Origin of the sequence: Planktothrix prolifica NIVA-CYA 540, assembly GCF_963864145.1 — a bacterium.
Lineage (GTDB): Bacteria > Cyanobacteriota > Cyanobacteriia > Cyanobacteriales > Microcoleaceae > Planktothrix > Planktothrix agardhii.
In genome coordinates this window covers 5,401,078-5,458,748 of record NZ_CAWLTW010000001.1, presented here as the reverse complement: position 1 = coordinate 5,458,748, position 57,671 = coordinate 5,401,078, and the positions used below count along the sequence as shown (strand labels likewise).

Below are 57,671 nucleotides of genomic sequence, written 5' to 3'. Positions count from 1 at the left end.
GAATTTGAGGGTGCAGCTATCTTACCCGAAGTCAAAAATTGAGTTCTACCAGCCATTAATCAACTATGTCAGGTGTACGAGTCGGGTTACTGCATTCTCTAAGTGGAGCGATGGCCTATAGGGAAAGACCATTGCTAGAAACTGAATTAATGACCATTGCCCAAATTAATGATCAGGGGGGGGTTTTAGGGCAAATCATTGAACCCGTTATTGAAGATGGTGCTTCAGACTGCTTCACCTTTGAACAAAAAGCCCAAAAATTAATTCAACAGGATGGTGTCACGACCCTTTTTGGCTGTTGGACGACAGCAAGTCGTCACGCCGTTAGACCGGTGCTTGAAGCCTTTAATGCTCAACTTTGGTATCCGGCTTCCTACGAAGGGTTAGAAAATTGTAGCCAAATTTTCTACACAGGATTTTGTGCGAATCAGCAAGTAGAATTAACTATTAATTGGTTATTGCGAAACCAGAAAACTCGATGTTATTTATTGGGTTGGGATCAGGTGTTTTCCTATACCCTAAATAAACTGATGAAAGTCCACCTCAAACATTATGGTGGGGAGGTAGTTGGAGAAGCATATCTTCCATCTTCAACAATGGATTTTGAAGCGATTATTACTCGGATTCGACAGGCACAACCGGATATTATTATTAATACTCTCAGAGGCGATCGCAATTTAAGTTTTTATCGCCAATTTTATGAAAGTGGAATTAGGGCTGCTGATTTACCAATTTTAGCCACATCCTTCTCCGAATCTGAAGCACAAAAACTTCAAGAGGCTGCCGTTGGTCACTTCAGTTGTTTTCATTATTTTCAAAGTTTAAATACCCCAGAAAATCATCAATTTGTTCAAGTATTTAAACGCTTTTATGGAGAAGAACGGGTTATTAATAACTCTATGGCAACCGCCCATACTCAAATTCATCTCTGGAAACAAGCCGTTGAATTAGCTGAATCTTTTGATGTAGAACGGGTGAAAATTGCAGCCTATGGACAGTGTTTTGTGTCTCCTGGAGGGTTAGTCCGTTTAGAACCAAATCATCATGTTGCTAAGGTTTGTCGCATTGGTCAGGTATTACCAAATCAGCAATTTGAGGTTTTATATACCAGTGAAAAACTGATTAAACCTTTGCCTTGGTTGGGGTTTAATGAAGATAATTTTAATGCCTCTGGTATTGTTTTTGAGTTGTTATCTGAAGTGAGTCAAGGCATTGAAAGAGCCGAACAATTGGAACAAAAATCGATTGAACTGGAAGCAACAAAGGCACAACTCCAGCAGGAAATTGAAACTCGCAAACAGTTTGAATTAGCACTTCAAAAAGCTAATGAACAATTAGAAAAAAAGGTAGCAGAACGCACCGCTGCATTAAAAGAATCAAATGATAATTTAGTCCAAGAAATTGTCCAGCATCAACGATCAGAAAATGCTCTTCGCATGGCTACAGATCAACTACAAACGGTCTTAGAAGCAGTTCCGGGAACGGTTTCTTGGATTGACTCAGATTTGTGTTATATCGAAGTGAATCAACGATTAGCCAATATGCTTAACCTTCCTAGGGAGCGTTTTATCGGTCAACATATTGGATTTTTAGGAACCAGTTCGGAATTCCAAGATTTTGTTCAATATTTATTTGATAGTCCTGAAATTGACGCCTATCGAGAAGTCAGAAATCAGGTGAATGGGGAATGGCGACACTATTTAATTGTGGCCCAAAAATATAATTATAATCGAGCAGCTTTTGTAGTGGGAATTGATATCACCGAACGCAAACAAGCTGAAGAATCTTTAAGAAATGCTAAAAATCAATTGCAAACGGTCTTAGAAGCAGTTCCGGGGACGGTTTCTTGGATTGACTCAGATTTGTGTTATATCGAAGTGAATCAACGATTATCGAATATGCTGAACCTCCCCAGGGAGAGTTTTGTCGGTCAACATATTGGATTTTTAGGAACCAGTTCGGAATTCCAAGATTTTGTTCAATATTTATTTGATAGCCCTGAAATTGATGCCTATCGAGAAGTTAGAAATCAGGTGAATGGAGAATGGCGACACTATTTAATTGTGGCTCAAAAATATAATCATAATCAGGCGGCTTTTGTGGTCGGAATTGACATTACTGATCGCAAACAGGCTGAAGAATCTTTGAGAAATGCTAAGAATCAATTGCAAACAGTATTAGAAGCGGTTCCGGGGACAGTTTCTTGGATTAATTCAGACCTACGTTATATCGAAGTTAATCAACGGTTGGCAGATATGTTTGGGATGCCAAGGGAAACTTTTATTGATCAACATATTGGTTTTTTAGGCAATCATTCGGGGTTTACTCAATTCATCGAGGATTTATTTAATAGTTACGCTATTGATGCCTTTCAAGAAGTTTCATTTGTCCTGCATAACAAGTTACGATATTATTTAATTGTGGCTCAAAAATATAATGATAATCAAGCGGCCTTTGTGGTCGGAATTGATATTACAGAACGCCGGGAAGCTGAAGCAGCATTAAGATTAACCCAAGACCAATTAGAAGCGGTATTAGATGTGGTTCCAGGTACGGTTTCTTGGATTAGTTCGGATTTACGTTATTTGGGAGTCAATCGTTATTTGGCATCAACTTTTGACCTCCAACCTGAAGATTTTGTTAATCAAGATATTGGGTTTTTGAAAGCTAGTTTTGAGTTTAATGATTTTGTCCAAAACTTTTTTGATTATCCCGAAAAAGACTCCTATCAAGAAGTCATGTCTGTAATTCAAGGCAAACCTCGGAATTATTTAATTGTTGCCCATAAATATAATCAAAATCAAGCCGCTTTCTTTGTGGGAATTGATATTACCGAACGGAAACAAGCGGAAGAAGCATTAAAACAAGCTGAAGCTAACTATCGGAGTATTTTTGAGAATGCGGTTGAAGGCATATTTCAAACCACACCCACGGGGATTTATTTAAGTGCAAATCCAGCTTTAGCTCGAATTTACGGTTATCAATCTCCTGAAGAATTAATCCAGAATATAACCAATATTCAAGACCAACTCTATGTTCAACCCCAACGTCGCCAAGAGTTTGTTCAACGATTGGAAGAATTGGGTGCAATTGTCAGGTTTGAGTCTCAAATTCGACGCTTAGATGGACAGTTAACTTGGATTTCAGAAAATGCTTTTGCTGTCCGAGATGAAGCTGGAAACCTACTCCATTATGAAGGAACCGTTGAAGATATTAACGAGCGCAAACAAGCAGAAGCCGCCCTACAAAGGGCAATGGAACAGTTAGAAATTCGGGTAGAAGAACGCACTGCCGCCCTCCGAGAAGCCAATCATCAATTAGTTCGAGAAGTTGCCGAAAGAACCAGGATTGAAAATGCCTTACGAGAGTCGGAAGCTGAATTGAGAGCTTTATTTGCTGCGATGACAGATGTAATTACAGTGTTTGATACAGAAGGAAGATATAAAAAAATTGTCACCACAAATTCAGAGGTTTTATATAGTCCCACAGAAGAACTGCTTGGGAAAACTGTGTTTGAAGTTTTTCCAGCTAGTCATGCCACTTTATTTTATAATCAAATTCAAGAAGTATTAAACACAAATCAAACTTTAAATATTGAATATAGTTTAGTTGCTTCTGACTATCAACCCGGACATCATGGAACTAATTCATCTCCTTTGAATCCTGGAGATGAAGTTTGGTTTGCAGCAATGGTGTCTCCGATGCCGGATAATTGTGTAATTTGGGTAGCAAGAAATACAACGGAAAGACGCCGGGTTTTAGAAGCATTACAAGCAGAAAGAGAAAAATCGGAACGGTTATTACTGAATATTCTGCCTCCGTCCATTGCCGAACAACTTAAACAAAATCAGCATTCTATTGCCGAACGCTTTGAACAAGCTACGATTATGTTTGCAGATATTGTTGATTTTACCGGATTTTCTGCTCGCATTTCTCCCTCAGAATTAGTCAATTTCCTGAATCAAGTTTTCTCCGCTTTTGATGAATTAGCCGAAAAACATCATTTAGAAAAAATTAAAACCATTGGAGATTCCTACATGGTGGCGGGCGGTTTACCCACTCCTCGCCATGACCACGTGGAAGCGATGGCAGAAATGGCTTTAGATATGCAGGCAGAAATTCGCCGATTTCAAGGACAAATGGGTCAATCTTGTAATTTAAGAATTGGAATTAATACCGGGCCAGTGGTGGCGGGTGTAATTGGCACGAAAAAATTTATCTATGATTTATGGGGAGATGCCGTTAATATTGCTTCTCGGATGGAATCCCAAGGAGAAGTCGGTAAAATCCAAGTCACAGCCACTACTAAAAACCTTTTAAATGGTAAATATGACTTTGAAGAACGGGGTTTAATTGATGTTAAAGGTCGTGGAGAAATGCTCACCTATTGGTTAACTAAACGCCGATTGGTATAATAACATGAATGTTGGAATTAACCTCCTATTTCTTTAATCAATAGACATTTTTAGAAACTCTTATTGATTTCCACGTATAGAGCTATATTCCGCCTGAAATTTAATTGGTTGTTAAACTAAACGCTAACAGCCAATTAAGTCACGCAATTGTCGGAAATGTTTCCCTGCTATACTTATAGCCTAGTGGCAAAAAATGTCCACACAGTATTGATGGCTCTCACAAATTCTATGCAGAAACCCGATATTCCAGCTAATGAAAGCGATCGCTTAGTCGCACTAGATCGTTACAAGATTCTCGATACCTTGCCAGAGCAGGTATATGACGATTTGACGCAACTAGCGGCGGATATATGCGGAACCCCGATCGCGCTCATCTCATTAGTTGACAAAGATCGCCAGTGGTTTAAGTCCCGCGTTGGCATTGACGCAACCGAAACACCTCGTGATATTTCTTTATTAGCGATCGCAAACAGGCGGAAAAGTCTTTACAAGAGTCTCAACAGTTTATTCAAACAGTGATCGATACTGTGCCACTGCCATTGTTTTGGAAAGATCGATCATCGGTCTTTTTAGGATGCAATCAGCAATTTGTGCGAATCTTAGGTGCGCCATCATCAAAAGAGGTTGTTGGCAAGACTGATTTCGATTTGTTACCCACAGAAGAGGAGGCGAGCGCTTTTCAAGCCGACGATCGGGGCGTGATGGAATCTGGTCAAGCTAAACTGGGAATCGAAGAAATGTTGACTTTCGCTAATGGTGAACAAAGATGGCTAGAAACTCATAAAGCTCCTCTACGAGACTGGTCAGGTAATGTGATTGGGATGGTAGGGACGTTTCAAGATGTCACCGATCGCAAACAAGCTGAATTAGAACTACAAAAAAACACAGAGCGTTTAGTTTTTGCTCTTAAATCTGGAGCGAAAGAATTTGAAATGCAATTACAGCAAACAACTGATCGCCTATCTTTAGCTCTCAATTCTGGCGCGATCGGCTACTGGGAATGGGATATTCAACAGAACATTCTGGTTTGGGATGATCGGATGTATGAACTGTATGGATACTTAAAAGAAAATTATTCCCATTTGCCTTATGAAATTTGGGCAAACGCAGTACATCCAGATGATCGTGATCTTACTGAAACTTTACTCCAACAAGCTGTCTTAGGAAAAACAGAATATGATTGTGAGTTTCGGATCATTCATCCCGATCACAGTATTCACTTCATTAAAGCCTATGGAACGCTGAATCGAGATGCTAGTGGTAATCCTCTAAGCATTATTGGCATCAACTTTGATATTACCGATCGCAAACAAGCCGAGCAAATTATTCTCCAACAAGCAAATCGAGAAACCCTATTGCGAGGAATTACTCAGCGTATCCGTCAATACCTCGATCTCTCAATAATTTTTGATACGGCTTGTCAAGAAATTCAGCAATTGCTGCAATCCGATCGCGTCGGTATTTTCAAATTCTATCCTGAATCCAATTTTGATGATGGTGAATTTGTCGCCGAATCCGTTGTCAATGGATTTAGTTCAGCAATGGAAGTTCACATTCACGACCATTGCTTTGGCGAAGGCTATGCCGCCGAATATGCCCAAGGTCGAATGCAGGTCGTGAATGATATAGATAATGCTGGTCTGATGGACTGCCATCGTGATGTCTTGGCTCAATTTCAGGTGCGGGCAAATCTGGCGATTCCATTACTATGTGGCAACAACCTATGGGGATTGCTGTCTATCCATCAATGCGCTCATACTCGCCAATGGCAAGAGGATGAGATTAATCTGATTCAACAAATTGCCAATCAATTAGCGATCGCTATTCAACAAGCCAGTCTCTATGAGCAACTTCAAGAGGAACTATTAATACGTCAGCAATCTCAATCGAAAATAGCGCAGCAATTGCGAGAACAGCAAACCTTAGCGACAATCACCAATAAAATTCGCGAATCACTTAGTATCAAAGAGATTCTGGCAGTGGTGACTCAACAGGTTATAGATGTGCTGTCTGGCGATCGCGCGATCATCTTTCAACTATTTGATAATGGTAACAGCCAAATTGTCGAAGAATCTGTACATAGTAACTTTCTCAATCTCAAAGCCCTTAATTGGGACAACGAAGTTTGGTCACAGGAAATTCTCGATTGCTATTGGCAAGGCAAGCCTCGCATTGTTCCCGATGTGATGAATGACATTTGGACAGAATGCCTAGTGGAATACTCGCTCAAAGGTCAGATCAAGTCCAAAATTGTCGCGCCAATTCTCCTAGAGTCGCACATTAGCGAAAATCATCGCTGGGTAGCAACGGACGGATATAAAAAGCTGTGGGGTGTTTTAGTAGTCTATGCCTGTGCAGAACAGCGAGAATGGCAAGATTCAGAAGCTCAACTGCTCCAACAAGTTGCGAATCAATTAGCGATCGCCATTCAGCAAGCTAGTATATATGAGGAATCTCAACAAGAAATTGCGGAACGTAAACAAGCCGAGCAACAATTAACGGAAACCAACCAACAACTCGCCCGTGCAACCAGACTCAAAGACGAATTTCTCGCCAATATGAGCCACGAACTGCGGACACCGCTCAATTCGATTTTGGGAATGAATGAAGCTCTACAGGAAGAAGTATTTGGCGGTATTAATGAGCGTCAACTTAAAGCATTACAAACCATTGAGAGTAGCAGTAGGCATCTTTTAGCATTGATTAATGACATTCTCGATGTTGCCAAAATTGAGTCTGGACAAGTGACGCTAGAGCTAACAGCGACAGATATTGACAGCCTCTGCAAGTCGAGCCTAGCATTTATCAAACAGCAAGCATTAACAAAGCGAATTCAATTAATACCTAGAATTCCTAAGCATTTGCCAAAAATAATGCTAGATGAAAGGCGGATTCGACAAGTCTTAATCAATCTGCTCAATAATGCTGTTAAATTTACTCTGGAAGGAGGGACAATTACTTTAGAAGTATCGCAAGTTCAACTTGAAAGTAGTACAACTAATCCAACGCCTCTAAATTACTTAAAAATAGCCGTGATTGATACTGGAATAGGCATCTCAGCAGAGAACATCCAGAAACTGTTCCAGCCCTTTATCCAAATCGATAGTGCGCTGAACCGACAATATAATGGCACTGGATTGGGTTTGGCTTTAGTCAAAAGACTTGTTGAAATTCATGGAGGAACCGTAGAACTGACAAGTGAGTTGGGAGTCGGTAGTTGCTTTGCGATTAATCTTCCCATTAATATCGTCTCCCCAGCGATTGAAGAACAAACTGAGCAGGACTTGTCAGGACAGTCTCAGATAGGTCAAAGCCAAACTGAAGGACTAATTTCACCCTTAATTTTGCTGGCAGAAGATAACGAGGCTAATATTGCGACATTCTCCAGTTACCTCGAAGCTATGGGCTACCGCATTTTATCAGCAACTGATGGACAACAGGCGATCGATCTTGCCAAAGCGGAGCATCCCGATTTGATTTTGATGGATATCCAGATGCCAGTTATGGATGGATTAGAGGCAATTAAACAAATTCGCCTCGATCCTAATCTGGCTGATATTCCAATTATTGCGCTGACGGCTCTAGCAATGGAAGGCGATCGCGAAAGATGTCTGGCAGTAGGAGCTAATGAATATTTAAGCAAGCCTATTAAGCTAAAAGCATTAGCTGATACAATTCGGAATATTTTAAAAAATAGGAACTAAGATATATATAGTTGAGGCTTGCTAAAAAAAACTAAAATGATAAGTAGCTAGGCGCAATTAAATATAAATATAAAATCCCAAAAAACGCAATCGCTGGTTGCTCTGCTTCATTAATTAAAAGGAGTACAAAAAGAAATGGAAAAAACGGAAAAAGATTATCTAGCCCTACAAGAAAGTGATGAGAAGTTTCGGCTTGCCTTTGATAAGGCAAATATTGGTATGTGTTTAGTCGATCTTCAAGGCAATCTTTTTCAGGTTAACGAGAAGATAAGTGAAATATTTGGTTATAGCCAAGACGAATTGAAAGGTTTAAACGTTAGCGATTTGGCAATTGCAGAGGACAAACAGATTAGTCAAAAGTTTATACATGGGGCGGTAGTAGCGCATGACGATAGCGGGAGATTGGAAAAACGCTATCGTCATCGACTGGGGCATATCATTTATGGAGAAGTCTCGTCATCTTTGGTACGGGATACCGAGGGAAATCCTTTATATTTTATTTCCCAAGTGCAGGATATCTCTGAACGTAAACGATATGAAATTGATCTAGAGGAAGCTCGTAATGCTCTTGCAAAAGCCAATGCGGAATTAGAAGAAAGGGTGTCTGTAAGAACAGCAGAGTTGCAAAAGAGTGAAACGGCTCTACGTCAGAGTGAAATGCAATTTCGTCGTTATTTTGAACAGAATCTCATTGGGATGGCAATGACTTCTCCTAGTAAGGCTTGGATCAATGTGAACGACAAACTCTGTGAGATTTTAGGGTATTCTTTTGCCGAATTACAGGAATTATCTTGGGACAAAATTACCCATCCCGAAGATTTAGCTATAGATTTAGAGAAGTTTAATCTGGTAATCGATGGTCAAATTGAAGGTTATGAAATTGATAAACGCTTTATTCATAAAACTGGTCAAATAGTCTATACCAGTCTGGCTGTGCAATGTCATAGAAAACCTAATGGTAAGCTGGATTTCTTTATAGCGTTGATCCAAGATATTAGCGATCGCAAAAAAGCTGAAATCGCTTTACAAGAAAGCCAAGACTTTCTGCAAAAAGTGACCGATACTTCACCAAATATTATCTACATTTACGATCTCCAACAACAATGTAATATCTATGTGAACCGAGAGATAGCAACAATTCTGGGATATAGTCCTATAGAGATTCAGGCAATGGGGGCAAATTTTTTCTCAACGCTCATGCACCCCGATGATCTGCAAAATATGCCTGCTGAATATGCACGATTAGCAAGAGCATTAGATGGCGAAATTTATGATTGTGAATACCGCATGAGAAATACTCAAGGAGAATGGCGTTGGCTCTACAGTAGGCATTCCGTATTTAGTCGAGATCTAAAAGGTCAGGTAAAATGTACTGTTGGTTCTGCACAAGACATAACTGAGCGCAAACTAGCCGAAACCCAACTTCAACAAACCTACGCAGAACTGCTCCAAGCAACTCGTCTTAAGGACGAATTTTTAGCTACCATGAGTCATGAATTGCGAACTCCACTTAATGCCATCCTCGGAATGACTGAGCTTCTTCAGGAAGAGATCTATGGTTCCATCAATGAAGAACAGATGACGGCGCTACAAACTATTGAAAATAGTGGTTCCCACTTACTAGAATTAATTAATGATGTTCTAGATGTAGCCAAAATTGAATCGGGGCAAGTGCATTTGGAGATATCGAGTATTTCTATCGCGGCTCTCTGTGAATCAAGTCTCCTTTTTATCCAACAACAAGCTCGAAAAAAGAATATTCAAGTCCACAGGGTTCTACCGTCAAACCTACCGAATATCCATGTGGATGAACGCCGCATTCGTCAAGCCCTAATTAATCTTCTCAATAATGCTGTTAAATTTACTCTGGAAGGAGGGACAATCACTTTAGAAGTATCAGAAGTTCGCCTTGAAAGCAGTACAACCAATCTAACGCCCATAAATTACTTAAAGATAGCCGTGATTGATACGGGGATAGGCATCTCATCGGAGAACATCCCGAAACTGTTCCAACCCTTTATCCAAATCGATAGTGCGCTGAACCGTAAATATGATGGCATGGGATTGGGTTTGGCTTTAGTCAAAAGACTTGTAGAACTTCATGGAGGAACCGTAGAACTGACAAGTGAGTTGGGAGTCGGTAGTTGCTTTGCGATTAATCTTCCCATTAATTTCGGCGACCCATCAATCGAAGATCAAACTAACTCTGACTTGTCAGAACAAGATCAGATTGGTCAAAGCCAAACTGAAGGACTAATTTCACCCTTAATTTTGCTGGCAGAAGATAACGAGGCTAATATAATGAATATAAATACCGTTAATGATTTAGAGCTAGTTACTCTCACAAATTGCGATCGCGAACCGATACATATACCGCGATCGATACAGCCTCACGGGTTACTCATGGTACTCAGTGAAACTGATCTAAGCATCGTGCAGGTTAGTGCCAATAGCCTTGATATTTTGGGGGTTGAACCCTTAGATTTGCTCGATCGCCCATTAGCTGATTTTATTGGTAGCGATCGCATTACCGATATTGCTAATTGTTTAGAGCGTGATTTTGAGAATATTAATCCCTTAAGCATTAGCTTTGTTCGTGCAGGATCTGACACCCTCGACTTTAAGGGTATTGTCCATCGCTCTATCAGTGGCGAAATAGTTTTAGAGCTAGAACCGATCTTAGATAATTCTAATAAGGACTTTTTCCATTTTTATCATCAAATCAAGAACACTCTTAGCAAAATTCAGGCGACCTCGAATCTATCTGAACTGTGCGATCTGATTGTGCAGGAAATCAGCGAAATTACGGGCTTTGATCGTGTTATGATCTATCGTTTTAACGAAGGTGGGGATGGCAATATCATTGCTGAGATAAAACAGCCAGAACAAGAAGCATTTCTGGGATTACGCTATCCCGACTCTGATATTCCCAAACAAGCAAAACATCTCTACACGCTCAATTGGTTGCGCCTAATTCCAGATATGGATTACCAACCTTGTCAATTAGTAACAAGCCCCAAAGCAAATCCAGAAGCGGATATCCAGCCCCTTGACATGAGCTACTGTGGCTTGCGCTCCATATCGCCGCTCCATATTGAATATCTCAAAAATATGGAAGTTGCAGCATCGCTAACTATTTCCCTAATTCAGCAGCAAAAGCTATGGGGATTGATTGCCTGTCATCATAATAGCCCCAAATTTATCCCCTACGAGGTACGGACTGTTTGTGAGTTTTTGGGACAGCTTATGTCTACGGAATTAGCCAATAAGGAAGCGAACGAAAATCTTGATTACAAATTGCAACTTAAAAATATTCAAAGTCAATTTGTCGAACGTCTCAGTAAAGCTAACGACTTTGTGAAAGAACTCATCGCCGATCCAGAAGCCTTATTAAAGTTAACAGGCGCTATGGGGGCGGCGATATGTGACAACGAAGAGATTACTTTGCTCGGCAAAACTCCGCAACTCACTCAGTTAAAGCGGCTCTTGGCTTGGATTCCGCCGCAATTTGATCAGGATATTTTTGTCACCGATGCTCTATCTCATTTGTATCCTGAAGCAGCAGCATATAAAAATGTCGCTGGTGGGCTACTGGCGATGGCGATCTCCAAGATTCAACACCGCTATTTGCTATGGTTCCGTCCTGAGATCGCCCAAACTGTGACTTGGGCGGGAAATCCAGAGAAGCCGAAACGCATAGAAGAAGATGGCTCGGTGACAATATTTCCACGTCAGTCCTTTGAGGCGTGGCAAGAAATTGTGGATGGTCGCTCTTTGCCTTGGCTGGATTGCGAAGTGGCGGGGGCGCGTGAATTACGACAGGCGATCGTGGATATTGTGTTACGCCAAGCGGAAGATCTTGCCCTAGTCAATGTGGAGTTAGAACGCAGCAATAGCGAGTTAGATGCCTTTGCCTACATTGCTTCCCATGATTTAAAGGAACCTCTACGGGGTATTCATAACTATGCAACTTTCTTGTTAGAAGATTACAGTGAGCTTCTTCAGGGTGATGGTGCTGACAAATTAAATACGCTAGTGCGATTGACTAAAAGAATGGAGTCATTAATTGAATCCTTGCTGAAGTTTTCGCGTTTGGGCAGACAGGAATTGCAGATGTCGCCGATCGCTCTCGATCACTTGTTAGAGAATGTAACAGAGTTATTTGGCATGAATCCTCAATGGGAAAATTGCCAGATTCGGATGCCCCAATCATTGCCGACAGTGTTAGGCGATCGCATTTTGCTTGAAGAAGTCTTTACTAATCTAATTTCTAATGCCTTTAAATACAATGATCAATCTGAAAAATGGGCGGAAATTGGGTGGATTGAGACTAATGCACAGAACCCTGATTTTGTGACGATCTCTGTCCACGACAATGGTATCGGTATTCGTGAGAAACATTTAGACTCGGTATTTCGGATCTTTAAACGTTTACATTCTCCTAACAAATACGGAGGCGGAACGGGTGCGGGTTTAACTATTGTCAAAAAAATTATTGAACGTCATGGCGGCACTATTCAAGTACAATCAATTTACGGGCAGGGAACTACATTTTTGTTTACTTTGCCAATTAAACTAAATATCTCTAGTTTAGAAACTGTTTAAGAATTGTCCATATCCCCCAAAGCCCCCCTTACCAAAGCTACGGTGTACACACAAGTCTCTCTGTTTACGTTTTGATTGATCTAAGCCCCCTAAATCCCCCAATTCTGGGGGACTTTGAAAGAATTTTATTTTCTTGTTCCCCCAGAATTGGGGGCTAGGGGGCGATTAATAGTTGACTTGACTGGATTTTATGACTTGTGTGTACAGGGTAGCTTAAAGAGGGGGGAGAAGAAAATTTTCCTCTCTTTTTATTATCACCATGCAAAGACTATTGAGTTCTCCTTGGGATGATCTTATTCATCCTGTTATTGTTATTATTGAAGATAGCGATGAAGACTTTTATAGTTTTTGGCGAGCTATTCAAAAACTAAACCTGTTAGAGAAATCGCCCTATAACTTTCTCCGATTTCAAGATGGGGATGAGGCTTTAGACTATCTGTTTCGTCAAGGGGAATACCAAGAACTAAAAGCACCTATACCTGTTGCCATTCTGCTCGATTTGAACCTTCCTAATACCGATGGGCGCGATATTATCAAAATGGTTAAGCAATCTCCTGATCTACAAATAATTCCGATTATTGTGTTGACTACTTCTAATAGTCTTCAAGATATCCAAACCTGCTACAAGTACAGTGCAAATTGTTATATGCTTAAGCCAATGGGGGTGAAAGAAATGCAACAGACTGTTCAAGTTATATTCCAAAATTGGTTTCAGTTGGCGGTTTTACCTAGTTATGGACAATTCATAACCTAAATCTATTAAATCTATTAACGATTCTAAATAATCATCAAATATACAAAGTAACTTATGCTAAAAATTTTGATTGTCGATGATGCTGAGAGCGATCGCGTTAGTTATGTGCGTTATTTACAATCAGACTCTGAGCGCTCTTATCGCATTATTGAAGCCGAGACGTTAGAAGAAGGGCTACAATTGTGGCGATCGCAGCAACCAGATGTTGTATTGCTGGATATTAATCTGCCCGATGGCGATGGCTTGGAATTTTTAGAAGAAATTGGTACTGAACGGTTAATCAACAGACTGCCTGTGATCATGTTGACGGGAATGGGAGATGAACGGATTGCTGTACGCGCCATGAAATTGGGGGCGACTGATTATTTGGTAAAAGGGGATGTGACGGCGGTTTCACTTTTAACCTGTATCGCTCAGGTGCAAGAGAATAATTTACTCATCCAGCAACTAAGGCGATCGCAACTACAGCAAACAGTAATTGCCTCAATGGCGCTACATATTCGTAGATCTCACACATTTGAGGATGTCTCCAATACGATTGTCCAAGAAATACGCAGCTTTTTAGTTGCTGATCGGGTGATCATTTACCGATTTAATCCCGATATGAGTGGGGAAATTGTTGCTGAATCGGTCATTTCACCTTGGGATTCATCCTTGAATGCTCAAATCGAAGATACTTGCTTTCAGGGAAATCTCGGCGGGGAATATCAAAAGGGTAAAGTCTTTGCGGCGCATGATATTTATGAGGCTAACCTGACGGAATGCCATATTCAACTCCTTGAAAGATTTCAGGTAAAGGCAAATCTCGTCGCCCCCATCTTGCTTAATGGCATGAATACCCTGTGGGGCTTGCTGATTGTGCATCAATGTGATGCTCCCCGCCAATGGCATGAAGAAGATATTCAGTTATTGCAGCAGCTATCCATACATTTAGCGATCTCTTTATATCAAGCTGAACTCTATCAAAATCTGGAAAGCCTGAATGCCTCTCTGGAGGAAAAGGTACAGGAACGGACACAAGAAATACAACTGCAAGCGCAAATGCTAGAGCAGATTAATGATGCTGTCATTTCGACGGCGATGGATGGCACGATCCTCACTTGGAACATTGGATCGGAGAAACTCTATGGATACGAGTCTCATGAAGCGATCGGGCAGAATATTAGTATGCTTTATCTAACTGAAGATTTGCCTCTCCTACAATCCTCAGTCTTGATACCGCTATTAGAAAAAGGAACTCATGAAGTTGAGCTACGGAATCGGACAAAATCAGGAAATACAATTGATATAAGCTTGCGTCTTTCCCTCGTTCGGGATGAAATGGAAAATCCCATTCGCGTGATTGGTTGCTCTAATGATATTAGCGATCGCAAACAAGCTGAACTCGAATTGAGAAAGAGTGAAAGTCGGTTTCGTCAGTTGTTTGAATCTGATGTAGTTGGTACACTCTCTGCTGATTTGCAGGGGCAAATTACTGATGCCAATGATCTTTTTCTAGATATGCTTGGATATACTCGACAGGAGCTTGAGTCGGGTTTAATCCGTTGGAACGAAATCACACCGCCCGAATATGTTGCCGCCGATTTTTATGCGATGTCACATTTATTGGAGTATGGCACGATCACTCCTTGGGAAAAACAATATTCTCGTAAAGATGGTAGTCGAGTTTCTGTAATAATAGGTGCGGTACTTCTTACAGACTCTGACGATCAAACCATTTGTATTGCCGTAGATATTAGCGATCGCAAACGCGCTGAACAAAAACTTCAGCAACTCAATCAAGAGCTAGAAACTAAGGTTGCCGAACGCACTCAAGAACTAGCACAGGTTAACAGTCTCCAAAGTGCCATCTTAGGAAGTACCAGTTACTCGATCATTTCCACCGACTTAAATGGCATTATTCAGACCTGTAATCCTTCAGTTGAAAGGATGCTCGGTTACAGTCCCTCAGAACTGATTGGCAATACGCCTGAGATTATTCACGATCGCCAAGAGGTAATTGACAGAGCCGCAGAGCTAACTGAGGAACTAAAGCAGGATATTCCTGTTGGTTTTGAAGTGTTTATTGCCAAATCCCGTCGAAATCTTGTTAACGAACAAGAATGGACTTATATCCGCAAAGATGGTTCTCGCTTTCCCGTTTCGCTATCTGTCACAGCACTTAAGGATGACAACGATCAAATTATTGGTTTCTTAGGCATTGCAAATGATATTAGCGATCGCAAAGAAGCGGAAATTGCCTTAATTGAGAGCGAAACGAAATTCCGTCGTTTGGTAGAAGGTATTAACGACTTAATTTGGTCAACTGATAAAAATGGTGCATTCTCCTATCTATCACCTCAATTTCAAACTCTCTTTGGCTTAGAAGTCAATGAATGGATTGGCAAAAAATTTACCGATCTAGTCCATCCAGATGACCTTGATGGGTTAATCAGTGCATACAAACAGTCTATTCGCTCTCAGCAAAAGACTAGCAATATTGAATTCCGTCATCTCCATCAAAATGGTGACTATATTTGGGTGAGTATCAATACCACACCGATTATTAATTCTGAAGGTATCGTCATTGGTGGTCATGGAATTTTGGCAGATATTAGCGATCGCAAAGTTACCGAAGCCGCATTGAGAGCAAGCGATCAACGTTGGCAATTTGCCTTAGAACGCGCTGGCGATGGCATTTTTGACTGGAATGTTCAAACTAATGAAATTTTCTACTCCAAGCAATGGAAAGGTATCCTGGGGTATGCAGACGATGAAATCGAGAATAAATTTAAGTCATGGGAAGATCTTGTCCATCCCGACGATCTCGCCCAATGCTACGCAGATGTCAACAAATACCTCAATAATGAAACACAGCTCTACGAAACCGAACATCGGCTGCGTTGTAAAGATGGTAGCTATAAATGGATTTTAGCTCGAGGCGGAGCGATTGAGCGGGGAGCCGATGGACAGGTCTTGCGGATGATGGGTACGCATACCGATCTGAGCGATCGCAAACAAGCCGAAGTACAGCTACAGAAAATTAACGAAGAACTCCTTCGCGCCACTAAACTCAAGGATGAATTTCTTGCCAACATGAGCCACGAACTCCGCACGCCGCTAAATTCAATCTTAGGGATGTCAGAATCTCTTAAAGACGAGATTTTGGGATCGCTAAACGAAAAGCAATTAAAGGCGATCGGTATAGTCGAATCAAGCGGCGAACATCTTCTATCCCTAATTAATGACATTCTCGATCTATCAAAAATCTCATCAGGGATGATGGAATTAAATACTGAATCAGTCTCAGTCAAAAATCTCTGTGATTCTAGTCTGGTCTTTGTGAGACAGCAAGCATTTCAAAAGAAAGTGCAACTCAACAGCAACATTCCTAAGAATATCAACAAGATTAATGTCGAAGAGCGTCGCATCAGACAGGTTTTAATCAATCTGCTCACTAATGCTGTCAAATTTACTCCCAGCGAAGGGCAAGTAAATCTTCTCGTTGCAGTTGGTGGCGGCGATACATGGCAAGGAGAGGCAACAATCCCCCAGCGCATCAAACTGATGAATTCACCGATGATCGTATTTCAAATCGTAGATACTGGCATTGGCATTGCTCCCAAAGATTTGCAACGCCTCTTCCAACCCTTCGTGCAAGTTAGCAGCAGTCTCAATCGTCAATACGAAGGCACGGGCTTAGGGTTAGCCCTAGTCAAGCAGATTGTCGAACTACATGGCGGTCAGGTCATGGCTGAGAGTAAAATCGGCAAAGGTAGCTCTTTCTCGGTTGCCCTACCCTATGATATATCCCAGTCTAGCGCTCCAGAATCCACAACAGTTTCGACTACTTTAGAGCCAGTGGTCATAGATCCTGATCATGCACCGCTTATTTTACTCGCTGAAGATAACGAAGCCAATATCGACACCTTCACGGCTTATCTAACTGCGATCAATTACCGCATAGCGATCGCTAGAAATGGAGAAGAAGCCGTTGCAATGGCAAAATCAGAAAGCCCTGACATCATCATCATGGATATTCAAATGCCAGGTATGGATGGTCTAGAAGCGATAGGTCTGATTCGGGCTGACGCATCAATTGCGGCTATTCCGATTATTGCTCTAACGGCTCTGGCAATGGAAGGCGATCGCGAAAGATGTCTAGCGGCGGGAGCCAATGAATATCTCGCTAAACCCGTCAAGTTCCGTCAACTCAACACTGTAATTCAGCAAATTTTGACATAGATGTGAACTACCCACACTGACTTGGAGTACCAAGTACAGTGTCGGCTTCTGTACTCACAGGCGAATGCCTCAAGACGGACTTGCATCCCACATTCCGCAGATAGGGGTCAAATTTTCCACTAATTCTAAAAAATAGAAACCCATTCCAATTTTTCGGTGAACTTCCGAGGCTTTACTATCAAATTATATAGCTAAGTAGGTAGGCGGGATTAAACTTTTTCATGTAACAATATGTAAAGGAGGCTTAGATCATCCATTAGAGAGCGTTAGAACGATTTACAATCGTTTACATAGAGAGATTTTATAGAGCCTACCTACTTACAAACAAAGTCCGCCTACGCGGACTAAGAAATATTGACGTGAAATCTTCAAAGAAGTCCACATCCTTTAGGGGTGGGAGTGTCAAGAAGTGGGATCGCGACGAATACAAAATCTGGCTTAAATACCCCCTTTATTCTTTAGTCCGCGTAGGCGGACTTTGTTTGTGTAGTAGCGATTTCAATCGCCGAAAATTTCAATCTAAACGAAATACAAAAATTAGTTTTCAGATTCAACTTTTTCTGTATTTCCACCTTTAATCCATCCCGTGCGATCTCTATCAGTCAAAACCCGCACTTTTTGCCATTGTTTATCATCACTTTCTCCCAAAACAACCACTTTTTCTTGATAGGCAATCCCACCAATTCGGTTAGCCTCGGTACTGGGAGTATCGCGTAAAATCAAACCGATAGGCTGGGTCACAATTGCCTGATAAGCACCAGGTTCAAGTTTTTCTGCTTCTGGAGTTGGGATCGGGGTTGGCGTGACCGCGGCTTGGGGAGTAACTGGCTTTGCAGCTATGTTTGCCTGGGGGTTATCATTGGGAAAGGTCGGACGTTCTGGAAGTTCTGATAAACGGGCTGCAAAATATAAGGCGGTAGCGACCGTTGCACCCGCTAAAATTAAAATTGCCAGAAAAAAACCAACAATAAATTTAAAAACACCATAAAGATTCATAGTTTTGGGAATAGTTCTATACATAGGTTTTAAACCCCGATCTAAAGATACCTATAATACCATCAACCGGATAGGCGACGATTTAAACTACTCTGTCGAGAAGCTAAACGGGCTTTCCCCGCAGCAGCCCAATTTTGCAGAAACTCAATTTGCTCCTTCGCTGTTCTGGCTAAGGGGACAATTTGACTCGCTGCTTCTAAAATATCATCGGTGACGAAATCTCGGTTTTGACTAAAGCCAATGTGCATCGCTTCAATTAAAGTTTGTTCAATTTCTGCCCCAGAAAAATCAGGGGTTTCATAGGCTAATCGTTCTATATCATAGTTTCTAATATTTTGGGGACGTAGTTTTGATAAATGCACTTCAAAAATGGCTTTTCGTTCTTCTTGATAGGGTAATCCCACAAAGAAAATTTCATCAAATCGCCCCTTTCTTAACATTTCCGGGGGCAAAGATTGAATATTATTGGCCGTTGCGACCACAAAAACCGGGGAGGTTTTTTCGGCTAACCAAGTAATAAATGTCCCAAACACTCGATTACTGGTTCCTGAATCTCCTCTACCGTCTAATCCCGAAAAGGCTTTATCAATTTCATCAATCCATAACACACAAGGAGCTAGGGCTTCTGCTAATTGAATCATTTGTCGGGTGCGAGATTCCGATTCTCCAACCAGTCCCGCAAATAAACGCCCCACATCTAATCTTAATAATGGTAAATGCCAATGATGGGCGATCGCTTTTGCCGTTAAGGATTTTCCTGTTCCTTGGATTCCTACTAATAATAACCCTCTGGGATAGGGTAAACCATATTGTCTCGCCCGTTCTGAAAAGGCACTTCCCCGGAGTAATAACCAATCTTTTAAATTATCTAACCCCCCAATATCAGAGATATTTTCCTGGGCAGAATAGAAGTCTAAAATTTGAGTTTGACGAATGGTTTGGCGTTTTTCTTCTAATATTAATTCAATATCATCCTCTTGTAATTCTCCATGGGTAGCGATCGCCTTTGCTAAAATTCGGCGAATCCTTTCCATCGAAAGTCCTTGACAGGAACGCACCATTTCATCTAATAAACGAGGATCTAAAGGCTGTCCTGTTGTAATTAATAATCGTTCAACTTCCGTCTTAATTTCTATTAGATTGGGTAAGGGAAATTCTAAAACCGTTAACACTTCACTCAAGTCAGAGGGAATCGCAATTTGGGGAGAAATAATTACTAAATTCTTAGGTTGAGACTTTAATTTTTTGGCTAAATTTCTTAATTTCCGCGAAATTGAAATATCTTCTAAAAATCTATGAAAGTCCCTTAGAATAAAGACAGCAGGCATCGCCTCTGGTAATTTTTCTACAAATTCTAAGGCTTGTAACGGATTGCGTTTTCCGGCGCCTAAATCATTAGGATTTCCCTGCTGATATCCTTCCACAAAATCCCAGACATAAACCCCACGGTTGCCTTGATCTTTTGCCGCCTGTTTAATTACAGTTTCGACTCGTTCTTCTTCTAAAGTCGGAATATAAATAATAGCGTAGCGCGATCGCAATAATAACTTCAATTCCTCATTGAATTTACTCATAGAAAGAATCAGGACACGGGGAGCTTGGCACGAATATTAACGGTCAGGTCAACTGGGTAGATTAGGTTTGAGAGCTTGTAATGAGGCCCAGCGTTGATCGACAATAGGCTGGGATTCGGTTGATATTGGTTGGGGAAGTTCACAGGGCCCCTCACAGAGTTGGCGTAGGGGTAGGGCTAAACACAATTGTTGATAGAGCCAATCCCCAAGTAAAAAATGACCTTGGGGATGCAGACTTTCCACAGGTTCATCTAAAGAAATTTCTACTTCAGCTTTAGAAGCATCGACTTTATCTACCGAAGCCATCAACCAAATCAATTCAGAAGTATCGACCTTTAACCGATGGTTATATTGTTTTAAACATCGGTCACAGGTCAGGGTAACAATAGTTTCCGCCTGAACCACCGCCTCGATATAAGTGGTTTTATGACTGACCCGCATCCGACCTCGAACCGGAGTTAGAGTTTCTAAGTCGGGGAAAAACTCTTGAAACTCAAATTCTAAAGATCGGTTTTGTGTCCTAAGTAAATCTGGGATATAGATGGAGTCCATAATTATTTTCCCACCTGCGGTACAATAAGCAAGGCTAAACAAAGTTTTCGGTGTCTAGCCTTTTATTTTAACCACCAAACGACGATCGGGTTCCTGTCCCCGACTATAGGTTTCTAAATCATCGCTTTCTTCGAGAAAAGAATGAATCAGACGTCTTTCTGCCGAAGACAGGGATTTAATTTCCACCTCTCCCCCGGTCTCTCGGACACGACTGGCCGCATGGTCAGCTAAAGCCCGCAATTCCAAATGACGTTGAGTTCGATATCCGTTGAGTTCTACGGTGTAAGAGGTGCGCTCCTCGTCGTCTTTGCCCAGGTTATGAATGGCGTTGAGTAAATATTGAATCGCATCTAAAACTTCCCCGTCCTGGCCGATTAAAGTTGCCACCTGTTCCGGGGTGAGATTAACTTGATCAATGGTTAACCAACAGGAATCCGCTTCTAAACTAGGTTTTACCTGGGAGGGAACTGCCCCTAATTTGAGCAATTCCTCCAACCATTCTTGGCCCTGTTGTATATCGCTATTATTCATTTCTACGACTGCGCCTTTTTCTTAGAACGTCCCGGCTCAAAGGGTAATGCTTCTCTTTCCCCATCAACCGTTGCTAATTTAGCGGTTTTACTGGATTCTTCCACAATTTTTTGCAAGTGTTCGGGCAGAGGTTCCCGGGACAAAATAAATGCTTGAACCGTTTGGAAGATATTTGCAATCAGCATATACAGCAACACACCCGCCGGAAGGGGGAAGAAGAAAAACATCCCACTGAACAGCACAGGTGTAATTTTATTAATCGTATCTTGCTGAGGATTACCACTACTCGAACCTTGTCCCGATAAGACTTGGTTGAGATATAAAGATACCCCAAAAGCCAGAATCATCCCGACAATATCCCAGTGAATCGTACCATCGGGATCAACGGCCCCGACTCGACCCAAAGCATCAATAAACAGAAATCCTTTATCCGAAGCTAATCCCCTCAGACCCACTTGAATCGTGGCATCTCCAGGTGCTAAGGCCAGGATTTGACCGTTTTCACCGACTTGGATCTTATCTTCCCCCTTCAGAATTTTCCAGGTGGGGATTAGGTTTACTTCGGGATATTTTTCCAATTCCGATGTTAAGGGTTTACCGTCAACGGTTTGGAGTTCTACCTTTACCTTCTCATTCACCCCCACACGATTACCACTGGGAATCATTGCCACAACGGAAGTATGAATTCCATCGGCGAAATAATAATTTTGAGCTTTAGTAGCGTAGGCTTGGGGCTGAACTTGTTCAATTTGTGCTTGGGGTAAAATCTGTAGGTCTATGCTGTAGTTGACATCAGAAAAGGGTGAACCCCGCAAAGTGGCAAACAGAGCAAAAAGAATCGGCATTTGAATCAGAAGCGGGAAACATCCAGCTAAGGGATTTCCCAGTTCTTTGTAGACTCTGCTCATTTCTTCCCGTTGTTTCACCGGGTCATCTTTATGCTGTTGTTGGATTTGATCAACCCGTTCTTTCATCAACGGTTGGGTGACTTTCATTCGCCGCATATTGCGAATTGAACCCGCATTCAAGGGGTAAAGCGCGAAGCGAACCACTAAGGTTAACGCCACAATTGCTAAACCATAACTAGGCACGATCCCGTAGAAAAAATCTAGGATCGGCAACATCAAATTATTGGAAAGAAACCCGATACCAAAGTCCATTCTTTTGAGTTTATTGAACTGCTTGCGTAAAATATATATAATTTTAAGAACCATTAGCCGACGCTGGATTCGTGGGTTGGCGACAACCCATACCATCCGTCAGGCTTCAGGCTCAACACCGAAAAAACTGCATCCTTTTCCCAGATTATCGGCTGGTTATCGCACTGGCTTTTTGAGCCTGGGGTGAGATTTTATCAAGGATAAAGTCGTAGGCTTCTCGAAATCGAGGAATAGCCCGCAGTTCCAGACGAGATCCATTTTTCAGGGTGACAACCATATCCCCCCAAGTCCCGAGTCCTCTGGGAACCTTCACGATTTTGATAATTTCTGAATAGACAATATCGGTACGATCCTGTCCCATCCATCCACCGATCACAGATATCCGGCGGTTCGTGATCCGATAGCGCAGCCATAATGCCCGCACAATCGCCCCAATCGCCAGAGGGATACCAATAACCGTCAGTCCTATTAATAGATTGATAATCAGGTCGCCGATCGCCGGGCCTCCCTCATAAAAACTTTCCTCCCGTATACCCATTTAAAACCTCTGCTTCTACCAACAACTTTTCTAATTCTTGCAGAATTTCTGAATAATTGCACTGATCGGCCGTTGGTTTAACAACGATCACAACGTCCCAACCCGGTGATATCAAGGGTAAAAACTGATGCCAAACTGCTCTAATTTGACGTTTGATCCGATTCCGAACCACGGCCCGTTTACTTACTTTTTGACTGATGGAAATGCCCATCCTAGTCGGCTGAACACAGGACGAGTCGGTTAAATTCCGTTCTGTTCTATGGGGTTGACCTCGTAAGGCCCTCAAGGTTAAATGAGGGGTTTTGCGATGCAGTCCTTTGCTATAGACGGCTTTGAAGTCCTTGGGATGTCGGAGTCGATTGGTTTTCGGTAACATTAATTAGGTACTGCTACCCACAAATTCAAAATTTCCTTTAGCTTGATCATCAGGATGGCAATGAGTTCGTGGGAATAGCAATAGGTTTTCTTGAATTGGGATCAAGGATTTAAAACGTTAAACGCGCCCGTCCTTTCCTGCGACGAGCTTTGATAACTGCTTGACCGTTTTTTGTCCGCATTCTTACTCTGAAGCCAGAAACTCTTTTCTTTTTGCGGTTCGTTCCTTGCAGGGTTTGTTGAGCCATTACTTACCTCCGGTGCCTTTTTGTTAATTTGTTAATTAAAAGTCACAATTTTTCAGTGTATCACATCTTTGGGACTTTAGGCGCGGGGTGCAAAAAGCTTCTCCACAACTACAATATTAATCAATACTCAAAACCCAGGTTCCCACATAACGCAACATTGGCACATCTCCGGGGGAGCGAATATTGGCATTAAAATTGAAAACGCCCCCAAAGGTGGGATTTTTGACGTTAGAGAGAACGATTTCTACCTTAGTCCCGGCGGGAATCGGTTCTTGGGGATAAATTTGGATAATATGGTTCTCTTTATCCCAAATCACGTCTTCTAAGGGAATCGGCTTATCTTTAATGCGAATTTGTACTGATTTAGGATCAATTTTGCCTTTATAGTATTCGGGATAGGTGATGGAAACTTCGGCGATCGCTAAATTCAACTTATCAGCCGGAAGTCTGAGTTTATAACGATCCCATTCTCCCGACCGTCCGCTTTGGAGAAAATAATTTAAGATGTTGGTCTTGTCGGGGCCACTTAACAGGGTCATCCCTGGTAAACCCTGGGCTTGGGTGATTTTAGCTAAATTTGTCAGGGCTAAACCCGTTATTAATAATGCAGAAAATAGTCGTCGCATATCGGCTCCTGTAAAAAAGTTAAATTTTGTTTAAATTTTAACAACTATATCAAAAATAGGTTAAAGGATTAAGAATCTACATCAACCAAATAAGCAGGTGATTATAACATTTTTCGGGTTTTTGTGCAACAATTATTATAAACTCTATTATTCTATCCTTTCGCATACCCATTTACGAAATGCTCTCAACGCTACACTCGTCCCCTTTGTCCGACTCATTTCTACAAACTGAGAAATTACTTCTATGACTGGAAAATTGGGAAAAATTGGGCTAGTTTGAGACTTAATATATTCTCCATTTCGCAGAACATAAATTTGCAATTGATCATTTTCATAGCGCCACAGTTCTCCAACACCTAGTGCTTGATAAGCACTTAACTGAGTTTTAGAAGTAACATCAACTTCAATGGCTAAATCTGGCGGTGGGTCAACCGTTAAATCTAACCGTTTTTTTCCAATCATCGCTTGATAATTTTGAATATAAAAACAATTATCCGGTTCAACTCCAGCCGCCATTCCTTGACGTTTAAATGTTGTTGATCCAAAACACTCCCGTTCCATTTCTAGTTCTTCTAGCAGAATTTTTACCATATCTCCAATAATTTCTTTATTAAATTCATGTTCTGGTAAAGGCATCCTAATCTCCAAAATTCCTTGAAAATAAGCCACTCGCGCCCCCCGATGTTCGCCCAACTCCGCTAAAATTGCCTCAAAATCTTGCCAGCTTACATCCAGAAACAGCACACGCTGTCCAGGGGGAACGCTGAGTTGCTTGAGTTGCAGTGTCACCATCACCATTACCCTTTTCTAAGAGTTACTTTTAGTTTAATACAATTCAAAATAAAAATTTTATCCTTGTTCCCTGGTAGAACCAAGAAACGAGAGGAATTTACCCAATAACAATAACTTTAATTATTATCCGTATGATTATTATCAATATTCTCATCAATATTACAATCTTGTATAGATAGTTCAGTAATTTCTGATGTGGGGATTGTTAGATGAAACTGAAAAACGATTTGATGTTGATCAATATTAACAGTAGTGATATTAATAACGCTTTGTTTAGGTAATAAATTTTTAACAGGAACTTTGTTATCCAGCTTAGATTTATAACCCGATTCATCAAGCCATTCATAAATCTTGCGCCAGTTTTCTACTTTTTCTGCTTTATCTAACAAAGACTTTACATATTTATAAACCGTTGCACATAAATCAGACTCTACGCCTCTGGGAATTTTCTCTAATTTTTGAGCGATTTCCGAGGGACTACAGCCAGACAACAACCCCCTTAAATGAGCTTTTTCAATGGGAGTGAGATGCTTTCCTTTCGCAGATGCCAAGTCAGCATAAAGACTATCTAAATCCCACTCTTGGGCCGCTTGGCTAAATATTTTGTCCACTTGAGCCATATTCCGGGTATAAAAACAGCTAACACGATTCTAACATAAATTCTAACGTTAATCAGTAGACAATCAGAAGTTAGTTAATTTATTATCAGTTACAGAGGAGTTCGACAAACCAGAGAAAGATAGGAAACCTATGCCCACAGGGAATCTAGCGGATTTTGCGATTAACCAGGAACCACGCTGTCCAGTTGTTTTGTTACTGGATAACTCAGGTTCAATGTCCGGTCAACCCATCCAGCAGTTAAATCAAGGGGTTGCCGTGTTTAAGCAATTCGTAGATTAATAGCAGAGATAACAAAATAATAACAGATTAATCTGAAGATCTGTTATTAAACTGTAAAATTATAACATTTAAGGATTGAAAACACATGGCTAAATATATTATTTCCAAAACAGATTTGGATCAATTCGGTCAATTTTTTGGCAGTATTGATAACGATACTATTACAGTAGAAAATTATCAAGATACAATCTCTTACACAATATTAGGTTTGTCAGGACAAGATTCTATTATTGGAGCTAATGGGAAAGATATTTTGTTCGGAATGGAGGGAAATGATACAATATTAGGTAGGGATAATAATGATATTTTATATGGTAATGAGGGCAACGATTCGTTATACGGTGAATATGGATATGATACAATTTATGGAGGTCAAGGTAATGATATTATCAAAGATAGTGGTTATTCTTTTGATGGTAATAATGGCATAAGCTTTTTATTTGGTAATTTAGGAGATGACTCAATTACTGTATCCTCTAGTGGAAATGCTGATCTATTTGGAGGGCAAGGTAAAGATATTTTAACAGGAAATGAAGGGAGCAATAGTATTTCTGGAGATCGAGATCAGGATATATTAAGAGGTGATCTTTATGAAACAGGTGGAGCAGATACTTTTATTATCAGTAAAACTGCTGATCTTAATGAAATTCCAACGGGTACTGAAAATGCTGACTTAATTTTAGATTTTATCAATAGTGAGGATAAAATTGGTTTAGTTGGTGTTACCTTTGAACAATTATTAATTAGCGAGATCCAACCGCAACAGATTGATAGTATTTTTGGACAAGGAAGCGTTGAGGAAAACTTTGGGACTAATATTACCAAGTTTTTGAAAATTGAGTCCAGTGGTGAGTTACTGGCAGTGCTAGGACGAGATCGAGATAACTTTACTCTAACTGCTAATGATTTTGTGATTATTTAGCTTAACTTTTCTGATTTGATTTTGGAAATATCATTCAGTCCCTTATTTTATTGGTGATCGAACTATGAACGACAAAGAAAAGCAAAACTTGGTTGCTAGTCAAGTTAAATCAACGCTCAATGATGCTATTCAAGGATTAAAAATTTTCTTAGTTAATCCTGTAGGGGGTCTACCTATCTTTTTTCAAGGATTAGGAGAAAAAAGAGCATTAGGAGTGGGAATTACTTTTGGTGTAGCTTACGTTCTTTGTATAATCTTAGCATTTAATAAATTCAAAAGTCAGAATTCAATTTCTGAAATATCTGTTTTCAACCTAATTGCTCTGAGTATTACCAGTTTCTTAAGTATTGCTGGATCTAGCTTTTTAACCCGTAAATTATTCAGAGGTTATGGCAGTATAAAAGGAGATATATTTATTGCAGGTACAGCTTTAATTCCTATATCATTATTAATTTTAATTTCTTACTTTTTGGGTTTTATCAACTTGGAAATCATTGCTATTTTTGCTGTAATAGCTATGACTTATACAATTTTAATGATTTACACAGGTTGTAATCAAATTTCAAAAATACCTGAAAATGGCTCGGCTTTAGCTGTATCAGTCATGTTAATTATTAGTGGGTGGCTATTTAAAATTTTAGTTTTTTCTAATTTAATCTCAAAATAAAATTAATATTTGAGATAGAAGAAGGGGGGGTTTAGTAAAATCTTTGATGGGTATTCAATATCTGGGTGAACCCGCCCCTACGGAGATTTTGTGGATTTCACCGGATATCATATCAACATTATCCTTTCTATGAGCAAATTTCAATGCTGAACAATTTTGGTAAATTTTTAATTGTATCAATCATTCCATTGATTGAACTAATTGGCAATTCTACATTAGTCTTGGCGCAGTCTACCGCAGTTCCCGTGAGGTTACAACATGGCGAAGGAATTTATACAATGACTGTTCCTGACCGAGATACAACTCGTGCTGCTTATGGGGGAAAATTGAGGCTTTATGATGTGCATATCGCTAAAATGTTTGAAGTGACTTATTACGATTGTCAACAGATTAATGCCGGATCAAGAACTTGGTTATATTATGCTGGCAATGGTCAAATTAATATGGGCGAATTCTTTATTAGTTGTGACCTTGCTAATCGAATGGTTAACCGCTATGGTTTAGGTCAAGCTGAATCAACAGTGATTGAATACTCTCAAGAAGAAGCTGGGCCACCGATTCCTAGAACTCGTTCTATTCCGATTTTAGATATTACAGGTTCAAAAGTGGATTCATGGATTGATTTTGTCCAGGGATTTAAACCTGTTCGTTAAATTGGTATTATGCTGATAGCTAGAATTAAATTTCACTTCAGGACTTACGCAATTGCGCTACATATAGCACATAGAAAACCGAGCGATTTTCGGCGATTTAGCTCAAAGAATCGCAAGGAACCCGGATTAAATTAGTCTAAATTCATGAGTTTTAAAGCTCAATAAATTTTAGCTTCAAAGACGGATATTTAAGCTCTTGGGTAAGGTATTTAGACAATAAATTAGCTTTTAATTCATAAACAGTTTGAGAAACTTTCCTCGCTGTTGTTGAGAGAAACGTCCAAACTAATAAAGCGCAAGCAATATGGTTTTTTTGAATTCTCCCTCAGCGACATTGACAAGATTCTATCCCGGTTAACTGTTTGATTTCCCATACAGGGCTACGCTACGCATAGCATAGCTGCGTAAGTCCTGTTAATGTAGAAGCAGAGGAACAAGATATTTTGATCAACGAAGATATGGTTGAAGATGAGTAGATACGGTGACATTGCGGGGTCAAGGATTTAGCCCTAAAGTTAAAATGGGCGATCGCATTCAAAATGAGCGTGGTCTGGCCGCCCATTGGAGCCGCGATTTCTACGGCTGCAAATGCCGCCACATCCGGTGGCAATGTTAGTCTTACCGCCGCAATTTATGGGCTTGTGGAGCGCTTATTATTACCCTTTGGATTATATCATATTTGGAATGTTCCTTTCTTTTTTCAAATCGGATCATTTCTTGATCCAATTACCAATAGGACAGAATATTCAAAGCGTTGATGCTGTCGCCTTAACTCGATTACGAGTTAAAATTATTGATAATAACCTGGTTGATGAAGATAAATTAAAAGCCGCAGGTGTGGAAGGAATTTTACGTTTACCCGACGGTATTTTACATCTATTAGTCGGTTTGGGTGCAGAACAATATGTAAGAAATCAGTAATCAGTCATCAGTGTAGAGACGTGCCACGGCGCGTCTCTAGTGGTTATCTGTATTAGATAGGTTTAAAATCAGTGTTAAGATTGAGTTGATTGGCTTGGACTCCAGGTAAAAATGCAATCAGTTCTTCTAAACCCGATTTATTAACATAAATACCTGCTCCGGTTCCATACCCGGATAAGGTTAAATCTTTAAAAGTAATTACATCATTAGTTTTATAAGCAAAGTAATCTTGACCTACAGTAAAATCACTAATAAAGGCAAAATCCGTTAAACCTCCGGCGGCGTAATAGGTGCTAGAATCAGAACTACCTAAGTAAAATCCATCTAATCCCGCACCCCCAACTAAAGTATCAATTTCACCCGCCCCTGGAGTGGTTGAATTAACATCAATCCCCGCAATAAAATCATCCCCAAGATCACCGGAAACATAATCATTTCCCCCACCACCCGCTAGGAGATCAATTCCTTGACCTCCAAACAAAGAATCACTATCATTTCCTCCAAATAATAAATCTGAACCTAAGTTACCAAAAATTTGATTTTTACCTGATTCTCCAATCAGAACATCGTCGTCTTTTCCTCCAAATAGCAGATCATTCCCTGGACTACCATAAATAATATCTGCTCCTAGATTGCCATTAATCGTATCATCGCCCTCAAGACCTTGCAGGGTGTCATCTCCCCCTAGCCCGTAAATTTCATCGTTTTCAATCAATCCAGTTAGATTATCGGCTGCTTCAGTTCCTAAAATTAAAGTCATTTTTTTAATTAGTTATTAGTTATCAGTTATAAGTTATCATTAATAAAGCAATTGTTGGTTATTGTCAACTAAAATTAATATTTATTTTACTTAACTGATTACTGATGACTGATGACTGATTTCTGAGTAGTGGCGATCGCCACAATACCTGCAACAGAAATTCCCGACTTTTGGAATTGAGAAATGGCTGATTTAACCGTTGCACCTGTAGTATAAATATCATCTAAAATTAAAACCGAACCCTGGGGAGGGCGACGTCGGAAATCCTGACCAATATTAAATACACTTTGCATTTCTTTTAAACGTTGATCGGGCGAAAGTTCATGGAGTGCTTCCGTTTGTTTAATTCGTTCTAAACCGTGAGAAGATAGGGATAAACCCGTTAATTCACAAAAACTTTTCGCCAACAGTTCTGCTTGATTAAACCCGCGTTTTTTTAACTTAGCTGGGTGGAGGGGAATGGGTACGACGGTCACAGGGGAGATCCCTAACCCGGGAGTCGATAACCAAGTTTGTGCCAATCCATAGCCCAAAGGTTTAGCTAATTCGGTATGATGATTATATTTGAGAGCAGCGATCGCTCGTTTGAGAACATCTTTGTACTGTCCCCAGACACAAAGCGGCACCTCAGAGGTAAATTTAACCCCAGGGGGAAACCGACAGCGAAGTAACTGTCGTTCGCAATAATCACAAAGTTCTGTTGTTGCAGGTCGGTCACATAACGGACAGTTGGGTTTGAGAAATAAACTTAGGAGAGCTTTCACAGTTCGGGTTTTCAGATCAAGTTATTACTAAATTTAGTTCAAAGTGTGGATAATTTTTATGGGCTTCACGAAATTCAATCTGATCATCGCGATTTTGTCGGGGAGCCAGCCTTTTATTTAAGCCAATTACTCCATCAGGGTCATCCGGTTTTACCCGGTTTTGTAGTTACGGATCAGTTATTTTGGGAGTTTTTAGAAACCATTAATTGGTTAGAACCCCGATTTGTTGATTTCCCTGAATTATCTCTGTATTTTGACATCAATCAACCCCGGCAATTACAAATTATTGCTCAACATCTTTGTCAACAAATGATGGACAGTCATTTACCCCCGTCATCGAGTCAGCCTATTCAAGACAGCATTGACAAATTAAAAACCTCAGCATTGATTTTTTATCCGAGTTTGAACACTCCCCATCACTTAAAGACATCGGGACTTTTTGACTCGGTGATCGGGTGGGCGCATACTCAAAAAGCTTTAGTGGGATTAAAACAAGCCTACTGTGAATTTTTTCGGGCAAAAAGTTTATTATATTGGCAACGATACAAAATTGAATTACAAAATTTACGTCCGGTGGTATTAGTTCAACCTCTCCAGTCCGCGATCGCTTCCGGTTTTGTGGAAATTCGCCCTAACTGTTGGGAAATAAACTCGACTTGGGGTTTGGAATTTTCCCTATTATGGGGAGAAAGCCATGCTGATATTTATTTGATCCAACCCCAAACGGGAATGATTCAACAACAAAAATTAGGCTCTAAAACGATTATCTATAATTTAAAATCTGCTCCTGATCAATCGACAAAATATCCCATTTCTAAAAAAAAATTCGGAATTAAAAATCCTCAACTTCCGATTCATGCTACTTGGATTTCTGAACACCAACAAGGATTTTCCCTAAACCGTGAAAACCTACAAAAATTAATCAATATTATTCAAAAAATTATACAGTTTAATCCGGCAATAACTCGATTAGATTGGCGTTTATTGCAACAGCCGCAAGATCGAGAACCTCAATTCTATATCGTCGGGGCTAAATGTGCCAAAATCCCTCTTTCTTCTCCTTCAATAAAGTCTGATTATAGCACCCATCAACAGCATTTTCAAGGACTAGCTCTGGCGTCTGGAAAATCTAAAGGAACTGCATATATCTTGACGGAAACACAACCTATACCCTCACAATTACCGGAGAATACCGTGTTAGTAGTTCCGGCAATTACTTGGAATTATTTACCCCTATTAAAGCAGACTGTTGCTATTGTGGCTGAAAAGGGAGGAATGACCAGCCATGGTGCAATTGTGGCGCGAGAATTGGGTATACCTGCTGTTTGTGGAATCATGAATGCAACAATCAAAATCAAAACAGGGGAATCTATTTTTGTCGATGGAAATTATGGGGAAGTTTATGTTATTAAGCCTGAGCATTTAGTTGATCAACGGGTTTTAAAATGGAGTTTTCAGGAACAAAAACCGATTAAAATTCCTACCTATATAAACTCTACACCCCTAATGGTTAATATTAGTCAATCGAGTTCTATCCAGCGACTTCATTCTTTACCTTTACCGATTGATGGAGTAGGTCTATTTCGATCAGAATTGATCGCTCTTGAAATATTAAAACGTTCTGAATATCCGACTATAAACTCTTGGATTTCTCAGGAAATAGGGGACAAATCCTATGATTTTAATAAATGGATTTTACATCAAAAACAGCAAAAATTTATTCAAGAAATGGCCGAACTCATTGATCAGATGGCTAAAATTTTATCCCCTAGACCCGTTTATTATCGAGCCTTGGATTTAAGAGAAATAGAACAATCTGTATCGGGATTCAATTATTTTTATCCCCTGGTGGACTATAGGGAAAGTCAGAATAGGAAGTTATCCTCCGAGAATAGTATTAATAGAGGAAATTTTCCAGTTTCACACTCTCCCTCTTTAGAACGTTTAGTTTTATTTGATTTAGAACTAAAAATTTTATTAAAAGTATATGAATTGGGAAATAAAAATATTAATTTGATTTTACCCTTTATTCGTTCCGTTGAGGAGTTTACTATTTATAAAAATCGGATCGAAGCATCACAATTAAGCCATTATCCTGAGTTTCAAGTGTGGATTATGGCGGAAGTTCCATCGATTCTATTTTTATTACCTGATTATGTGAAAGCTGGAGTTCAAGGGATTTCAATTGGCACCAATGATCTGACCCAATTATTATTTGGAATTGATCGAAATCAAATGCAGGTATTCCCAGGTTTATATGAAAGTAATCCGGCTTTTAAAAAAGCGATAAAACAGTTAATTGAAATTGCAAAAACTGCTAATATTCCTTGTTCAATTTGTGGAGATGCTCCCGCATTATATCCCGAATTAATTGAAGATTTAGTCCGGTGGGGAATTACATCAATTTCCGTTAATTTAGATGCCATTGAATCTACCTATATGGCGATCGCCAAATCAGAAAAACAGATTCCCCTAGAAACCTCTCGCCATCATCTTTAGAGAGTAGGTAGGGGCGAGGTCTTCTCGCCCTCAACCCTCACCTCAACCCTCAACCTTAATATTGAGTCCGTTGGAAGGCTTCTTCCGGGGAAATATTACCGTAAATCACCGATAAAATTCCCGGTAAATAGTCATCCATCGTCGTGACACTGGTATAGATTAAATGTTTAATCAATGCCGGGTTTAGAGCCGCATCTTCCGCATCTAAACTGGTTTTATATCGAAGTTCACCATCTTGAAAATTCATTTCAAAATTTCCCACCACTGTCCCATAGTTGAGCAGGGTGATAAATGTCGCCATATTATAGCGTTTATAGTCAGGAACTTTCACCGGAGAAACGGAATAAACCGCAATTTGCCGTTCTTCTTCCCTAACAATGGTATAACAATCAAATCGGCCGTTTTTGCCCTCTACACCCAATGCCAAGACTCGCCGATGTTCAATTTCTCTATAAACCCAACCATCTAGGGTCATAAAGTCAATGAGAACATCAAATACAGGCCGATCTGATGGGTATTCTTGAGAAAGTAATTCCGGGTTTTGTTCTGACACAGTAAACATCCTTAATTTTCCTATATCTACAAAGTTCTTTGAATAGTGGCTTTAACAATTACGCTCGATGGGAGTTATCTGGCGTTGGCATATTATACGCAATTTTATTTGCTTTAGCACTCCGGTAAACAATATTAGTTAATTCATAATAAATGGGGGGATACAAGGAGTAAAGTTGACCATAATAAAAACGATTTTGATATCGGTTATAATCTTGAATTTTTTTTCTAATTCCCGATCCTAAACGAGAATTTTTTTCAAAGGTTTTATCACTCTGTTCAATTGTCCATTTAATTTCCTCACCATCAACTCCGCGACTAATCAAATCAAAACACTGTTCAATAACTTGACGAATTCTTTCCCTGTCTTTGGACTGAAATTCTAGTCCCTCTTGCTCAGAATTTCTGGGTAATAACTCTAACCGATAGCATCCATTAGGATCAGCATGGGGATACCAACCGAGTTTTAAAGTATAACCCTTTTGATTAATAATCCAGTCTGTTTCCTTAAACTCAATTGATTGAATCACTAGCAAGTTTTCATGATAAAAATGCTGATTGAGAATGCGACCATCCTGTACAAACGGATCTTCATCCCCAAAAGAATTATCAGTGATTGCCCAACCACTAGGAATATTCAGACGAACAAGGTTTGATTGCATAAATTAGGATTGACTGGCTCAAGAATCAAGTAAACTCAGCTATCTAGTGTGCCGTTAGCAGCCATTAATATTGCTTTCTGCCCACTTACGAATTATAATGCAACTTCTGATCAATATCATGTTTTTTTATAGACCGCAAGGCAAAAGACACCTTTCCCTTTCCGGATCGAAGGTTGATAAGCGGATTAATGGAGGTGTGATTGCGTTGAAGTGAGTTTATGTTTAATATCGTATTTTAGCCTTAGCGACCCTGGTGGCGACTCTGAGTGTCGGGTTGAGTTCTCCGAGTATCGCTCAACTATTTGACCAGACATCATCACCATCGGACTCGAATGTACAAGCAACAGTTGATCCGAGTCAATTGATTACGGTCAGACTGTGAAATAAAACCAATCAAACCCTAGTTTATGCCTTAGCTAATGATCATTCCCAACGGTTAGCACCTGGTAAAACTGAAGAATTTTTAGTCAAAGTCGAACGTCAACCCGGAGAAACCAGCACAATTTTAATTAATACACCGGACAATACTTACCCGTTAATTTATAATTTCCGCGTCGTCCCTAAAAATATATTAACGGTTGAAATTAATCCTACCAGTGCAGACAATCCCAGCCAAAGATGCTATTTATATTCCTTAGTATCTTCTTTTGCCAGGTTAATTTGTCGTTTTAAATCCTTATCTGGTGGTTGAGAGGGTAATCTTCGCCATCGCTTTTTTCTAAATTGAAATCCATCTTCAGAAGTATCAGATGGAAAACTTAAACTATCTGAAAAACTATCCGAAGAAGGATTACTTAAAAACTCTGGATTTTTGATAAAATCTTCAATCAAATTGCGAAATTCCTGTTCAGCCTTTTTGCTTTTGCGATAGTGTTTTTTGATTAAATCATTATAACTTTTATCAAATTTCTCTAAACGCTTTATCTGATAAATCTCTAAGCCATTGGCTTCCTTGTTTTGCATCAACAAATTCTCCAATTTCAGGATTATCTCTAACCTCTTTTAAAGTGTCTGATAATACTTCTTGATAACTTTTATTTTCTTGTTCGATAGCATCAAGAATAGTATCAACTAAACCATCAATAGCATCAACGCAAAAAAGGAATTCTCTTTCTTGTCCAGTTATTTTAATTATTAATAAATAAACAAAAGACCAAACTTGTTGAGGAAATTTCCAAATACTATTGTTTGGCTCTATTAAATCATAAGCCAATTTGATCAACAAATCCTTATCTTCTTCTTCAAAATTATGCCATTCTTTTTGAATAGTTTTTGCCAATCTATGTAATTTTTTTCCTACAAGAATAAATTTTGATGGATTGACTACTACTCCATACTTAAAGTGTTTAATTTCATAAGGATTAACTATCACTACTGTAGTCACTAACGTCACCTCCATAAGATGTGACAAATGGTTTTAATCATCGAAGATGTCTTTTTTCTTTTGACAAAAACCTTGAAAACCTGAACCAATTTTAGCACATCCCGTATAAAACTGATAACTGACCCCCAAACCCCCGTAGGAGGTCTGGGGGCTGATGACTGAAAAGATCAGCCCGTATTTCGCATTCCGGCGGCAATGCCGTTAATAGTTAATAGGGCGCCTCGGAGTAATTCACCCTTGCTATAACGGGAATGGACGACACCCGAAGCCACGGATTTTCCGTGTTGACGTAACCGTTTTAACAAAGCCACTTGTAATAAACCTAGAGGAATAATCGTGGCATTGCGTAACTGCACCGAACGCTGTAGGACGGGATCATCTTCTAATAGTTGTTGATGTCCGGTAATTTCTTGGACTAACTGAATGGTGAGATTGTATTCGGCGAGGATTTGTTGGAATAATATCTCAAACCGTTCGAGATCATCGGGATGACTTAACTCCCGAACGTAGTGATGGGCGATTTCCATATCGACTTTAGCCAAGGTCATTTCCGTCTTGGAAATCAACACTTTAAAGAATGGCCATTTAACGTAGAAATACCGCAGGAGTTTCAGATTTTCCTGGGGTTCCTCGTTGATAAACGCCTGTAAAGCGGTTCCCACACCATACCAAGAAGGCAGTAAAAAACGGCTCTGAGTCCAGCTAAATACCCAGGGAATCGCCCTTAAACCAGAAATATCCTTTTTCTGATCACCACTACGACGGGCGGGGCGAGAACTGATTTGTAGTTGGCTAATTTCTTGGATCGGGGTAACTTGATGGAAGAATTCGGGTAAATCGGGTTCTTCATAAATTAAAGCCCGATAGTGCGCCCGCGATCGCATTGATAACTCCTCCATAATTTGATTCCAGGGATCAATCTCATCAAAACCGTTATGGAGAAGACTGGCTTGGATGGCTGCGGTGGTGACGCTTTCGAGATTAAATAAAGCCAACTGCGGGAGGGAATATTTAGACGCCAGGACTTCCCCCTGTTCGGTAATTTTAATCCGGCCATTAATACTGCGGCCCGGTTGAGCCAAAACCGCTTTGTAGGCTGGGCCACCGCCTCGACCCACCGAACCCCCGCGTCCGTGAAAGATTCGCAGACCGACTTTATAAGATTCAGACACTTTCTGCAAGGCTTTTTGGGCTTTATGAATTTCCCAGTTACTGCTCAAGAAACCCGAATCTTTATTACTATCGGAATAGCCTAACATAATCTCTTGTAGAGATAGATCGGGATCGTGACTCACAAGTTTATATTGTTCATAACCTCCAGCTAACATTGCCCGATATAAAGGTAATTCAAACAGAGTTGTCATCACCCGGGGAGCACGTTTGAGATCTTCTACCGTTTCAAACAGAGGAACAACAATAACATTCCCAATTCCGGTGGCTGGATCATAAAGTCCGGCTTCTTTTGCCAAGAGTAAAACTTCCAGTAAATCACTGGCTTCATTACTCATACTAATAATATAGGTTTGGCAAATTTCCGGCCCAAATTCCTGTTGTAATTCCCGCATTACCCTAAAGGTGGTAATGGTTTCGCAGGTTTTTTCAGAAAACGGTAATTCCGCCGGAATTAGGGGGCGACGGGTTTGGAGTTCTGTTGCTAACCATATACATCTTTCGGCTTCTGAAAGCTCGGTATAGGGTTTGGGTAAGACTTGCAAATAGTTAGTAATTTCGTTCAGAGCATTACAATGAATTGAAGACTCTTGACGCATATCTAACCGGGCTAAACTAAACCCAAAAACCTCCACCTGACAGATGAGATTTTCCAGTTCTTGACAGTTCATTCCGGTTTCCTCTAGGTTGCGTTGAATCATTTTCAACTCCACCAAGAAATCATTCCCAGAACGGTATAATTTACTGGCTTCGTGGTCAGGAACCAGACGCTCTCGGATGCGAGACATTTCGGCATTATTGTACATTTGCCAATTGCGATCGCGAGTATTTTCTAACCGTTTTTGGACATAAGAAAGTTTTAAACGATAGGGTTCTTGACGATAGCGAATGGCGGTTTGATCATAGATATCAGGTAATTGTCCCTGATCTCGATCCAAAGATTCTAATAATTCGGGAAGAACATCACTCCAATGTAAGGATAAACTCAATAACCGATTGAGGCGTTTCACCGCTTCAATATATTTTTCTAGGACAACATGACGCTGATAACAAGCAGTTTTCCAGGTAACTTCCGGTGTTACCGATGGATTTCCGTCTCGATCTGAACCCACCCAAGATCCGAATTTACAAAAATCATGTTTAGGTAATTTCAGATAGGGAAAAGAAACATTTAAAGCGTGTTTTAAGCGCTTATAAAGTTGAGGAATGGTGTCAAATATAACTTCCTGAAAATAGTGCAGGGAATAATCTACCTCATCCAAAACCGTAGGTTTAAATTGGTGGAGTTCATCGGTACGCCACCACAGCCGAATTTCTTCGGTCAAGTTTTCATGGAGTTCTTCTGTCAATTCCGACATAATGGAAGATTCTCCTAGCTCCTCAGTTCTGAGTCCGCCAAAACTTTCATCAATTTGATCAAGTTGTTCTAGGATAGTGGCAATGCGACGCTGTTTAGTTCTAATTGTATGGCGAACAATTTCCGTCGGGTGAGCCGTAAATACCATCCGCACATCTAGTTGATCTAATAACCTTTGGATCTTTTGGGCGGGAACATTTAACTGTCGCAACATCGGAAATAGGGAATGGAATGTTGCTAACTCCCGATCCTGTTCGGTGTAATTGGTGACATTAGGAAGGGGACTTTCTTCTTGATCGGAAAAACGTTGATTCCGAGTATCGAAAGTAGACATGGATTTCACCGGGGAGACAGGTGACTTTGCTTTCCCTTTTCCGTGGTTATAAGCAAGCTGTTGTTCCCGTTGTTCATAGTGCTGTTCAACGATATTAATCAGTTGAAAATATAAGGCAAACCCTCTGGCCGCACGAATAGCCTGGTTAATATCAAGCTGTTCGATTAACTTGAGGGAATCCGATCCTTGAAATTCTTCAGCCTGTCCTTCCGGTGAGGTCATGGATGCTAACTGATGGAGTAAATCCACCAGTTGTTGACCGCACTCTTGACAGAGAACGGACTCCCAGACATCCTCAATAATCTTGAGACGATTGCGTAAAAATAAATCCGAAGTGGTGGTTGGCGGGTTTGACGAAACGACCGTATTTGGAGCCTGTTCGGAAGATTGGAGCAGTGAACTCATGATCGTCTTTTCCTGTGTGTGTGGCAAGAATATCCAGTTTATTGTATTGCCTAATTTCTCGCATAACCACAGAACTTTACAGTCAAATCTGTCACCGTTCTCTATTCTATTTTTTGTCTGATTCGGGAAAATGCAGAATCGGAAGGCGATCGCCTCGGAAAATTTCTTCGCTGTTGGTGCTAAGGTTCAACATAAAATCATGGAGTGCTTTGGTTCCCAGTGCAGCGATTAATAGGGGTGGAGTAGCCAAACTGACCAACCACTCTTGGGGAAAAGCAATGGGGTCGGGACTTTTTACTGGATGATTATTAGTGGGGGTGGGTTGCATAGATGATTTGTGCTTAAGCGCAACAACGGGGAGTTGATCTAAATTTTGGGCTAATCGTGCCAAAATTGTAGTCGAATTCTAACATGGGTGTTGTTGTATTTTTGAACCCATCTCAGGCATTAACCCTTGAGATTAGAAATGAAATTCACAAATCGGGCCGTTTGGTAGGGGTAGGGAGTTGAATTGAAGGCCAATAAAACAGTTTTAACCGGAGAGGGTTTAGCTTTAACCCAATGGGCAGAAAAAGCCGTTGGACTTGCGGATGTGCAGGTTCAAATTCGTTTGCGTGGCAATCATTTGCACGTTCTGTGTGAAGCACTGATCAGTCCCGATGAAAAAATCGCTACATCTAATTTTTCCGGGGCCTTAACCCAAACGAATCTAACGGCTTTACTACCGCCCAATCAACCAATCTACAAGATTTTTTTATCGGGTCGAAGTTTGGGGGCGGCACGACCGGATTGGACAGTTAAGCTCGAATACACGGAATTACAATTTCAGACATCTACAGGGCCTTCTAAGGCTGTTGAAAGCCCCCTAACATCAGAAAATATTCAACCTATTCCTGAGCCTAGACAGAATCCCTTAACAAAAATTACCAGCCTATTTAGACGCTCTCAGCCCCAGGAACTTGCTCCGGCCCACCGTATACAGCCAGGGGGGGTTGAGGAGACGATTCAACCTGAACCGGAACCATTTTCCTCCCTCGCCGATGAAGGTCTGGCTTTCACTTCCATGCCTTTGGAATTTAACACCGAAGCACCCGCAGCAGTGCCAGCGTCCTCCCTCCCTAATACACAATCATCAACAACCCTCAACCCTCAACCATTAACAACTAATAACGAACCATTAATACAACCATCAATAACTGACCCTCAACCGTCAACGGTTACAGCCATTGAGGTGTCAACGGAAAGTTTAGCCCGACAGGGTTATCCCGATGCGATCGCCAGCTACCTGAGCGAGATTTTAGGAGGATTAGGCGTTGGGGTAAAAGTGACGATTCGGGAAAAATCCCCGAAAGGCAAAAAAACCGAAGCCCTACCGGAAACCAATCCATCCGGTCGGAGGCTGTGGGTATTGTGTGAATCGGCCTATAGTCCCGATCCCTCCCTATTAGCTCAACCCATTGCTCAACGGTTGCGACAGTTGCAGCTTGAAGGGTTTCGGGATGCTTGTATTTTGTTGCAAGTCCAGGGGGAATCTACCCCCGACTGGATGTTACGGATTGATTTAACCTCACCGGATCGGATTCTCAAACAGTGGGGGCGCTGGGGGGATGAACAGGCGATCGCCCGCTTAATCAATGACAAATTGAGTCAATTACAGATAGAAGTCCGAACTACGTTAAAAGAATCCACCCTGCATCTGTTCTGTCATTGCATTCAAACGAACGGTGCAACCAAAAGCCGCAAGCGTCAGGTTCCCGATAAACAGGCGGTGATGGATATTGTTATCCCCCTATTGGATATCCTGGCTCCTCAAGGAATTTGTGCCGCCACGGTCTATGGTTTAGAAACCACCGCCACCCAAGCTAAACCGGGTGCTCCGATTTGGGTAGATTGGTTAAATTTACCCGCGGCCCAACATTCTGACCTCCAGCCCACGGCTCTAACCTTAGCGGAACAGGGCAATCTTTCCGCCTTGCGCTTTGTTCTGACTCGTTTAGTTAATCCCGATTTAGAGCTAAAACTAGCCACGGGGGGGATTCGGGTACTGTTATTACAAAAAGCCGAATTACTGCACGTCATGACCGAGGGAGCCACTTGTCCGTCCCAATCTCAGGTGGCTCCGGTGATTGCTCAATTTTTACGCAACCATCGGATTAGTGGTATTTCCGGGGTGAGAATTTATGGCCGTCGTTCAGGACAGAAACTTCCTCTCTGGCGCTACGGGATTTATCTAAAAACCAGTCAACCTGATACTGTCCCCTCCGTCTTACCCGATTTTGTTACTCCCCCAGAGGAGGGCGAAACCCTGGGAGAAAAGTCATCTTTACCCGATGGTTTAGTCCTGCGTCCTGACTTAAATCTGGATCATCTTGAAGCCGATGTTTCCAAACCCTCAAATCTGCTCTATCCCAATTGGCGAGAGGTTTTAGATCGGGGGGCTGAAGTTCTCGCCCAAGGATTGGTAACAACCCGGTTATTTGCCCCACGGACGGCGATGATGGTTTCTGTGCCTAGCAAAACCCACCGTTATCAAAAAATTGCCTTAGCTTTGGTTTGGGCAACTTTGGGAGGATTATTTGTTGTACAGGTGGATAAAATTCTAGGGGAATTGTTAGTAGAAATTCCTCTGGATGGGGTTGGGGAAATGGTAATTACTACTGATAATTCTAGTAATTTAGAGGAAAAAAACTCGGAAATTATCGTAGCATCAGATATTACGGAAAGTCAGAAAAATTCCAAAGAAAATGATATTTTTAATGGTAGTAATTTTATTTCTTCCACGGTCAAAAACCAAAAATGCAATTTATCTGATACAAAATTAGGGTTAGAAGCCTGTAAGTTAGCTCAATTTCTTTATCCAACTTTTAAAAGCCCCCAATTAGATGAACAGTTAGCTCGATATCAGCATTTTATTTTGACGGAAAAACGCCCCCCGGATATTATGATTATTGGGAGTTCTAGGGCTTTACGGGGGATTGATCCTGGGGTTTTAGAAACGGAGTTAAAAGCCCGGGGTTATGGGAAATTAAAAGTTTATAATTTCGGGGTGAATGGAGCAACTGTACAAATTGTTGATTTAATTATTCGTCAAATTTTACCCCCGGAACAATTACCCAAGTTAATTATTCTAGCTGATGGGGTACGCGCCCTGAATAGTGGTCGAGTTGATCGTACTTATGAAACTATTTCTGCCTCGGAAGGTTATCAACAAATTTCCCAGGGAACATTTCAAATTCAGCCCCAAATTGAGCAGAAGCAGCCTTCTATTATAGGTTGGCAATCTAGTTGGGGAAATTTAGCTAAAAAGTTTCATCAAGGACAATTGAATTTTGAGGGGTTTCAAACGGAATTAAATCAACAGTTTGTAGGCTATTCACAAGTATATGAAAAACGCGATCGCCTGCAATTTCTATTACAGTCTATAGTCAGGGGAGAAGGGTTTAAAAACCAGATTGAATCCCCCGTTGATGAAGGTGAACCTTTTAATGACCAATCACTGAAAGCCTCTGAGTTTTTACCCAGTGGATTTTTACCTTTATCGACTCAATTTAGCCCTGAAATTTATTATCAAAATCATTCTCAAGTTTCTGGTTATTATGATGGGGATTATAAAGGGTTTGAATTAGAGGGAAAACAAACCACTGCTTTAAAAAATTTAATTGAATATGTAGACTCTAAAAATATAAATTTGGTGTTTGTTAATATGCCTCTTACTGAGGATTATCTGGATCAAGTGCGGATGGCTTATGAACAAAAATTTAGGGATTTTATGCAATCAATCAGTCAGGAAACGGGAATTACTTTTATTGATTTATCCGGCGAATTGTTACAAAACTATAATTATTTTTCCGATCCGAGTCACTTAAATCAATATGGTGCAGTGGCTGTTTCTCAAAAGTTAGTTGAACTGGAGCAAATTCCTTGGCCAAGAAGGAAGTAGACGAGGATTTAGTAGAGACGTGCCATGGCGCGTCTCTCTGGATTTAGTATAGACAGGGATGACGAAGGCTATATTGGCGCATCTCTACAACTGTAATGCGTAGCGCTATACATCGTCTCTAATATTTGTAACAATAGAATTATTTGAATGGTTTTTCCGCACATAGGAACCCCATGATGTTGACGCTGTATCTATTCTGTCTTACTATTGGTGGGGGTTTTGTGATTCTATCAGCCTTTGCTGGATTTGATGGAATTGATTTTGATACTCATTTTGAGATGGATGTCGAACTTTCTGAACCTAAAAATGATCCAGAAACTCTCACATCCAGAAGCCATCGAAAATCCCCTAAACCAGTATTTCACTTACCCTTTTTAACCTTACGATTTTGGACGTTTGGGAGTTGTTTTTTTGGCTTAACTGGATTTATTTTAACAAAACTTAATCCTCTGTTGCCTCCTATCCTGATTTTGGCGATTTCCTTGGGAATTGGAGTTAGCTTTGGAACCACAATTGTAGGAATTTTAGGCCGACTTCGCCGACAACAAGCCAATAGTTTAATTTTATCTGAAGATATGATTGGATTATCGGGAACCGTTGAAATTCCCTTTGATCAAAATTGCAAAGGCAAAGTCAGATTATATCTGAAGGAATCTATGGTAGATGTTGTCGCCATTACCGAAGATACCCATAGCTTTGAAAAAGGGGATAAGGTTTTTGTCGTTGGTAGAAGTCATAATAAAGTCTTAGTAATTTCGGAGGAAAACTTGAATTAAGGATTAAGATTGAGAAGAATCCCAAAAAATCAAAGATAATATAGCAATCATAAATAGGTTGTAACATTTTAATACTGACATGAAACAGTCAGAAGTATTACCCCAGATCCGGCGTTCCCTCCCCCCCTAGCCCCCCGTGCACGGGGAGTTTGGGGGGGGCTGTTCCCTCTTAACTGATTAATTGGAGTAAAAATGACCCAAGATTATATCCCAAAAATTCACAATTCACCAATGATCACGGAAGTTGCCCAAGTTCCTAATGCTGATCTTCCTCCTGATAATAGTTCTGGCAATATTGGAACGGCTTTACCCGTTGCCCTTTCTATTTTTGGTGTGATTATTTTTCTATGGTTTCTTAATACCTTTCTGCAAATTTGTAAACCCAATGAAATTTTAATTTTATCCGGTCGGAAACGTCGGAATCAAGACGGACAGGAACTGGGTTATCGGGTAATTTTTGGCGGTCGGACAATGTGTATTCCGATTTTAGAAACCGTTAAAACCATGGATTTACGGACAATGCCCGTGCGAGTGGAAGTTAAAAATGCCTATTCTAAAGGGGGAACTCCGTTAAATATTCAAGCGATCGCTAATGTTAAAATATCTAATGATCGGAAGATTGTAGGAAATGCGATCGAACGATTTTTGGAGCGAGATCGTTCAGAAATTTCTCGGGTTGCTAAAGAAACATTAGAAGGAAATTTACGCGGTGTTGTGGGAACTTTAACCCCAGAACAATTAAACGAAGACCGTCTACAATTTGCCGAAAGTATTGCCGAAGATGTCTCCCGTGATTTATCAAAATTAGGTCTACAATTAGATACTTTAAAAATTCAAAGTGTTTCCGATGATGTTGATTATCTCAACTCCATTGGTCGCCGTCAAATTGCCTTAATTGTTCGAGATGCGGAAATCGCAGAATCTAATGCCATGGCGGAAGCTGAACAAACTGAAGCCGACTGTCGCCGACAAGCGGAAGTGGCAAAAACCCAAGCCCAAACTATTGTTTTACAGAAGGGAAATGAACTTAGAAAAATCAAAGCTGAATTAGAACAGCAAGCCCGTTCTGAAGAAGAAAGAACCACCGCAGCCGGGGAAGAAGCTCGGGCAAAAGCGGAACAATTATTGCAAACTGTCAGGGCAGAATTAGAGCGGTTACGGTTAGAATCCGATGAGGTTTTACCTGCGGATGCTCAACGTCAAGCGAAGGAATTAAGAGCCAGAGGAGAGGCGGCATCTTTAATCGAAAATGCCTTGGCTGCGGCAACGGTAACGGATTTATTAAATCAAGTGTGGAAGGAAACGGGATCGGATGCTTCGGAATTATTTAATTTACAACAAATTGAAATGATTCTCCGTGAAGCGGCTAAGGTTCCTAACCGAGTTAAGTTAAAAAATATTAATGTTATTGATAGTGGGGATGGGAAATCTGTTGCGGGTGTTGTTAATATCTATCCTGAAATTTTCCGGCAGTTTTTGGAAACTGTTGAGCATATTTTGGGGGTTAAATTATCGGCAAAATAATCACGTTGTTGGGCCGTTGTTGGGCCGTTGTTGGGCCGTTGTTGGGCTTTAGCCCTCTTATCTTAATTTGGGAAGTTAACGTTGTTGGGCCGTTGTTGGGCTTTAGCCCTCTTATCTTAATTTGGGAAGTTAACGTTGTTGGGCTTTAAATCTTAAAGATTGCGCTTAAGCGCAACAACGGCGCAACAACATATTTTAGGAGATTTTAAACATGGGAATTATCATTGCATTGTTAGGGGTTTTAGGATTAGGAACGGGGGCGGGATTTTTGATTATTCGCAACCTATACTATATTTGCCAACCCAGTGAAGTGTTGATTTTTGCGGGAAGTCGTAGCACTGTTGAAGGTGGAACAGATGTTGGTTATCGTTTGGTTAAAGGTGGTAGTAGCATTAGAATTCCTTTATTAGAAGACGCTTTTCGGATGGATTTAACCAATATGATTATTGAGTTAAAAGTCTCTAATGCCTATTCTAAAGGAGGTATTCCGTTAACCGTTGAAGGGGTAGCTAATATTAAAATTGCTGGGGAAGAACCGACAATTCATAATGCAATTGAACGGTTATTAGGCAAGAGTCGGAAGGAAATTGAACAATTAGCTAAGGAAACTTTAGAAGGGAATTTACGCGGTGTTTTAGCAAGTTTAACCCCGGAACAGGTGAATGGGGATAAATTAGCTTTTGCTAAAAGTTTATTAGACGAAGCAGAAGATGATTTAGAAAAGTTGGGGTTAGTATTGGATACTTTGCAAGTTCAAAATATCTTTGATGAAGTGGGATATTTGGATTCTATTGGGAGAAAACAACGGGCGGATTTATTCAAAGATTCTCGAATTGCTGAGGCTAAAGCCCATGCGGAATCAATTATTCAAACCGCAGAAAATCAGAAAAATACTTCCTTGAAAAAATTAGAAACGGATATTGAAGTTGCTAAAGCCGAGGCAGAAAGACGGGTTAAAGATGCCGTTACTAAACGACAAGCTGTGATTGCGGAATCGGAGTCGGAAACGGCGTCTAAAGTGGCAAAAACCCAGGCTCAGGTGTTAGTTCAGCAAGCCCGAATTAAGCAGGTCGAACAACAGTTACAAGCGGATGTAGTTGCACCCGCCGAGGCTCAATGTAAACGGGCTATGGCTGAAGCGAAAGGGAATGCGTCTCAAATATTAGAAGCTGGAAAAGCTCAAGCGGAAGCTACTAAACGATTAGCTGAATCTTGGAAGTTGGCGGGGTCAAATGCCAGGGAGATTTTCCTATATCAAAAATTAGAAGTATTGTTAAAAACCATTGTGGAAACTGTTCCTGAAGTTGAAGTGGATAATGTTACCGTTGTCAATAGTCAGCAAGGAGGAACTGCGACAAAGTTAGCCGCATTTTTAACGGAATTGAAGCAAACAACTGGGATTGATGTGGCAGAAACTATTGAAACCATGAGTCGAAATCATTCCCCATCCCAACCGATTCCTCCAATTGTACCTCAAGTGTTACAATCAGTCTCCAAAAATTTCCCCGAATCTAATTCAGAAACCTAATTCTGTTGTAAATTAAACCGTAGGGGCGAGGTATCCTCCCCCTAAGCGATTAGTAATGCGGTGTTTCTAACTAATAAAGGACGGCGAACTTTTCTAAACTCGATTAATGCTTTCTCTAGGCTGGTTAACTCCCCAAGTTGAAATAACCTATAATCCCTATAAATCAGGATTAATTAACCCATGACCCAATCCCTAATTCCCCTAAAATTATTGTATGATTGCGACTTTTTAAAATGGACAGAAGAAACGAGCACCCATTTACAGAATCGAGACTTTAAACAATTAGATATTGCCAACTTAATAGAGGAGATAGATTCTTTGGGGAAAGCGCAGAAAAATGCCTTTAAAGGACAAATTCGGGCATTAATAGAACATATTATAAAGCGCTACTATGTTGATATGCCCCTAGAATATCATGGCTGGGAAAGGACAATTCGCAATATTCGCCCCGAAATTGAAGACTTGATTGAAATTTCTCCTAGCTTACAGAATGACTATCCCCAAGTCCTAGATACAGTTTATCAGCAATGTCTGAAAAAGCTGCAACCCGAATATAAAAACACAAAATTTCCTGATACTTGGCAATTTACCCGCTCCTTAGATGACCTTCTTAACCTAGATTTCTGGGAGTAAGGCAAAGCAGTTAGGAAGCGAGGACGTATGAATACGCCCCTGCTATACGTTGTGAATTAAACACCCACTCGACGCCGTTCTAATACCACTTCAAAACCTTCTCCGGGCTGGGGGTTGAGTACCCGGGTTGATAGATTTTCTTTTGCTAACATAGACCGAAAATCCTCTAAATTACCACTGACTTTTAATAACGAAACTAACCACCCTTCATAAACCACATCCCCGGCTGCTGCCGTGGGTAACATCACTTGGGGACTGACTAATTTAGCTAACTCCAAGGCTGTTTTTTGCCCACGAATAATTGGCCCAATTAACGGTAAACTAATATCAATTAATGGGGTAATAACGACATCAATGGGGGCTAGTTCTTTTAATAGAGAATCATGATATCCATGGGGTTCATAATAAACAGTATTTTCTGTTATTAAATCTTTTAAAAGATAGGCATTTTCAAGAGTTGTTGGGCCAATGGGAGAACCTCGCAAGGATTTAATTTCTACCTGATTTTCTAAACAATAGGTTTGTCCATGTTCCAAAGCTTGTACTTGAGTATATCCCAACTCCTGAACAAGTTTTGCCGCACTAGGAGAGCCGACAACGGGGATATTTTTGTTCAGTTGTTTTAAGGTTTCAGGATGGGCGTGATCTTCCAATCCCTGAGATAATAAAATTAAGTCAATCTTTTCAGGAATGGGTCGGGAATTTCGTCTTTCCCCCTTAAATAACCAAGTTTGATTCCCAAAGGTTAATGCACCCACTAACCAAGGGTCAATCAAAATTTGTTTTCCGCCTATTTCCAGTAACCAAGAGTTGCTATCGAGCCAAGTAAAATACATAGAGGTTGATTCCATTAGAACACTACTATTGTAGAAAAAAATCAAAAAACTGGCGAGTAATATTAAATCCCTATTAATTGGCTGGTAAAGATATCAACTTACACAGCCAAAAATTCAAGTTAAGAGCGAGTTTGACTGGCTTGCAACTGTTGTAACAGTTCTTCGGAGTTTTGGGCAGGCTTGTTACATTTTAATCCCTGACAAACTAAGCCAATAATATCATGAGAAAGCGTGTTATCAACTTTAAAAATAGTTGAGGGGAAATACTGCACACCTAACTCTAAAATTTGTTCGGGAGAAGTCCGAACTAGGGTATTATTCCGATACCAGTCTAACGCCGTAAATAAACTCGGACAAGCTGGGGGAGATTTTTGCATCACCGAACTAAAGGCGGTTAAACCTTGTTCCGCTTGGTCTAAAAAATCCAGATTTTCTGTTAATAAAAACAGACGGACTAAATTGGCAATAGCTACCCCATTCGCGGCCGGAGTTGCATTATCAATATAACTGCGTTCTCGAACTAATAAATCTTTTCCGGTGTCTTTGGCGGTATTAAAATAACCTCCTAATTCCACACTCCAGAGTAAATCATTAAATTCTTCTTGAACTTTTTTCGCCTGTTCTAACCAATAATCTGGCTGTACTAAAGCTGTAGTTACTGTTAAACTAGCTTGGTGTAAATCAATCAAAGATTTAACTAATAACGCATAATCTTCAGACTGACCCACAACATCCGGTTTTCCTTCATAATTAACTCGATGTAAACGTCCATCTACCCATTGATGATTCAGAATAAATTGGGCTGCTTTTGTGGCTAATTCTAAATATTCAACTTCCCCAAAAACCTTTGCAGCCTTGGCTAAACCCGAAATCATTAAACTATTCCAAGCTACAATCATTTTAATATCCGTAACCGGAGGAATTTTACCTAACCAATTATGGGTTTTTGCCTCCTGATTATTGCGGGCGGGGGCAAAGAGTTTTAGGGTTTCTGGCATTTCCCCATACCGAACTTGAAACAGTTTTTCTAAACCAGATTCGATGATATCACTTAACTCATCTGCATTGCACCGTTGCAAGACATTTTTACCTTCAAAATTACCGGATTTAGTAATAGTAAATTGTTCTTGTAGGGCCGCATATTCTTCTGGAGTTAATGTTTTTTCCAGTTCACTATTATTCCAAACATAAAAAGCCCCTTCTTCCGGTTCTAACTCCTCGGAAGTGGTAAAATTATCGGCATCTTGGGAAGCATAAAAATAACCTTCCGGGGCGGTCATTTCCCGTTTTAACCATTCAACAGTGCCTTGAATTGCACGTTTAAAGGCAGGTTTTTGAATACCAGCACTCCATAAATCCGCTAAATATTCCACAATTTGCCCGTTATCATAGAGCATTTTTTCAAAGTGGGGAACTGTCCAAGTCGGGTCAACGGTATAGCGATGAAATCCTCCCGCAACGTGGTCATAAATTCCCCCTAAAGCTAAGTCTAAACCCCGTTGAGTACAGGCTTCTTTCCCATCATATTTTGACTCAAAATTAAACCGAATTGTTCGTAATGCCATCTCGGAATAGGGAATCATCGGAAACCTTGGCCCCCCATATTCATTGCGACTAATCACCCCAGTATTGGCATCTAATCCTATTTGTAATAAATCTTCGGTTAATGTAGAAATAGGTAAAATTGTAGACTGCTGCAAATGCGTCATAATTTCATCTTTAAACGCTTGCAATTTGGTTTTTTCTAAGTCATAAAATCGACGAATTGCTTGTAAAACTTCTAAAAATCCGGGTCTACCATAACGGGGTTCTAAGGGAAAATAAGTGCCGCCATAAAAGGGGATTCTTTCATCGGGAGTTAGGAATATATTTAACGGCCATCCTCCTTGACCAGTCATCATTTGTAAGGCTTGCATATAAATACTATCAATTTCTGGCCGCTCTTCTCGATCAACTTTAATTGGCAAGAAATTTTGATTCATATATTGAGCAATTCCAGGGTCAGAAAATGCCTCTCCTTCCATTACGGTACACCAATGACAACTGGAATAACCAATCGAAAGAAATATGGGTTTATTTTGCTGATTTGCTGTTTCTAAAGCCTCGTCACACCAGGGCCACCAATCAATGGGATTTTCTGCGTGTTTGCGAAGATAGAGACTTTTGGACTCAGAAAGACGATTAACCATTACAGATACCTAAAGTTTAATATTAAGTAGAGACGTGCCATGGCGCGTCTCTGCGGGGACTATTAATTATATCAAATTTGGGTATAATTTTTTAAATTAGCAATTCATGGTTTAATATTAAATCTGGGTAGAGACGTGCCATGGCGCGTCTCTGCGGGGACTATTAATTATATCAAATTTGGGTATAATTTTTTAAATTAGCAATTCATGGTTTAGTATTAATATCGTAGTAGATAGACGCGCCGTGGCACGTCTCTACGGGGATTATTAATTATATCAAACTTTTAAAATTATGGTTTCTCGACGACGCTTTAATCAACTTGCTGCTTATTTTTCTTTAGGATCTCTACTTCCTTCTGGTGTTTCTAAATTATTTGATTTTAACACAAATGAAACAGAAATTCAAGAGAATTTTAAAACTTTATTATCAATTTTAGATCCAGAAATTGAGTTATTAGTTCCGACTTATTTAGGTAATGATCAACGGCGTTTTTATGGGCGAGGAGTGCCGGAAAACCTGAAAGAAATTCATAAATTCCCATTAGGAACAGGAGTAACTTATGTGGGACGTACCCGTAAAGTTTGGAGTGGGGCGGGATGGACAGGACAACCAACTATTACCCGCGATCGCGGCAAAACCTATATAATTATAGGAGCATTTGACCATTATTTAAGAAAAATAGAATTAGACACTCAGAAGGAAATTTGGCGATATAAATTTGATGATGTGGTTAAAGGAAGTTCAAGTATTTATATTGATGAAACGGCAACAGATGAGAATCAAATTGTTGTTTTACAAGGAAGTCGTAGCAGTATGTCTCAAGGAGGATTAGCTACAAGTTTTCGGGCAATTTCTTTTAGGACTGGAAAAGAAATCTGGAAGTTAAATTTACGTCCCACCCCAAGTTATAGTCGAGATAATGATAGTTCGCCTTTATATTTAGGAGATGGAGTAATTTTTAATGCGGGGGAAAATGCGATCGGTTATTTTCTCAATAGTTCGGCTAAAACGGCAGAAAAAAAATCAGGATTTTTACAACCTAAAATTTTATCAGAAGTGCAACTTTATCAGGATGGAGATAGTAGCAGACATGGGGGAAATTTAGTTAGTGAATCCTCTCCTTCTCGGTTAGATAATCTGATTTTTATGGCATCTGGTTCGGGACATATTTATGGAATTGATCTAAAAACTAGAAAAATTATTTGGGATTTTTATACAGGTTCCGATATTGATGGGTCGGCGGTTATTTCTCAAGATGGTAAGTTATTTTGTGCGATTGAAAAACAATATATTCCGGGAAATGGAGGTGTGCTTAAACTCAATCCTAACAAGAATCCTCAAGATAGTTTGGAATGGTTTTTACCGACAAAAAATCAAAAATTTAATACCTGGGATGGCGGTATAATAGGTTCTGTGGCGTTAAATGACGAATATAACCCCGATGGATTTCCGGCTATTTTTGCCACCAATGCCATTGACGGTTATTTATATATTGGTTCTCAAATGATTACCACCGATAAAACCGTAACTGGGCCATTAGGAAAGGGAGAATATAAAACTCCTTTAATATTAGTCCAAGAAAAAATCGGCGCCTCGATTTCAACTCCTATTTTTACCGATGGTTATAAGTTAGTAACGGCGGGATATAATGGGGTTTATTTATTTAATTTATATTGGGAAGAAGCCAGAGCAAATCAAAGCAATGCTATTCCTAACCAACGGGGGGAATATTATCGGTTAAGAGTCGAACAAAAGGGACGATTTAAACCGGAAGTTTCTTTTGAGTCAACTCCTGTGGTTTGGAATAATCAGGTGATGATTTGTGGACGGGATGGGGGATTATATACATTAGGGTGAAACTATCAGAAACCGGGTTTCTCGCTTAAGGGTAATAATCCTTCGTCCACGTCTGCAAAGTCTTCGTCTAAGGGTTCAAGGGTAGAAAGGGTTTGTAGGAGGGATTTTTTCTGGACGGGGGAAATAATAGCGAAGGGGATACCGTCTTGGATGATGGTGAGGGTTTCGCCTGTTTTTTTTACTTGGTTAATTAGGGTTTGGAGGGTTTCGGGAAGTTCAGCAAGGGTAATTTGTGTCATGGTGGTTTCTAGGGTTAGGAAAGATCAACTTGGCTTACATCTATTTTAACTGTGACGGCGGTACAATATTCTTTTAATAGTATTACCCCAACGAGCGAGGACGCTCGCACTACTCGATGGCAATTTTATCAATCTCTTTCATGAGTCTATCGGTTTCCGTCAAGGCAACAATAATTTTTTGATAATGGAATATGTCTTCAATTTCTAATTTTCGGTCTTTGCGGTCTTTGAGCCATTTTTGAGCGGGTTGATAGCCACCAATATAAAAGTTATAAGCTATTTCAGGAACATGATTAAAATATTGGGTGTTGTTGATGTAAACTTTACCATCTTGATACTTTGGTTTTGTGACAATATTATCTCCATCTATGGGATATTGTGTAATATATTTTTCAACGGTTGGGCTTTCTAATAAATGGATTTGTCTGATTTCTTCGCCTAATTTTACCAATTGCCAAAAAGTGTTTTGGTCTTTGGGATAGGGGACTCTGGGAAAATCAATTTTTAGAAACTCTTTATATTTTTCTCGGTAATTTGGCGAGTGTAAAACCGCATAAATATAGTCTAAAATATCTATGGGTGCAAATGTGTTTTCTGTGGTTTCTTTCTCGTTGGTAAAAGTTAATCCTAAATTTTCTGCTATTTGCTTTATAATATCTGTGTTTAGGTTTGGTGTTCTTTCGGCTGTTTGTAAGATAGTTTGTTGTCCTTTGTTTTCGGGATATAAATAAAGTGGGAAGACATAACCTCTTTCCCGTGATTTATTTGAAACAAAAGAGTCGTCAACAATTTTATTGGTTATAAAAATATGAGCGTAACTGTCTGAAACTAATTGACGACATAAATCAATTCCAACATTTTCACCTTTAATGAAATGTTGCATAACATCAACTCTCCATCTCCAAATCAGTTTATTATCAAAATAAGTGTATTTATCATCAAAAGGGCGATAAGAAAATTTTGTGTATTTATTATCATCTAATTTTATGTTTGGCTTATTTTCTAAAATCCATTGGGCATAATTTTTTCCCAGACCATATTCTCGGTTCAATAAATCTTCACTAATTTCATTACTGATAAAATTATCTAAACGCTTCTTTAATACATTTAGTTTTTCTTCAATAATGAAGCTATCGCCCATTGTAACAATGCCAGTAACATTTTTTGAAAACAAGTCATTAACTCTAAATCCACTTTCATAAACCTCTCTGCCTGTATTATCTTTTGGGACGAAAAATAAAAATGGTTTTTCTGGTTTTAACTCTTGAAACTCAACTGATTTCAATGAGCTATCAGAAAGGAAATCATATTTCATTTCTCTTTTGCCATACAAGTCAAAATGAAATACTTTTCCTAATTCGTTTGCCTTTTTCTTTCCTGTTTTTACAAAAATATTAATTGAAACACCTTGCATAATGTCAAATACATTAACATCAGCACTTCCATCAGGTGAAGTTTCTTTTTTTTTGCTATTTCCGTGTAAGTCTATAGTATAAATTTTGTCATAAGTTTTTAGCAAATTCCAACGCATTCCTCTGAAAGTTGGATTGTCTAAAAATCCATGCGGATTTATAAATGCCAAAACACCACTTCCGTTTTTCTCAATAAAATGCTGTCCGTAACGCAAGAATTTAACATAGTCATCATTTAACCAATGTTTGCGTTCATTAAAATGTACGCCATCAATATATTTATAATCTTCAATTAGTTTATTAATCCATTCGCCATTATTAGATGAAATTCCGCTATAAGGTGGATTCCCAATAACACACATTACAGGCGTATCTCTTTTAATATAATTAGCTTCATTAGCTTCGGCACTTAACCAACTTGCAAATAGCGTTCCCGTGTCGGGGTGCTGTTCTTCTAAGCTGTTAGTAAGGTAAACTCTAAAACGTTGGTTATTGCTGGGTTTGTAGCCTGTTTCTGTTAATAGTAAATCTAATTGAAGATGTGCCATAGCATAACTCGCCATCAGCAACTCAAAACCGTTGAGACGGGGCAATAAATGGGTTTCTACATAATTGCTCCAAATCCCTTGTTGTCCGACAAATTTGTTATGAATATGTTTAATAACTTCGGCCAGAAAAGTTCCGGTTCCGGCGGCGGGGTCAAGGATTTGGACTTTGTGAACTTCCTGCTCAACCTGTTTTCCCTGCACATCAACCTTGATTTTAGTTTTGCTATTGTCTGCAAGTCCTTGGGGTAAATCAAATTCCGTTTTTAAAATATCATCAACCGCTCTAACTATAAAATTTACAACGGGTGCGGGTGTGTACCAAACACCACGAGCTTTACGCAATTTTGGGTCGTATTCACTTAAAAAGGTTTCGTAAAAATGGATAATTGGGTCTTCCATTTTTGTAGATTTACCGTAATTTTTTAAAATTTCTTCGACATTACAAGCTAAAAATATTTCTACTAAATTATCGACTATCCATTTAATTCGGTCATCAATATCCGGCCCAGCAATGTATCCAAATAGCTTTCTTAAAAACGGATTTGATTTAGGAATAAGTTCCGCAGCTTCCTGTCGGCTGAAAGTTGCTAAATCCGGGTCATGTAATCGAGCCGCAAACATCCCGTAAGCAATGGTTTGAGCATATACATCAGCAAATTCTTTAGGCGTAATATCGTGAATTAGGATTTTCTTAAAAGCACCCATTTGGTCTTTAAGCGTACTATTTTCTTGGTTAATTTCGTCACTCATTAAGGCTTTTTCAATTACTCCAGAAAGAAGACGAGCTTTCCCAGCCATCATTTCTGCTAGTTTTTTAGGACTTTTGATCGTTTGTCCGATGTGAGTACAAAAATCTCTAATCAGGTTAGTAAATGTTAAAAAATTTTCGGGTAAAGATTTAATCCCTTTTTCTGTTACTTCTCCTATAGCAATTTTAGTAATAAATTCGCCATCTCTATATAAATGAAAATCAAGATAATCCGTGAAAATTAAGTTATTTAAAGATGCTTTGTAACGATCAAATTGTTCTTTATTTCCGGTTTTTTTAGCTCCTTTAAGGTCTTTATCCCCAATGTCTTTTGCTTCTATAAAACCAACGGGTATATCTTTTTTGGTTAAAATATAATCTGGTGCTCCACAGGATTGCCGTTTAGGTTCATTGGTCGCACTAATAGTAGGAACCAAATTTTCAATCAGTTGTTGTAAATCGCCCCGAAACGTATGTTCAGTTGCATTACCTAGTTGATAACGCTTATTGATATTTTGAATGTATTTTTCTATCATTCTCGACCTCTTGAATTTTATAAAATTGAATATAGAACTCAAAAAACAAAGTAGCCTATTCAAGTTCTTTCAGACGATTTAACACCTCTTGATAGGCAGCTTTTCGACCTAATTTGTCATAAAGTTCCGCCGCTTTTTGAAAATCCGATCTGGCGTTAATTTTATTCTTCAATTCCAGATAAGCCAAAGCTCGATTATAATAGGCATCAGCAAAACCAGGATTTAAACGAATAGCTTCGGTATAATCCTCAATTGGATTAGGGGCACGGGTGGGTTCACCAATATTAGTGGCTAAAAGAGTCCGGGCAATTCCTCGATTAAAATAGGCTTCAGGAGTGTTAGGATCTAATTCGATCGCGTGATTAAAAGCATCAATCGCATCCCAGGTTTCACCTTGATCTAATAAAGTTAACCCTTGAAAATAAAACGCCTGATAGGTTCGCGGAAAATCTAAGGAAACGGGGTTAGCTTCCGGTAGTTTTTCATCAATGACTAAATCCGATAATTTTAAGCCTGTTTCTAACAATTTTGTGATAAATAAATTGATGGGAATAGCCGCATTGAATCCCGTTTTAATCGGGGCGACATCACCGGAACTGGTTTGAGCAAAGCCAAATTCTCCCTGTCCATGTAAGCCCACCACCCGGCCTTCAGAATCGAAAACTGGCCCCCCACTCATCCCGCTCCAAGTCACCGCTTGATAGCGTAAATTATAGCCTTCTGGACGACTTTTCGGGCGACTGGTAACTAATCCAGGGGATAATTCGGGTTCCCTTTCTACTCCAGTTAATCCCCCGGTTGCGGGATATCCATAAACATAAATCTGAGCACCAATAACTGCTTGTTCAGAATTACCTAATGTAGCAATCGGATAGTTTTGAGAACTTTCAAATTGAATAATAGCTAAATCCGGTTCTTTATCATCATTTTGTAACCGAACAATTTTTGTCTGTGGATGACTATTTCCATCGGAAGTTCGCACGGTATATTTAACATTTGGATCTTCTACAACATGATTCACCGTCAAAACCGTATAAACCTTGCCATTTTTAGCAATAATCACCCCAGACCCATCCCCTAACGGGCTGTTAATTTGTACGGTAATAGGTTCGGCGATTTCTGCCACCTGTTGCGCTGTTTTTGCCAGGACAATTGCAGACTGACTGACAACCAGGGTGACAACTGTTGCTGTTCCCGTTAGCAGATAAAGAAGGGAATCAGACGAAAACAACCCTAAACCCATAATTTAACTCCTAGATATAAATTCCCTTGATTTGTCATTATCCGTTACCCACTACCCGTTAAAAACTAGGACAAAATTCGTAAGAGGACATTTTGATCAATAGACGCAAATTCACTGGATTTTGTTCATCATTTTTCTGACTTTTATTTTAAGTTAATCCCAATTCGGTGCAAACAAACAATTTCAATATAACATTTCTGACTCCCTCCCCGCTAAAGACCTTGCATGGTCAGGAGACTGTTTCACATAAATAAGTTGGGAGTTTGGAAGCCCTGCATCTTCAGAGCCAGGATGAAAAACGACTCGCCGCAGTTTTAACTGTAGTCAGGACTTACGCAAATTTGGGGATGTAACCCTATAGCAATCCTAAATAGGCTATAACATTTTAATACTGACATGAAACAGCCAGAAGTATTACCCCAGATCCGGCGTTCTCTCCCCCCCCAAGCCCCCCGTGCACGGGGGGTTTGGGGGGCTGTTCCGGTGTTCCCTTTTGCTCAGGACTTTTGAACACAACTCAAATAGGATTGCTATAGATGTAGGGGTAATTCATGAATTACCCCTACTATAGCAATCCTAAATCAGTTGTAATATTTCCATCTATCTCGACCCCTCCC

43 protein-coding genes and 2 pseudogenes are annotated in these 57,671 nt (G+C 40.0%); 20 read left to right on the top strand and 25 right to left on the bottom strand.

Going from position 1 to position 57,671, the window contains the following annotated elements; genetic code table 11:
• Nucleotides 1-65 precede the first annotated feature (65 nt).
• The 7 genes and pseudogenes from AC559H_RS24380 to AC559H_RS24350 all read left to right on the top strand — a co-directional run.
• Nucleotides 66-1,139 (top strand): annotated as a pseudogene (locus tag AC559H_RS24380) (urea ABC transporter substrate-binding protein); the annotation flags it as partial.
• Nucleotides 1,140-1,283: 144 nt separating this feature from the next.
• Nucleotides 1,284-4,415, top strand: coding sequence for an adenylate/guanylate cyclase domain-containing protein (locus tag AC559H_RS24375; RefSeq protein ID WP_431602509.1), 3,132 nt, complete (start codon nucleotides 1,284-1,286; stop codon nucleotides 4,413-4,415).
• A gap of 207 nt (nucleotides 4,416-4,622) precedes the next feature.
• Nucleotides 4,623-4,934 carry a hypothetical protein gene (locus AC559H_RS24370; RefSeq protein ID WP_193372589.1) on the top strand — a complete coding sequence of 104 codons (312 nt, stop codon included), beginning with the start codon at nucleotides 4,623-4,625 and terminating at the stop codon, nucleotides 4,932-4,934.
• A gap of 8 nt (nucleotides 4,935-4,942) precedes the next feature.
• Nucleotides 4,943-8,119, top strand: coding sequence for a hybrid sensor histidine kinase/response regulator (locus AC559H_RS24365; RefSeq protein ID WP_237745566.1), 3,177 nt, complete (start codon nucleotides 4,943-4,945; stop codon nucleotides 8,117-8,119).
• Nucleotides 8,120-8,254: 135 nt separating this feature from the next.
• Nucleotides 8,255-12,724 (top strand): PAS domain S-box protein, encoded by a 4,470-nt coding sequence (locus tag AC559H_RS24360; RefSeq protein WP_081692331.1) that lies wholly within the window; start codon nucleotides 8,255-8,257, stop codon nucleotides 12,722-12,724.
• 259 nt (nucleotides 12,725-12,983) lie between these two features.
• On the top strand, nucleotides 12,984-13,478 hold the full coding sequence (locus AC559H_RS24355) for a response regulator (RefSeq protein WP_051319566.1): 495 nt from the start codon (nucleotides 12,984-12,986) through the stop codon (nucleotides 13,476-13,478).
• A gap of 54 nt (nucleotides 13,479-13,532) precedes the next feature.
• On the top strand, nucleotides 13,533-17,702 hold the full coding sequence (locus AC559H_RS24350) for a PAS domain S-box protein (protein WP_026794633.1): 4,170 nt from the start codon (nucleotides 13,533-13,535) through the stop codon (nucleotides 17,700-17,702).
• 537 nt (nucleotides 17,703-18,239) lie between these two features.
• Here AC559H_RS24350 and AC559H_RS24345 read toward each other — a convergent pair.
• From AC559H_RS24345 to AC559H_RS24295, 11 genes are all read right to left on the bottom strand, one after another.
• Nucleotides 18,240-18,722: an SH3 domain-containing protein gene (locus AC559H_RS24345; protein WP_431602507.1), complete on the bottom strand. Its 483-nt coding sequence runs from the start codon at nucleotides 18,720-18,722 to the stop codon at nucleotides 18,240-18,242.
• A 38-nt stretch (nucleotides 18,723-18,760) separates the two neighbouring features.
• Nucleotides 18,761-20,272 (bottom strand): Ycf46 family AAA ATPase, encoded by a 1,512-nt coding sequence (locus tag AC559H_RS24340; protein ID WP_026794635.1) that lies wholly within the window; start codon nucleotides 20,270-20,272, stop codon nucleotides 18,761-18,763.
• 48 nt (nucleotides 20,273-20,320) lie between these two features.
• Nucleotides 20,321-20,824, bottom strand: coding sequence for a YceD family protein (locus tag AC559H_RS24335; RefSeq protein ID WP_026794636.1), 504 nt, complete (start codon nucleotides 20,822-20,824; stop codon nucleotides 20,321-20,323).
• Nucleotides 20,825-20,878: 54 nt separating this feature from the next.
• Nucleotides 20,879-21,355: a Jag family protein gene (locus tag AC559H_RS24330; protein WP_026786221.1), complete on the bottom strand. Its 477-nt coding sequence runs from the start codon at nucleotides 21,353-21,355 to the stop codon at nucleotides 20,879-20,881.
• Between the two features lie 2 nt (nucleotides 21,356-21,357).
• Nucleotides 21,358-22,515: a membrane protein insertase YidC gene (gene yidC, locus AC559H_RS24325; protein WP_026794637.1), complete on the bottom strand. Its 1,158-nt coding sequence runs from the start codon at nucleotides 22,513-22,515 to the stop codon at nucleotides 21,358-21,360.
• Nucleotides 22,516-22,660: 145 nt separating this feature from the next.
• Nucleotides 22,661-23,053, bottom strand: a complete 393-nt coding sequence (locus tag AC559H_RS24320) for a PH domain-containing protein (protein ID WP_026786219.1) — start codon at nucleotides 23,051-23,053, stop codon at nucleotides 22,661-22,663.
• Entirely contained in the window at nucleotides 23,025-23,429 is a 405-nt protein-coding gene (gene rnpA / locus AC559H_RS24315; RefSeq protein ID WP_026794638.1) for a ribonuclease P protein component, read from the bottom strand. The genes AC559H_RS24320 and rnpA overlap by 29 nt, the downstream gene beginning before the upstream one ends.
• A gap of 109 nt (nucleotides 23,430-23,538) precedes the next feature.
• Nucleotides 23,539-23,676: a 50S ribosomal protein L34 gene (rpmH, locus tag AC559H_RS24310; protein WP_071782564.1), complete on the bottom strand. Its 138-nt coding sequence runs from the start codon at nucleotides 23,674-23,676 to the stop codon at nucleotides 23,539-23,541.
• Nucleotides 23,677-23,792: 116 nt separating this feature from the next.
• Nucleotides 23,793-24,302 (bottom strand): DUF2808 domain-containing protein, encoded by a 510-nt coding sequence (locus AC559H_RS24305; protein ID WP_026794639.1) that lies wholly within the window; start codon nucleotides 24,300-24,302, stop codon nucleotides 23,793-23,795.
• Between the two features lie 147 nt (nucleotides 24,303-24,449).
• On the bottom strand, nucleotides 24,450-25,100 hold the full coding sequence (locus AC559H_RS24300) for a Uma2 family endonuclease (protein ID WP_330943094.1): 651 nt from the start codon (nucleotides 25,098-25,100) through the stop codon (nucleotides 24,450-24,452).
• A gap of 110 nt (nucleotides 25,101-25,210) precedes the next feature.
• Entirely contained in the window at nucleotides 25,211-25,714 is a 504-nt protein-coding gene (locus AC559H_RS24295; RefSeq protein ID WP_026794641.1) for a helix-turn-helix transcriptional regulator, read from the bottom strand.
• Between the two features lie 130 nt (nucleotides 25,715-25,844).
• On the opposite strand from AC559H_RS24295, the gene AC559H_RS24290 reads away from it, so the two are divergent.
• From AC559H_RS24290 to AC559H_RS24275, 4 genes are all read left to right on the top strand, one after another.
• A complete protein-coding gene (locus AC559H_RS24290) occupies nucleotides 25,845-25,994 on the top strand; it encodes a hypothetical protein (RefSeq protein WP_155806167.1) in 150 nt (49 codons plus the stop codon).
• Nucleotides 25,995-26,079: 85 nt separating this feature from the next.
• Entirely contained in the window at nucleotides 26,080-26,916 is an 837-nt protein-coding gene (locus AC559H_RS24285) for a calcium-binding protein (protein ID WP_026794642.1), read from the top strand.
• Nucleotides 26,917-26,980: 64 nt separating this feature from the next.
• A complete protein-coding gene (locus tag AC559H_RS24280; protein WP_026794643.1) occupies nucleotides 26,981-27,583 on the top strand; it encodes a hypothetical protein in 603 nt (200 codons plus the stop codon).
• A gap of 143 nt (nucleotides 27,584-27,726) precedes the next feature.
• Nucleotides 27,727-28,236, top strand: a complete 510-nt coding sequence (locus AC559H_RS24275) for a hypothetical protein (RefSeq protein ID WP_202806307.1) — start codon at nucleotides 27,727-27,729, stop codon at nucleotides 28,234-28,236.
• Nucleotides 28,237-28,387: 151 nt separating this feature from the next.
• On the opposite strand, the pseudogene AC559H_RS24270 reads toward AC559H_RS24275, so the two are convergent.
• Nucleotides 28,388-28,606 (bottom strand): annotated as a pseudogene (locus tag AC559H_RS24270) (IS701 family transposase); the annotation flags it as partial.
• A gap of 169 nt (nucleotides 28,607-28,775) precedes the next feature.
• On the opposite strand from AC559H_RS24270, the gene AC559H_RS24265 reads away from it, so the two are divergent.
• Complete coding sequence (locus tag AC559H_RS24265) at nucleotides 28,776-28,994, top strand: PTS transporter subunit EIIC (protein WP_071782563.1); 219 nt, start codon at nucleotides 28,776-28,778, stop codon at nucleotides 28,992-28,994.
• A complete protein-coding gene (locus AC559H_RS24260; RefSeq protein WP_071782562.1) occupies nucleotides 28,954-29,157 on the top strand; it encodes a PTS sugar transporter subunit IIB in 204 nt (67 codons plus the stop codon). The genes AC559H_RS24265 and AC559H_RS24260 overlap by 41 nt, the downstream gene beginning before the upstream one ends.
• A 52-nt stretch (nucleotides 29,158-29,209) precedes the next feature.
• On the opposite strand, the gene AC559H_RS24255 is transcribed toward AC559H_RS24260, so the two are convergent.
• On the bottom strand, nucleotides 29,210-29,917 hold the full coding sequence (locus AC559H_RS24255; protein WP_051319568.1) for a calcium-binding protein: 708 nt from the start codon (nucleotides 29,915-29,917) through the stop codon (nucleotides 29,210-29,212).
• Nucleotides 29,918-30,015: 98 nt separating this feature from the next.
• Nucleotides 30,016-30,681: a ComF family protein gene (locus AC559H_RS24250; protein WP_233422912.1), complete on the bottom strand. Its 666-nt coding sequence runs from the start codon at nucleotides 30,679-30,681 to the stop codon at nucleotides 30,016-30,018.
• A gap of 45 nt (nucleotides 30,682-30,726) precedes the next feature.
• Here AC559H_RS24250 and AC559H_RS24245 point away from each other — a divergent pair, with 45 nt between their 5' ends.
• Nucleotides 30,727-33,180, top strand: coding sequence for a putative PEP-binding protein (locus AC559H_RS24245; RefSeq protein ID WP_026794645.1), 2,454 nt, complete (start codon nucleotides 30,727-30,729; stop codon nucleotides 33,178-33,180).
• A gap of 55 nt (nucleotides 33,181-33,235) precedes the next feature.
• On the opposite strand, the gene AC559H_RS24240 is transcribed toward AC559H_RS24245, so the two are convergent.
• The 6 genes from AC559H_RS24240 to AC559H_RS24215 form a co-directional block, all read right to left on the bottom strand.
• On the bottom strand, nucleotides 33,236-33,733 hold the full coding sequence (locus AC559H_RS24240) for a type III secretion system chaperone family protein (RefSeq protein WP_026786205.1): 498 nt from the start codon (nucleotides 33,731-33,733) through the stop codon (nucleotides 33,236-33,238).
• Between the two features lie 58 nt (nucleotides 33,734-33,791).
• Nucleotides 33,792-34,394: a hypothetical protein gene (locus AC559H_RS24235; RefSeq protein WP_026794646.1), complete on the bottom strand. Its 603-nt coding sequence runs from the start codon at nucleotides 34,392-34,394 to the stop codon at nucleotides 33,792-33,794.
• Between the two features lie 621 nt (nucleotides 34,395-35,015).
• Entirely contained in the window at nucleotides 35,016-35,357 is a 342-nt protein-coding gene (locus AC559H_RS24230; RefSeq protein ID WP_051319569.1) for a hypothetical protein, read from the bottom strand.
• On the bottom strand, nucleotides 35,296-35,778 hold the full coding sequence (locus AC559H_RS24225; RefSeq protein WP_026794647.1) for a hypothetical protein: 483 nt from the start codon (nucleotides 35,776-35,778) through the stop codon (nucleotides 35,296-35,298). Before AC559H_RS24225 ends, AC559H_RS24230 begins: the two co-directional genes overlap by 62 nt.
• A 167-nt stretch (nucleotides 35,779-35,945) precedes the next feature.
• On the bottom strand, nucleotides 35,946-39,044 hold the full coding sequence (gene ppc, locus AC559H_RS24220; protein ID WP_026794648.1) for a phosphoenolpyruvate carboxylase: 3,099 nt from the start codon (nucleotides 39,042-39,044) through the stop codon (nucleotides 35,946-35,948).
• Between the two features lie 106 nt (nucleotides 39,045-39,150).
• A complete protein-coding gene (locus tag AC559H_RS24215) occupies nucleotides 39,151-39,372 on the bottom strand; it encodes a hypothetical protein (RefSeq protein ID WP_036832171.1) in 222 nt (73 codons plus the stop codon).
• Nucleotides 39,373-39,555: 183 nt separating this feature from the next.
• Between AC559H_RS24215 and AC559H_RS24210 the strand changes: the two genes are divergently transcribed.
• The 5 genes from AC559H_RS24210 to AC559H_RS24190 all read left to right on the top strand — a co-directional run bounded on the left by AC559H_RS24210 (nucleotide 39,556) and on the right by AC559H_RS24190 (nucleotide 47,445).
• On the top strand, nucleotides 39,556-42,984 hold the full coding sequence (locus AC559H_RS24210) for an SGNH/GDSL hydrolase family protein (RefSeq protein WP_026798617.1): 3,429 nt from the start codon (nucleotides 39,556-39,558) through the stop codon (nucleotides 42,982-42,984).
• Between the two features lie 173 nt (nucleotides 42,985-43,157).
• Nucleotides 43,158-43,760, top strand: a complete 603-nt coding sequence (locus AC559H_RS24205) for an NfeD family protein (protein ID WP_237745567.1) — start codon at nucleotides 43,158-43,160, stop codon at nucleotides 43,758-43,760.
• A gap of 231 nt (nucleotides 43,761-43,991) precedes the next feature.
• Nucleotides 43,992-45,284: a flotillin family protein gene (locus AC559H_RS24200; RefSeq protein ID WP_414092999.1), complete on the top strand. Its 1,293-nt coding sequence runs from the start codon at nucleotides 43,992-43,994 to the stop codon at nucleotides 45,282-45,284.
• Nucleotides 45,285-45,495: 211 nt separating this feature from the next.
• A complete protein-coding gene (locus AC559H_RS24195; RefSeq protein WP_051319571.1) occupies nucleotides 45,496-46,812 on the top strand; it encodes a flotillin family protein in 1,317 nt (438 codons plus the stop codon).
• 180 nt (nucleotides 46,813-46,992) lie between these two features.
• On the top strand, nucleotides 46,993-47,445 hold the full coding sequence (locus AC559H_RS24190; protein WP_026794651.1) for a DUF29 domain-containing protein: 453 nt from the start codon (nucleotides 46,993-46,995) through the stop codon (nucleotides 47,443-47,445).
• Between the two features lie 56 nt (nucleotides 47,446-47,501).
• Here the strand turns inward: AC559H_RS24190 and AC559H_RS24185 are convergent, their stop codons facing one another.
• Both AC559H_RS24185 and AC559H_RS24180 read right to left on the bottom strand, forming a co-directional pair.
• Nucleotides 47,502-48,281, bottom strand: a complete 780-nt coding sequence (locus tag AC559H_RS24185) for an MBL fold metallo-hydrolase (RefSeq protein ID WP_026786195.1) — start codon at nucleotides 48,279-48,281, stop codon at nucleotides 47,502-47,504.
• Between the two features lie 119 nt (nucleotides 48,282-48,400).
• Entirely contained in the window at nucleotides 48,401-50,470 is a 2,070-nt protein-coding gene (locus AC559H_RS24180; RefSeq protein WP_026794652.1) for a thioredoxin domain-containing protein, read from the bottom strand.
• 292 nt (nucleotides 50,471-50,762) lie between these two features.
• Here AC559H_RS24180 and AC559H_RS24175 point away from each other — a divergent pair, with 292 nt between their 5' ends.
• Nucleotides 50,763-52,328 carry a PQQ-binding-like beta-propeller repeat protein gene (locus tag AC559H_RS24175; RefSeq protein WP_036832179.1) on the top strand — a complete coding sequence of 522 codons (1,566 nt, stop codon included), beginning with the start codon at nucleotides 50,763-50,765 and terminating at the stop codon, nucleotides 52,326-52,328.
• A 5-nt stretch (nucleotides 52,329-52,333) separates the two neighbouring features.
• Here AC559H_RS24175 and AC559H_RS24170 read toward each other — a convergent pair whose 3' ends face one another.
• From AC559H_RS24170 to AC559H_RS24160, 3 genes are all read right to left on the bottom strand, one after another.
• Complete coding sequence (locus AC559H_RS24170) at nucleotides 52,334-52,567, bottom strand: prevent-host-death family protein (RefSeq protein WP_026794654.1); 234 nt, start codon at nucleotides 52,565-52,567, stop codon at nucleotides 52,334-52,336.
• Nucleotides 52,568-52,676: 109 nt separating this feature from the next.
• Nucleotides 52,677-55,811, bottom strand: a complete 3,135-nt coding sequence (locus tag AC559H_RS24165) for a type ISP restriction/modification enzyme (RefSeq protein WP_036832181.1) — start codon at nucleotides 55,809-55,811, stop codon at nucleotides 52,677-52,679.
• Between the two features lie 55 nt (nucleotides 55,812-55,866).
• Entirely contained in the window at nucleotides 55,867-57,054 is a 1,188-nt protein-coding gene (locus AC559H_RS24160; protein ID WP_026794655.1) for a tetratricopeptide repeat-containing S1 family peptidase, read from the bottom strand.
• Nucleotides 57,055-57,671: the final 617 nt, after the last annotated feature.

Bases quoted from the DNA above. Each gene is read 5' to 3' on its own strand.
- yidC (WP_026794637.1), bottom strand. From the start codon at position 22,515: ATGGACTTTGGTATCGGGTTTCTTTCCAATAATTTGATGTTGCCGATC.
- AC559H_RS24175 (WP_036832179.1), top strand. From the start codon at position 50,763: ATGGTTTCTCGACGACGCTTTAATCAACTTGCTGCTTATTTTTCTTTA.
- AC559H_RS24360 (WP_081692331.1), top strand. From the start codon at position 8,255: ATGGAAAAAACGGAAAAAGATTATCTAGCCCTACAAGAAAGTGATGAG.
- AC559H_RS24230 (WP_051319569.1), bottom strand. From the start codon at position 35,357: ATGCAAAACAAGGAAGCCAATGGCTTAGAGATTTATCAGATAAAGCGT.
- AC559H_RS24200 (WP_414092999.1), top strand. From the start codon at position 43,992: ATGATCACGGAAGTTGCCCAAGTTCCTAATGCTGATCTTCCTCCTGAT.
- AC559H_RS24305 (WP_026794639.1), bottom strand. From the start codon at position 24,302: ATGCGACGACTATTTTCTGCATTATTAATAACGGGTTTAGCCCTGACA.
- AC559H_RS24300 (WP_330943094.1), bottom strand. From the start codon at position 25,100: ATGGTGATGGTGACACTGCAACTCAAGCAACTCAGCGTTCCCCCTGGA.
- AC559H_RS24195 (WP_051319571.1), top strand. From the start codon at position 45,496: ATGGGAATTATCATTGCATTGTTAGGGGTTTTAGGATTAGGAACGGGG.
- AC559H_RS24275 (WP_202806307.1), top strand. From the start codon at position 27,727: ATGCTGAACAATTTTGGTAAATTTTTAATTGTATCAATCATTCCATTG.
- AC559H_RS24280 (WP_026794643.1), top strand. From the start codon at position 26,981: ATGAACGACAAAGAAAAGCAAAACTTGGTTGCTAGTCAAGTTAAATCA.
- AC559H_RS24350 (WP_026794633.1), top strand. From the start codon at position 13,533: ATGCTAAAAATTTTGATTGTCGATGATGCTGAGAGCGATCGCGTTAGT.
- AC559H_RS24285 (WP_026794642.1), top strand. From the start codon at position 26,080: ATGGCTAAATATATTATTTCCAAAACAGATTTGGATCAATTCGGTCAA.
- AC559H_RS24355 (WP_051319566.1), top strand. From the start codon at position 12,984: ATGCAAAGACTATTGAGTTCTCCTTGGGATGATCTTATTCATCCTGTT.
- AC559H_RS24185 (WP_026786195.1), bottom strand. From the start codon at position 48,281: ATGTATTTTACTTGGCTCGATAGCAACTCTTGGTTACTGGAAATAGGC.
- AC559H_RS24345 (WP_431602507.1), bottom strand. From the start codon at position 18,722: ATGTATAGAACTATTCCCAAAACTATGAATCTTTATGGTGTTTTTAAA.
- AC559H_RS24170 (WP_026794654.1), bottom strand. From the start codon at position 52,567: ATGACACAAATTACCCTTGCTGAACTTCCCGAAACCCTCCAAACCCTA.
- AC559H_RS24235 (WP_026794646.1), bottom strand. From the start codon at position 34,394: ATGCAATCAAACCTTGTTCGTCTGAATATTCCTAGTGGTTGGGCAATC.
- rnpA (WP_026794638.1), bottom strand. From the start codon at position 23,429: ATGTTACCGAAAACCAATCGACTCCGACATCCCAAGGACTTCAAAGCC.
- AC559H_RS24190 (WP_026794651.1), top strand. From the start codon at position 46,993: ATGACCCAATCCCTAATTCCCCTAAAATTATTGTATGATTGCGACTTT.
- AC559H_RS24290 (WP_155806167.1), top strand. From the start codon at position 25,845: ATGCCCACAGGGAATCTAGCGGATTTTGCGATTAACCAGGAACCACGC.
- AC559H_RS24160 (WP_026794655.1), bottom strand. From the start codon at position 57,054: ATGGGTTTAGGGTTGTTTTCGTCTGATTCCCTTCTTTATCTGCTAACG.
- AC559H_RS24205 (WP_237745567.1), top strand. From the start codon at position 43,158: ATGATGTTGACGCTGTATCTATTCTGTCTTACTATTGGTGGGGGTTTT.
- AC559H_RS24340 (WP_026794635.1), bottom strand. From the start codon at position 20,272: ATGAGTAAATTCAATGAGGAATTGAAGTTATTATTGCGATCGCGCTAC.
- AC559H_RS24295 (WP_026794641.1), bottom strand. From the start codon at position 25,714: ATGGCTCAAGTGGACAAAATATTTAGCCAAGCGGCCCAAGAGTGGGAT.
- AC559H_RS24265 (WP_071782563.1), top strand. From the start codon at position 28,776: ATGAGCGTGGTCTGGCCGCCCATTGGAGCCGCGATTTCTACGGCTGCA.
- ppc (WP_026794648.1), bottom strand. From the start codon at position 39,044: ATGAGTTCACTGCTCCAATCTTCCGAACAGGCTCCAAATACGGTCGTT.
- AC559H_RS24320 (WP_026786219.1), bottom strand. From the start codon at position 23,053: ATGGGTATACGGGAGGAAAGTTTTTATGAGGGAGGCCCGGCGATCGGC.
- rpmH (WP_071782564.1), bottom strand. From the start codon at position 23,676: ATGGCTCAACAAACCCTGCAAGGAACGAACCGCAAAAAGAAAAGAGTT.
- AC559H_RS24180 (WP_026794652.1), bottom strand. From the start codon at position 50,470: ATGGTTAATCGTCTTTCTGAGTCCAAAAGTCTCTATCTTCGCAAACAC.
- AC559H_RS24335 (WP_026794636.1), bottom strand. From the start codon at position 20,824: ATGGACTCCATCTATATCCCAGATTTACTTAGGACACAAAACCGATCT.
- AC559H_RS24330 (WP_026786221.1), bottom strand. From the start codon at position 21,355: ATGAATAATAGCGATATACAACAGGGCCAAGAATGGTTGGAGGAATTG.
- AC559H_RS24165 (WP_036832181.1), bottom strand. From the start codon at position 55,811: ATGATAGAAAAATACATTCAAAATATCAATAAGCGTTATCAACTAGGT.
- AC559H_RS24215 (WP_036832171.1), bottom strand. From the start codon at position 39,372: ATGCAACCCACCCCCACTAATAATCATCCAGTAAAAAGTCCCGACCCC.
- AC559H_RS24255 (WP_051319568.1), bottom strand. From the start codon at position 29,917: ATGACTTTAATTTTAGGAACTGAAGCAGCCGATAATCTAACTGGATTG.